Below are 57,671 nucleotides of genomic sequence, written 5' to 3' on the forward strand. Positions count from 1 at the left end.
TCCCATAGGAGTCTCCCCATTTCCCCGACCTCTTTACGCTTATGGAGAGAACGAAAATATCAAAAGCATAAGACTAAAATAAGAAACAAAGAAATCTTTTAAATTTCCCACTCATTATTAGGTGGTGACTTGGAATGATTTCGAGAGAATCATGAGGCAAAGTCCGGAGGGGGACGAGAAGACTCCTGCGGGAGACGCATGACAGGTGAGACCCCGGAAGACGAAGTCTGAGGAGGCTCAGCGCATGCCCGCGGAAAGCGAATCGTCCCCCGCAGGACTTTAACCACGCAATAAAGTCTCGAAATCGAGTCTTCTGCAATCCTGCACTCTTCTAGAAGACTTGATTTCGAGGTAATATAATATATTGTATATTCCCAAACTTCCCCCAGGTAACGGGGAATGGGGAGTTCTTCTATAACAATCGGCATATCTAATGAAGTCCCTTGTAAGAACCTGATATTTCAGACTTACTGCCATTGCCATCAAAAAAAGATCCAGCAAGGTTAACCCCTCACTGAATCTTCGCCTTAAACCGTAAATGATTGAAAAATGCTTTTCTTAGGCAGCGGATATACTTCTCTGCCTAAAAGATGATTAATAATGACTTTATTCCGGTGAACTGACAACCCAAGATTAGTAGAACCCACTCCATGCGTATGCGAAATTCCACTATGCACATAAATTTCGTTAGATGCAGGCTGCTTCTTTTTTAACCGGTAATCTTCTTCCACCTTATAACGGCCTTCTTCATCCCATTCGATAAAATCCTCTAGTTGATGAACAAAATCCGGTACATAGGGCTTATACCCGGTAGCAACAATCACTTTGTCACTTTCATGCTTAAATTCTTCTTTTTTCTGCCAATGAAAGCAGGTAAGTTCGTACCCGGATCCGTCGGCTTTAGGCTGGATGTCTTTGACTTCACTTAATACCTGAAGTCCTGCATCAAGTTCCTCCTGACCAACGGAATATTCGTATAACAAATTATAAATATCATTAATGGTGTGATTGCTTATTCCTTTATAATACAAACCTTGAGTAGCAAAAATTTCATCCTTTTTCTCTTGAGGAAGCTGATAAAAATAATTGACGTAATCAGGTGAAAAGTGTTCCAGACTCAATTTCGATTCTTCCATGGAAGCAAATCCAGGCGAGCGCGTAATCCAATCCAGTCTGAAACCACAATCCCGCTGCTCTTTCAGGAGTTCCCTAAAGGTTTCTGCTGCACTCTGACCAGAGCCCACTACTGTGACAGACTTGGCGTTACGACAGCCATCCTGATAGGATAAAAAGTCCGCTGTATGAAATACGTCCTCATCCGGAAGCCCTTTAAAAGATTTTGGCATGACCGGTACACTGCCCGTTCCCATAATCAGGTTCCGTGTCTTAAACACATTGGTTTCATCCGTCTTCAGGTTAAGGACGGCAACATTAAAATACTCCTCGTTATCCTTTATATGTTGGACATCAATGACTCTATGACTAAATTGACAGCTTGGCAGCTGATGAGCAGCCCACTGGCAGTAATCATTGTATTCCCGTCTCGGAATGTCCAGCCGCTGCAGAAAATAGAACTGGTACATACGTTCATTTTTACTAATATAATTGAGGAAGCTGTACTTGTTGGTAGGATCAGCCATTGTTACTAAATCAGCAATGAATGGGACTTGCATTTTCGTCCCTTCGATCAGCATGCCCGGGTGCCAGTCAAACTTGTCATTCTGTTCAAAGAAAAGACTGTCCACTTCGTCAATCTCATCAAGTAAAGCCGCTAGTGAAAGGTTAAACGGCCCAACCCCCACCCCAATGATGTCGTGCATTTTCTCTTGTTGATTCATTTATTTTTCACTACTCCTTTTTCTAAAATGCGGAACATTTCAGAAATCATTCATCTTCCTCTATGTTACCATAATCACATGCAAAGGATAACAGCCGTTTCCCTGAGCAGAGAAAAGCTGATGCGCTCTTCTAATTATTCATAGCATAACCCGACCTGCTTATTTTATTGACAGGTTGGATCCTCCTTCGTCACAGATGTATAGATCTTCTGTTCTACCTTCAAAAATGGTAAAATTATCTTATCTTACGTCAATTCGAAATAATCCAAAAAGAGTTTTCACTAATAAAGGGGCAAATAAGCGAGATGAAGAGTCCAAACAAACTGCGCTTAGAGATTGTAGAAGACCGAGAAAACTATGTGGATCTGCTGTTACTAGCAGATGAAAGTAAAGAAATAGTCCGGGAGTATATGAATTCAGGAGAGCTCTATGCCATTACTTACGGCAATCGTACGATTGGTATTTGCTTGTTTACCTTCCACCCAAATGAAATTGTTGAAATTAAAAATATCGCCCTAATCTCTTCTTTTAGAAATCAAGGGTTTGGAAAAATGGTGATCAAGCAAGCATTCGAATACTTCAAACAACAGAGTAAAAAAGAGATCATTGTAGGAACAGCTAATTCAAGCATTTCCAATATTGTCTTTTATCAGAAGGCTGGTTTTCGATTCAGCCATATTGTTCATGATTATTTCCTAAGGTACCCTCAGCCGATCATTGAAAATGGAATTAGAGCTCTGGATATGATCATGTTTAGAAAAAAACTCACGGACTACAGAGCTAATTTCAGTAATAAACCAACTTCATAATCTTTCTCAGGTGGTTATCGTATGGGCTGCGTAACACCAACCGGTTGAATTAATGAAGGATAATACGGGAGAATTCGGTCATTTGGAGTTAAAAATGAGGAATTGGAAACGATCGATAAAATTTAAAAGGTCCATAACATAAAAGTAACCCTGTCCTTACTGGGCAGGGGTTCTCTTCCTAGTGGTCTACACCGTCATCATAATTCTTTTCCCAATTCTTATAGCCTTTATGCTCTATATCTTCCACTGTTTTTTCCAGTTCCACGAGCATAACTTGTTTTAGCTGTTTCATGTGTCTGTAGAAATTACGTTCTTCTTCACCATCTGGTTTAATACCTGCTGCAGCATTGATAGCAGTCACTCTGCGATGTTCTTCCACCAGCTTATCTACGGCAGCAAAGACATGTTCTGTATACTTTGCTAAATCCTTATGACGTTCTGGGACGCGGTCTTGTAATTCCTTTAGTCTGGCCTGCATTTTAATCTCCCTCATCTCTCTGTGATTATTTTTTCTCTCTCCTCCTATTGTACCACTTCTATTTCAATTTATAAAAAAACGTTTATGTGACAGAAGTGTGTAATTTATTAGTAAATGATTCATCCCCTCTTGAATCTTAAGAGACCTTTTTTCGTCATTATTTTGTAAAATTTCAGAAAAAATAAAAAATAACTTCTTATTGTTTCCACCGCTCTAACTCCCTTCATTTCGCGTTTGTCTGACATTTTGCTTCTTCATCAATTTCCCAAAACAACTGTAAATGGAAGAAATTTTTTGAAAATCTTGTTGTAATTTATTTGTATATACAATATAATTTAGACAAGTTATTGAAAACGGTTTCATTTGAATTACTTTTACTGAACTTCGTATTTATTGACATTTTTTTAAGATTTTTTGAAATCGGTTTCAATAATTTCAATTTTCAGAAGAAAGGAGGTCTGGTAGTGGTCACAATCAACGATGTAGCCGAATTGGCAGGTCTATCAAAGTCAACTGTTTCCCGAGTAATTAATCATTATCCCCATGTTTCGCAAGAGAAGAAACAGAAGGTGTATCAGGCAATGAAGACCCTCGGGTACGTTCCGAATTCCTCAGCACGAAGTCTTAGAAATAAGAAAACACAAATGATTGCTGTGATCGTCCCTCGATTAATGAATCCTTTTTTTGGCCAGCTTATTGAGTCCATGGAAGTCGCCGCCACAGAACAAGGCTATCAGCTGCTTATCTGTCAAACGATGTATTCCAAGGAAACAGAACTTGGACACTTGGAATTGCTGAAAATGAAACAAGTGGATGGAATGATTCTGGCTTCCCTCGAAAATGAATGGGAAACCATTTCTGAATACTTAACTTACGGACCGTTAATTATGTGTAACGAATTTGAAGAAGATGCAAACATACCTATTGTAAAGCTAGACCAAATCCATGGAGGCTACATTGCGACCAAGCATTTGCTGGAAGAAGGCCATCGCCGAATTGCTTATTGCAGCGGCGGCCATAAGAGTATGGTGGCGCAGCACAGAAAGTTAGGATTTAAGAAAGCTCTTAAAGAGTATGGTCTTGAGTTTGAAGAGAGGTACTCCTTTCTGGATGCTTACTCCATTAAAGATGGGATGAGAGTTTTCCACGAATTAAACCAGATGGAAGAACCACCGACTGCCGTATTTACAGGTGGGGATGAAGTTGCTGCCGGACTGATTACCGCTGCCAAGGAAAATGGAGTCCGCATTCCTAAAGACCTTTCTGTGATTGGCTTTGATAATCAAGTGGTGACTAAAATCATGGACCCAAAAATATCTACAATAGAACAGCCGATTCAGCTTATGGCCCAGCAGGCAATTAAAGTTCTAGTAGAAAAAATCGCATCCAAACAAGATCCCCAAAAGGAACGATATGAATTTCCATTAAAGCTCATCGTACGGGAATCTACAGGACGAAGCCCACTAAGAGCTGTGGAATAAAAGTATAACGGGAGGTATTTAAATGAATTTAAAACGCTTACTTATGCCGATTATGTTGATTTTTGTTCTAGTACTAGCTGCGTGCAGCGGAGGAAATGATTCCTCTTCTGACGACAGCTCGAGCGATGAAGGTGATTCCTCTTCCTCTGATAAAGTCGTGAAACTGGTTTATGCCCGAGGGCAAGATTCTACCAAAGCTACTGAGGAAATTGTTAAACAGTTCAATGAATCCCATCCGAATATCCAAGTAGAATTCCGTGAAATGCCGTCTGACACAGGACAGCAGCACGATGCTTACGTCACTGCACTTAATGCACAGGATTCCGAAATCGACGTTATGGATCTGGATGTTGTCTGGCCAGCTGAATTTGCACAAGCTGGTTATGTTGCAGACTTAGACCGCTTTATTCAGCAAGATGGAATTAATATGGATGATTACAACCAAGGTGCCGTTTCTGCAGCTACATTCAACGGTAAACTGTGGGCAATGCCTAAGTTCATCGATGCCGGTATGCTGTTCTATCGTACCGACCTTGTAGATGAAGGCGACGTTCCTCAAACGTGGGACGAACTTGAAAAATCCGCAAAAAATCTTCAAGGCAAAGAGGGAACTAAGTTTGGTTACCTTATGCAAGCGAAGCAATATGAAGGTCTTGTATGTAACGCCGTTGAATTCATTGCTTCCTACGGAGGACAGATTCTGGATGAAAACGGTAAGGTTGTCATCAATAGTGATGATGCGATTCAAGGGATTTCGAAGCTAGTTGAAGTTGCTCAATCTGATTTTGTACCAGATAACGTGAACACCTTTACTGAAACTGAATCACATACTGCCTTCATTGAAGGTCAATCCGCTTATATTCGTAACTGGCCTTACCAATGGAACCTGGCTAATGATGAAGAACAATCTAAAATCGTAGATAAAGTCGGTGTAGCTCCGCTTCCTGCTGGCGATGAAGGTTCTGCGGCTGCTTTAGGCGGCTGGATGACTGCAATCAGCAAATACTCTGAGCATAAGAAAGAAGCTTGGGAATTCTTGAAATTCATGACTGGACCTGAAGGACAAAAAATTTCTGCCATCAAGGGCGGTCTTGCACCAACGATCTCTTCCCTGTTTGATGATAAAGAAGTTCTAGATGCCAACCCGTTCTTTGCTGAAGAAGGATTCCAAAATGCTTTAGAAGGTGCCGTGTCTCGTCCGGTAGCTCCGAACTATCCAGAAGTATCTGAAATTCTTCAAATTAATCTTTCTAAAGCTATCGCAGGTGATTTAACACCTAAAGAAGCGGCAGAAAAGATGGAAACACAATTGAAAAAAGCAATGGACCAATAGTCATTAAAAAAGGATCGGCCTTCAGATCGCACCATTGATTTGGAGGCCCTATCCTTTTAAAAGGATAAGGAGGTAGATTTAATGGCGAAAGGCTTAAGTGATACAAAGAAAAAAGAAAGACGGCTCGGATATTTTCTTGTTGCTCCGTCACTGATCCTCATTCTGGTCATTGCGATTTGGCCGGTTATTCAGTCTTTTTACTTCAGTTTATTTGATTACAAATTATCTGTTCCATCCAAATCCGGGGTTCATTTGAGTTACAATATCGACCTGGAAAAATACTTAAATAATGTTCCTTTTCTTATCACAGGAATTGATAAAGAATTAAGCGATGCCCCACCCGAAGCGGCTTCTCAATTAAAAGAAATTAAAGAAAACATCTCCTCTTATGATAACCAGCTGAAGAAAAACGACAAAGTTAAAAATAATTATGAAAAAGTAAATGATGCGCTTATGAATTATGAGAATCCGAGCAGCGATGTAACCTTTGCTAAAATAGACAAGTCTTTTGGAGAAAATTTCGAGAAAACCTTTACCTCTGTGCAGCAAAACCTGCAAGAACTGCAGGATCAAGACATGCTTGCTAACGGAGACCGGCTGACAGGTTTAGCAAACGGGGCCATGGAGAGTATCGTTCCCCCTAACTTTATTGGACTTAAACACTATAAAAATGATTTAACCAGTAAAAGAATGTGGCACTCCCTTTTGAATACCGGTGTGTTCACGGTCGTCTCTGTTGCTTTTGAATTAGTGCTCGGTATGGCGATCGCTGTATTAATTAACAAAGCCTTCATTGGGCGTGGTCTTGTCCGTGCTTCCATCCTCATTCCGTGGGCCATTCCGACGGCCGTGTCGGCGTTAATGTGGAAGTTCTTATATGACGGGCAGAATGGGATCGTGGCCAAGTACCTGTCTGATCTGCACATCATCGATAGTATGAGTGTCCTCTTAACCACCCAATTCGGGGCGATGTCTGCCGTTATCTTAACAGATGTGTGGAAAACAACGCCTTATATGGCTTTATTATTACTGGCAGGACTGCAAACCATTCCTGATTCCTTATATGAAGCCGCTTCTATTGATGGAGCAAGTAAGTGGAAACAATTTACAAGTATTACACTGCCGCTAATTAAATCAAGTATCCTCGTAGCTCTTTTATTCCGTACGCTGGATGCCTTTCGTGTGTTTGACTTAATTTTTGTATTAACGGGTGGCGGGCCAGCGAACTCAACTGAAACGATTTCCATACTTGCCTACACAGCGATGTTCAAGCAATCCAACTTTGGTGAAGGATCTGCTCTGGCAGTTATTGTATTTATCTGTGTAGCCATCATTTCAACCTTTTACATTAAGTTTCTAGGTTCAGACTTGCTTGGTGACGGAGCAAAAAAATAAGGAGTGAGTATTGATGCAGAAAAAAACAGGCGTAACCTTTTACCTGTTATTAGCAATCTTTGTTTTCGTAATCATGTTTCCATTTCTATGGATTCTATTAAGCTCCGTCAAACCATTATCAATGCTGTTTGGGGATGGAGCCTTTCAATGGTTTACTGCCAATCCTACGGTTAAAAGTTATATCTCCGTATTTGTTAACTATCCATTCTTGCGATATTTATGGAACAGTGCCGTAGTCGCAACCATTACAACCGTATACACAGTATTTGTGGCGGCATTTGCCGCTTATGCAATTGCTCGATTAGATTTCAAGGGGAAATCCGTAATCCTAGGAGTCGTGCTGTCGGTTTCCATGTTCCCGCAGATTGCGACTATCTCGCCTATCTATATCTTTTTGAAAAACCTTGGGCTGACAAACAGCTATTTAGGTTTAATCATTCCTTACACTACCTTTGCACTACCATTATCGATCTGGCTATTAGTGACCTTCTTCCGCAAGATTCCTTTTGATTTAGAAGAATCAGCTAAAATGGACGGCGCTTCGATGATGCAAACTTATTTCCGAATTATTCTCCCTCTGGCCGTTCCAGGATTGTTCACTACCGCGATCCTTGTATTTATTGCCGCATGGAATGAGTTTCTATTTGCCTTAGTCATCAATACCGCCGAAAGCCATAAAACTGTACCTGTTGGAATCGGGATGTTTCAGGGGCAATATACAATTCCCTGGGGAGAAATATCTGCAGCCACCGTTATTGTAACCGTACCGCTCGTTATTATGGTCCTGTTCTTCCAGCGCCGTATCGTTTCCGGTTTAACATCTGGAGCGGTCAAAGAATAAAGAAAGGAGTTCACGTACATGTCACAATCAACCCAATGGTGGAAAGATTCTGTCGTTTATCAAATTTATCCTCGCAGTTTCAATGATAGTAATGGAGACGGGATTGGTGACCTCCAGGGAATTATTCAAAAGCTTGATTACTTAGTAGAGCTTGGCATTGATGTGGTCTGGCTCTCCCCTATTTACAAGTCGCCAAATGATGATAATGGTTATGACATTAGCGATTATCAGAAAATTATGGACGAGTTCGGCGACTTGGAAACCTGGGACCGTCTCATTACGGAAATGCACGATCGCGGCCTTAAACTAGTTATGGATTTAGTTGTTAATCATACATCCGATGAACATGAGTGGTTTGCCGAGTCAAGAAAGTCCAAGGACAACCCATATCGTGACTATTACGTGTGGCGTCCGCCCAATCAAAATGGAGAAGAGCCAAATAACTGGGTATCCTTTTTCAGCGGGTCTGCCTGGCAGTTTGATGAGGCAACAGGTGAATACTATCTTCATTTATTTACGAAAAAACAGCCTGATTTAAACTGGGAAAATCCAGAGGTTCGGCATAAAATCTATAACATGATGAAGTGGTGGCTGGATCGTGGTGTCGATGGCTTCCGAATGGATGTGATTAACCTTATTTCTAAAGTCGAAGGTCTTCCTGATGCCCCTGTGGCGAAACCCGAAGACAAGTACCAATGGGGTAGTGACTTTTTCGCAAACGGCCCGAGATTTATGGAATTTATGAACGAAATGAAAGAAGAAGTTCTCGATAAATATGACATTTTAACCGTTGGGGAAACAGGATTTGTCACTCCTGAAGAAGGAAAACAGTTCACCAATGAAGAAGATGGCGTTCTCTCCATGATTTTTCAATTTCAGCATATGGATATTGATGCGCAACCCGGCGGCCAAATGGGAAAATGGGATATTCGCGACTGGAAGCTGACGGAACTAAAAGAAATTATGTCCAAGTGGCAGGTCGAGCTTTACAATAAAGGCTGGAACTCCTTGTTCTTAGAGAATCACGATCAGCCACGGTCCGTTTCCAGATTTGGGGATGATCAGCATTATCATAAAGAAAGTGCGAAGATGCTTGCAACTTGGTTACATATGATGCAAGGCACCCCTTATATCTACCAGGGACAGGAGTTAGGGATGACCAACGTCCACTTCCCTTCTATTGAAGATTATCGTGATGTGGAAATCCTTAATTTATGGCAGGAACTTGTCGTAGATAAAGGGTATGACCCTGAAGAAGTGCTGCATTCGATACACGAAAAAGGCCGTGACAATGCCAGAACCCCTATGCAGTGGGATGCTACAGAAAATGCTGGTTTTACCGAAGGCACTCCATGGATTAAAGTGAATCCAAATTTCACGGAGATTAACGCTAAAGCGGCTCTTAAGGATCCGGATTCCATTTTCTATTATTATAAAAAGCTGATTCAATTGAGAAAAGATCATAACGTTATTGTTCACGGAGAATATGAGCTTATTTGGGAAGAGGATCAGCAAGTTTATGCTTACAAGCGCACTTATCAGGACAAAACACTGCTTGTGATGGCTAACTTTACACGAGACACGCTGGAAAGAGAGTGGCCAGGTGAATTGGGGAATAATAATAGCAGCCTGCTGATTCACAACTATCAGGAAGAGCCTAAAGTGAAAGATAAAGTGGTCACTCTGCGGCCATTTGAGGCAGCTGTCTATTTAATGTAACCTCCATTTTCACTCGCTTATTGGGAGAAAAATTCAGTTCTTGCTTTAATCCTGCACCCGATAAAGTAATTTAAAAGAATAGCACCAAAAATAAAGGAGCTCCGTAACGGGGCTCCTTTTGTTCTTCCTCAGCCTTCCTAATCAAAATGATTCCCCATTTTTTTCATAAAATACCTGAATACGTGCAACCTAAAACAAAATTAACTAAGAAAAGAGGCAGGTCCTATGAAGCGTCAATCAAACAAAACCACTTCTAAACAAAAAGATATTCAAGCTTCTGTACCTATGCCTCTGTATAACAAAGTCGAAGAGAATTTACTCTACATCCAAACGTCTCTTGGTAAAAGCTCAGACTTGGTTGTCCGTAAATTCACCTTAGGTAAAACGGAATGTGCTGTTCTCTTTATTGACGGGATGGTGAATAAAGATACGATTCAGGACTTTATAATGGAAGCCCTTATGCTTGAACTTCCGGAAAAACGACCGACCATCCGTCATTTATATGAAACGATCAAACAATCCTCCCTTCCTATAGGAGAATTAAGTGAAGTAGACAATTGTGAAGGTCTTTTCAACAGGTTACTGGCAGGAGAAACCCTGCTGATTCTTGATCATGAACAGAAGGCTTTATCAGCGAGTACTAAAGGCTGGAGAGACCGCGGTGTACAGGAGACTACTTCTGAGAGTGTCATCCGCGGACCGCGTGAAGCGTTTACAGAAACATTGCGTACCAACACGGCTTTAATACGAAGGAAGATTCGTTCGCCCCAGCTAAGAGTGGATGCTAAAACAATCGGAACCGTCACGAATACGGATGTTGCTGTCATTTATCTAAATGGAATAGCAGAAGATAAAGTCGTGCAAGAAGTTCATAAACGACTAGACCGGATAGAGATAGACGGCATTCTGGAAGGTGGCTATATTGAAGAATTCATTCAAGATGGCCAGTACTCCCCGTTTCCAACCATTTATTATTCAGAAAAGCCCGATGCCATTGCCGGCGGTTTATTAGAGGGCAGAGTGGCTATTATTACCGATGGAACGCCAGATGTTCTGCTTGTTCCTGCTCTATTTGTGAACTTTCTGCAATCGACAGAGGACTATTACCAACGGGCTGATATTGGTACCTTAATTCGACTGCTCCGTCTTCTATGTTTCAATATTGCTCTATTTATGCCGTCTTTATATATCGCTTTTACAACCTTCCACCAGGAAATGATTCCTGCGCCGCTCTTGATCAGCTTAGCTGCCCAGCAGGAAGGGGTTCCTTTCCCCGCCTTTGTAGAAGCCATTATTATGGAAGTCACGTTTGAAATATTGCGAGAGGCAGGGATTCGGCTGCCAAAGACCGTAGGATCGGCAGTATCTATTGTCGGTGCCTTAGTAATTGGTCAAGCGGCCGTACAAGCAGGGCTTGTTTCCGCCGCAATGGTTATTGTGGTGTCCTTAACGGCCATCAGCAGTTTTGTCTTTCCTGCCTACAACATGGCGATACCTGTTCGAATGCTCAGGTTCGTGTTTATGATCTTGGCGGCAACATTTGGATTATATGGGATTATTTTAGGGCTGATTGCTATGGTGTTGCACCTTTGCAGCCTAAAGTCCTTTGGAATGCCCTATATGTCCCCATTTGCGCCATTTGTTCCTAAAGATCAAAAAGATGTTCTCGTCAGATTTCCTCACTGGGGATTACTTTCACGACCAAGCAGCCTGGTCAAGAAAAATGAAAAGCGGACGAATCCAAAAACGAAGGAGAATTAACCATGTGGAGCAACCCAGCTATTTATAAAAAATTTCAAATTGCTCTGTTATTGCTTTTTTGCACTCTCCTTCTCTCTGGATGCTGGAACAGCCGTGAATTAGATGAGTTAGGTATCGCTGTAGCGATCGGAATTGATAAAAATGATAATGACGAATACGAACTGACGGTTCAGGTTATTAACCCTTCTGAGATCGCAACCGATGCGCCAACGACCCGGCCGCCCGTTTCATCTTATTCCACCACTGGGAAAACGTTGTTCGAAGCTTTTCGGAAAATGACAACAAAATCACCAAGAGAGATGTATCTTTCCCAGCTGAGATTATTAGTTTTTGGCACTAGGATTGCAGATGATGGAATTATGCAGGCACTGGACTTATTGTACCGAGACCATGAATACCGGACTTCTTTTTACGTGACTGTCGCCAAAAATGCAAGTGTACAAAGTCTATTAAGTGTTATTACCCCTTACGAAAAAATACCTGCCAATAAAATTATGAACTCCATCGATAGTGTGGAGAAGAACTGGGGAGTTAGTAAATCGGAATCGATTGACGATGTGATCTCCACCATCCGAAGTACCGGTGAAAGTCCAGTCATGAGCGGAATATTACTGGAAGGCGACCCAAAGGCAGGCACAAACATTTCCAATGTGGAAAATGTTGATGCCCCGACAAAAGTAGAAATCGACGGTCTTGCCGTTTTTAACAAGGATAAACTAGTGGGATGGTTAACTGAAAATGAAAGTAAAGGATACAATTATGCAACAGGAAACGTGAACAGTTCCATCGTCACGCATCCATGTGAGAAAGATGATGGTTCTTTAACTATCGAAGTTCTTCGCAGCCAAGCCGCAACTAAGGTGAAAATGAAAAACGGAAAACCTGTTATCACTATTGAAATTACCACTGAAGGCAATATAGGAGATGTAGATTGTGATATTGATTTAAGCAGCCCGGATACACTGAAAAAAATAAGTAAAGAGGCAGAACAAGATATAAAGCACATGGTTCAAAAGACGATAAGTGTAACACAAAATAAGTATGATAGTGACATTTTCGGTTTTGGCAGCTTAATTCACCGTAAAGAGCCAAAGTATTGGAAAACCGTAGAAAACAATTGGCCGGAACAATACAAAGATTTAGAAGTTCAAATCAAGGTAAAATCAAAAATAAGACGGAAAGGAAAAACTACTCAGCCGATTGACAGGAAAGGATAATGTGTATGTGGTCCACCATTTCAATTATCTTCATTGCCGCAGCAATTTTTTTTAGTGAGATCCCAAAACTTAAAAAAAATAACAAAATAAAAGAAATCTGGTACGTATCCACCCTTTTATTCTTATCCACGGCGGCAGCAGTCTTAGAAAGCCGGGGATACCAATTGATTAACCCTCTGGACTATATTGAGGCTTTTTATTCTATGATTTTGCCTGGATAAGGTAAACGTACAGAAAGGAAGGATAAAGCTTATGATGGACAACCAAACGATTAGCCCGCGGCAGTTTATGTTTATCGTCCTGCTTTTTTCAATTGGAAGCTCCATTCTTATTATCCCTACTCCTGCTGCAGCTATAGCAAAGCAGGATGCTTGGATAGCTGTAACCCTGTCTATTTTGATCGGTTGTCTGTTAGTACTCTTTTATAATAAACTCGGTCAGTTAACGGAAGGAGAAACATTCGTTCAAGCAACTATATCCGTATTTGGAAATTGGTTCGGACGATTGATTTGTTTCTTCTATTTATCGTTTCTCTATATCCTATCAGCTTTAGTACTGCGAAATATCGGTGACTTCATGACGACCCAGATTATCCCTGAAACGCCTCTCCAGTTCACCCATATCCTCTTTCTCCTCGTCGTCATCTGGGGAGCGAAGCTTGGGATAGAGGCGATTGGCAGAAGTTCGGAAATTTTTATGCCATGGATCGTTTTACTGCTCTTATTTATGGTCATTGCAGTAGCTCCTCAAATGAATCTTGAAAATATCCAGCCTTTTTTAGGTGAAGGGGTAAAGCCTATACTTAGTGCTTCAACGATTATGGTCGGCACACCTATATTAGAAATGAGTTCCTTACTTATGATCTACCCTTACATCAAAGATGAAAAAAAAATCCAGCATGCCTGGTTATTAGGCGTGATTTTTGGAGGTGGGGTTATTGCGCTGATTACCCTCCTGAGTATTCTTGTCCTTGGCAGTGATCTGACCTCGTTAAATAACTATCCAAGCTATGAGATCGCTGAAAAAATTAATATCGCAGGATTTTTAGAGGGACTCGAAATTATTGTCGCAATTATATGGATGTTAACCATATTCTTCAAACTGGTATTCCTTTATTACGCTACTTCGGTTGGAATTGCTCAGTTTCTCAAGATGGATGACCACCGGCCTTTACTCACACCGCTCGGCATTGGGATCATTGTCCTCTCCATCATCGCTTATCCGAACGTAGCTTTTTATGAAGATTTCGTCAGTAAAACCTGGCTGCCCTACTCACTTACGAATGGTTTGCTGCTGCCTATCCTAGTTATGGCAGGAATTTTAATTAAGCGTGTATTTAAGAAACCTAAAACAGGAGCATCCCCTTCTGGAAAAAACAGTTAGACTTACGAGAGACCTTTCACACATGATAGGATAGGGGTAACAGTCGGATTCTATGAAGAGGTGGAAAGTATGAATGAATACTTAGAAGAGCGCGACGGAGTATTCCCGTCCGTTTGCTCGCTAGATTGCCCTGACCAGTGCGGTTTGCTCGTTCATAAGGAATCAGGAAAAATAACTAAGGTCGAAGGTGACCCAAGTCATCCGGTTACAAAAGGAAGCATTTGTAATAAGGTCCGTCATATGACCGAACGGATTTATGATGAAAACCGCTTAACTGTACCCATGAAACGAAACGGCCCAAAGGGTGAAGGAGCGTTTACACCGATCTCATGGGAAGAAGCCATCACAACAATTACGGATAAATGGAAACAGTTAATGGAAGCAAGTGGTCCTGAAAGCATCCTCCCTTATGGATTTTATGGAAATATGGGGCGTTTAAATGCGGAAGGAATGGACCGCCGTTTTTTTAATAAACTTGGTGCGAGTTTCTTGGACCGGACTATTTGTTCTTCAGCCGGAGCGGAAGGGTATACATATACGATGGGCGGTGGATTTGGTATCGATCCTGAAGATACAGTCCATTCGAAACTGATTATTCTCTGGGGAGTCAACGCTGTTAGTACAAATATGCACCAAATGATGTTTGCTCAAAAAGCTCGGAAAAACGGAGCAAAAATTATTGTGATTGATGTGCATAACAACCAAACCGGCCGCTTTGCCGATTGGTTTATTCCTGTTAAACCAGGGACAGATACTGCGCTCGCTTTAGGGATCATGCACATCTTATTTAAAGAAAAATTCAGTAATGAGGATTTTTTGCAGAAGTATACGGTCGGGTCAGCTCAGCTAAAAGAACATGTTGAACCCTATGATCCTGCAACAGTAGCGGCCATTACCGGCGTGCCTGTTCAGGACATTTATCAATTAGCACGTGATTACGGAACGGTCTCTCCTGCCTTTATCCGAATCGGAAACGGCATCCAGCACCATGACCACGGCGGCATGTGCGTCCGCACCATTGCCTGCCTCCCCGCGATAACCGGGCAATGGGAGGTGAAGGGCGGCGGAGCTATCAAGTCTAATTTAGGATATCTGTCTATTAATGACCAAGCGCTCCAGGGAGATCACCTGAAATCTAATTCGGCGGCCCGGACGATTAACATGAATGAATTGGGTAAAGCCTTATCCCAGGCAAGCCCGCCTGTTGAATCTTTGTTTATATACAGCAGCAACCCTGCTTTGGTTGCTCCTGACTTAAACAAAGTGCGCAAAGGGTTAATGCGGGAAGATTTATTTACGGTCGTCCACGATTTATTCATGACAGAGAGTGCCGCCTATGCAGATATCCTGCTGCCCGCCGCTTCCTCCTACGAAAACTTAGACCTTTATACATCTTACTGGCATCATTACTTGCAGCTTCAAAAACCGGTCATTGAACCTTTTGGTGAAAGTAAATCTAATGTTGAAGTGTTCAGACTCCTTGCAGAGGGAATGGGGTTTACAGAGGAAGAGTTTAGCGAAGGAGAGGAATCGATGATCCGCTCCGCTCTTTCGAATCAGAACAACCCATTCATCCATCCAGGGATGCTTGACGAGATGAAAGATAACGAATTCGTCAAAGCAGACGCCCGCCTACCTCTAGCTCATTTGTCTACGCCAAGCGGGAAGATCGAACTCTATTCGGAAGCTATGAAGGCAGAGGGACATCCTCCTCTGCCAACCTACACCCCTCCGGTAGAAGAGAACGATTATCCATTTACTTTTATCCCTGGCCCAAATCATTCTTTTTTAAATTCTACTTTTTCAAACCAGAGAAAGCACAGGCAGCTTGAAAAAGAAGCTAAGCTCTTTATGCATTCACAAGATGCGGCACTGAAAGGAATTAAGAATGGAGATTCCGTAATCGTCTGGAATGATCGCGGGAGCTGTGAATTAACAGCGTCCGTAGGTCATGACGTGTTACCGGGTGTGTTAGTCACACAGGGACTCTGGGTCGGAACAGATCATAAAGTAAACGCGCTGACCCCAGATCGAATTGCTGATATGGGCGGAGGAGCAACGTTCTTTTCCGGCAGGGTAAACATTCTCAAAAGCTGAGCACACCAACTTTTTGAGTTCATGAAAATGAATAATGAACCTGAATAGCATCACATAAACTAAATGTATGTTTCCAATTTAAAGTTTTAAGTCCTGATTACTTAAGGAATAGAGAAAGAAGAGGAGGCAAATCATGAAAAAGCTTTATAAATCTACAAGTAATCATCAATTATCCGGAGTCCTTGGAGGGATTGGCGAGTTATATAACATAGACACCAGTTTACTGAGAATTATCTTTGTCTTGTCTATTTTTGTTACGAGCGGGTTCACGCTCCTCGCTTATATTGTGGCCGCAATTGTCATGCCAACAGATCGAGAACTATAAAAAGGATGAAATACCAAAACACCCCCGAACCATTGATGTAAATAAGTTCGGGGGTGTTTTATTAAACCAAAATTGACCTTTATGTTAATATTCTTGCTTTGTATTAACTCTATTGCTTTTTATCCTGGTCACTCTTTTATTGTGCTTACTCTCCTATCACACCGCCAGCTGAGTCATATCGCGCGTAAAACTCCTGCAAAAACTGATTGCTGACTGCAGCATTATGAATAAACAGCATATTTTCATCGTTAATATCATTGCCATTCGTGCTCCAGTTTGTAGAACCGATGATCACCGTAGGATCACTGGAAGGATGCTTGGAATCAATCAGCATCGTCTTACTGTGAAGCTTGCGATCTTCGTTATCTTCATAAACAGGAGCAGGGTTATTCCAGCGTGTGTTTGGATTGTTCGTTGATTCCTGAGAACCCGTCCTCCCCGTCATTTCTATCGAGGCAGACCACCATTGATTGTAAAAACTTTCATCATAGACACCTTTCACATCAAAGCCAGTACGAGTACCCGTTAAATCGTTATAAGAGCCTTCCCACTTGTTCTTTAATTCATCTACCAGCGCTTGATCGCTCCAGGCAAAGATGTCAAAATAACTGCTATAATCAGCTTCGTTCTTTACGTAGCTTGCCATATGACCGACAGCATCGTCCCCAGCAGAGAAATAGACTTCCACAGTCGTGCCGCCGACATTTACAGTATGCAGTGTATTATCGGTTTTTCTTCCATGATAATTCGAATTTGCAGGATCAGGATTCACGCCTGAAGCTCCCCACATTTCATCGAATTCTGTTTTATATATAGACGCTAAGTCTGTGGAATTCATTTCCACTTCATTCTGTGTATTGCCGCCAAGCACATCATTATTCATGTTGGCTTCGGTACCATACAGTCCAGTCACAGTAAAATTCCAGCTCCCGGTAAATACCCAGGAACCGTCCACGACAACAAATTTATTATGCATTTGATTGTCGGGTGAGTAATAACTGTCTGCTTCTTTTTGTTCAGCGTCAGCCAGTTTATATCCAGATTGTGTATCATTTCCTACTCCAACCGTCACATTATCCATCCCTGTGATCGGTGTTGGAAGATTATATTGGTCACGTAACGCGGAGTCTTCGACAGCGAACATAATAGAGTCAGAGAATACATGAACATCATCATTCGTACCAATCATTCCATCTTCTCCTCGCACCATTTGCTCTACATAGAGGCGCATCGTTTGATAGCGTTCAATGTAATGTGGATCGGATGCATCTTTCGCATCAGCAATCACACGAACATCAACTCCTTGAGCTGCTTTAGCAATAAGAGCATTCACGACCTTTGGTAAATTAATTTCATAGGTAGCTACATCAATAGAGGTGGTCGCATTATTAATTCGATTTAGAAGCCGATCTTCTAAATTCACATTATAATTGGCTTTATTTCCTGAAGTAGCGTAACTGTCATAAGCACATTTGTTGAAGTAAACATTTATAGCTCCTGGATCATTGGAAACATGATTTAAATGCTCGGAGCTGTCACATTGGTTGGATGGAGCTGTGGAAGATTTCGGTGTTCCATTTCCTTCTGCATAAGCAGCCGTGGAAGTATACCAATTGGAAGAGGTCGTTCCAGAAACACTTGCGTCCTGTCGTGACATCGTGGACTTCGTGCTATTATCTCCCGCATACCAAGTATCTACTTCGTCAATCACCTGACCGGTGCTGTCGCTAAGGTAAAGGTCCTCTCCAGAATTGGAAAGTGACCCCGTATAGATAAGGTCTGCAGTAACTCCAGAAACCGTACTGTCATCTGTTCGTTCCAGTAAATAGTAACCTTCGGCCGGGATGGTTCCACTTAACTGAATGGCCGGGGATCCATCTGCGGCATTTAATGTCCAGCCATCTAGGGAAATCGTATTACTGGTGGGGTTGTAAAGCTCCAGCCATTCATCATTGTAGCTGTTATTCGTGCCCATCCAAGCAATTTCATTAATTACTATATCCTGTGTACCTGCGGCATAAGAAATGTTTTGAAAAGGAACAAAAACATTCATCATACAAACAATCATCATCATTCCAAGTGCTCGTTTTAACTTCATCCATTTGTCACTCCTTATGTATGGTGGGTCGTCACAGTGCTTACCGTACCATAACAAAAGTAGTTTGTTTCTAAAGATTTGGTAACCTTGCAAAAAGGGTACGAAGGATTCACCAAATGGAATTTTTAATCATATATTCGGGACTCTCCACTTCCTCCCTTACTTTTTAAAAAAAGCAGGAGGAACAGGAGCTTCAAAGCGCATCACTTTTCCCGTAACTGGATGTTCAAAAGCTAATACACGAGCATGAAGTCCAAGTCTGCCTATTGGATTGGTTTTCGAACCGTATTTCTTATCCCCTGCAATGGGATGACCAATATCCTGCATATGAACACGAATCTGATTTTTCCTCCCCGTTTCAAGCTTCACTTCCGCTAAAGAAGCCTGGGCGGTGTAATGAATTCGTTTATAGTGAGTGACAGCGTACTGGCCTCCCCCATCAGGATTTTGGCTTGAATGCATATGCAGCGATTTACTTTCCTTTAACCAGGAAGTAATGGTCCCTTCTTCTGGCAGCTTCCCTTCCACTAAAGCGGTATATATTCTTTCTTCCACGAGGTCCTTCCAAGATTCCTGCAGCTTGTGTTTGACTTTTTCCTTCTTAGCAAACATCATAACGCCTGAGGTATCACGATCAAGACGATGCACTACAAAAATCCGGCCTGAGGGGTCTTTTTGCTTTATTGCTTCACTTAATTGGCGGTGTGCGGTCGGCTCCCCACCCTGCTTTGAGGCAATAGATAAGAGGCCGGCAGCTTTTTCAATAACGACAAGATCCTCATCTTCAAACAAAATAGAAATACCTTTTAAATTCGTGTTCCTCTTAAAACCTTGGTTACCAGCAATACATACTGTTTGTCCTGAGCGCAGCACCTGATTGAAAGACGTGCTCACTTCTTGATCAATCATCACCTGGCCGCGGCGAAGGATGGATTTCACCGAATTCCTGCTCTTGTTCGATAGTTTCTCCAGCAGGAATGACAAGAGTTCCTGATCTTGCTGTACCGTATAAACTTCTTCTTTACTCTCTTTACGGGGATGCTTCTTACGCATGGTCCCTTCCTCCTTCATTACTTGCGGATTAAAGATTTACTTGAATAATAGTTTCTCCATTACTTTTATTTAGAAAAAGTGCTAGTTATATTCAGGTCGATCTTGCCCTTTAAGCTTTTTACTCATTATCTACCAAATTCATTATGTAAAACAAGGCGTGGATTCTTTAAAAGCAATTTAATCGCTGAAAAGATTGAATGAGTCCTTCCAGGAATGAGAGAAGTTATTGAGCCGGTTTACCGTATAAAATGGTTCAAGATCAAAATAAAAAGACTGTGTCATTCACAGTCCTTCTCATCTATCAATAAAATAACTTAGGATCCGGCCAGCTGTTTGATGATTCATCCTTTTCTCTGGAATCATCCAGTAACAGGGATGGACAATCATTACGATATTGGAACGGGATTGCCTGGTGATAATCTGTCGGAAGAATCTCTGCATTTTGGTACTGCTCAAATGGATGATCAATCGGCAGTCCTTCTACATAGTCCTTTTTCAATTGCTCCACAACAATTCGGCCAATTTGCCTACCTAACCGCAATCCCTGCTCGTTATCTGCCGGGAAGTGAACTCCTGCATATAACCGGGATAAAGCACACTCTTCTGCTACCTGATTGAGCTTTCTTCTTTCGGCAGGAAAGAAATAACTTAAAATGACTTCTGCAGCTCCAGCAACTGTGGCATGCCCAGACGGATAGGTCGGATGGTTCGGGGTACATAGATATGTGGCAAGATGCTGATTCAGCTGATTAGGTCTAGCCACCAGCCATTTATATTTTAAAGACCAGCAAACAACAAATGCGTCATTAATGCCGGCAAATAATCCAGCTAATATTCTCGAAGCACGCGGTGCAGGTACATTATAGGTATCAATTAAACGATCAATAATAGGAATCCACTGTTTCGTCGGAGGACCTGACCCCCAGTATTTCGCTATCGTTTTTTGATGATCGGTTAGATGATCAAGGGTAGATTCCACAACTTTCAGCTGCTGATTCCAATCGATTGACTTGGGATCTCGGATTGCGAGCCGTATCGGACTCCCATCCAGCTTTTTAAAGCCATGCCTGCGGCTTTTCTGTATAAAATAAGTTTTCCACGTTCCGGCAAGCGGTTCAACTCCGCCGCTAATCGTAGGTGGTGTCTCTTCCCCTGCATAAGGGACTTCTGTCCAGCGCAAATAATCTTTATGACTACGTGACATCCTTTCACCCCCTTTATATACAGAGTATGAAAGGAGGCTGCATTTGGTATAGACAGTCACATGAAAGAAAAAATATTTTTATACCTGGAAATGAATCGATTCATTTCGGTAATCTTCTTTCTCCTTCTCAGCGAATGGGCATGAATTAACTTGAAGCATGATTTTCTGCCTGCTGAGCCTGTACAAGATCAGCATAAAACCCTTTTTGATGAAGCAATTCACGATGGGTACCTTTCTCAATGATCTCTCCATGCTGTAATACTAATATTAAGTCCGCAGAACGAATCGTGTTCAAACGGTGGGCAATCACAAAGCTTGTTCTGCCCTTCATTAACTTTCCAAGAGCATCATTAATTTTCATTTCTGTCACCGTATCGATACTGCTGGTGGCTTCATCCAAAATTAACAACGCTGGATCAGCCAGCATAGCCCTGGCGATGGATAATAATTGTCTCTGGCCATGACTGACTCCCTTGCCATCCGAATCGAGGACCGTATCATATCCCTCAGGAAGATTGGAAATGAACTCGTGAGCATGGGCAGATTTTGCTGCTTGTTCTACTTCTTCATTTGCTGCCTGTAACCTGCCGTACCTGATGTTTTCACGAATGGTCGTATGAAACAGGGTCGAATCCTGGAGTACAACTCCCATCTGGCTCCGTAGACTATCTCGTGTGATAGAAGTTATCTCTTTCCCATCAATAAGGATGGAACCAGTGTCTGTTTCATAAAAGCGCGATAAGAGGGAGATGATCGTAGTCTTTCCTGCTCCGGTAGGTCCTACCAGCGCTACAGTTTGACCCGGGGCTGCATGAAAATTAATATCCTTCAAGGTCTGCTGCTCGTCTTCATAAGCGAAATCCACGGATTTGAATTCAATGTCTCCCTTCATATCGTTCAGACGAATCGCTTCCTTCTCATCTTCCCTTTCTTCTTGTTCATCTATAATTTGAAAGACCCGTTCCGCCCCTGCCACGGCTGATAAAATCATATTAAATTGGTTGGCTAAGTCATTTAACGGCCGCGTAAACTGCCGAGAGTAAGTGGTAAAAGTCACAATGACCCCAATGGTTATCGCTCCTTGTAAAGCTAATAACCCTCCTGCTCCAACAATAATGGCAAAGCTGACGTTATTTAACATGTTCATTAGTTTGGGGATAAAACCAGTATAGGTTTGTGCCCAATAGCCTGAAGTTTTCAGCGCTTTATTCTTCTCTTCAAACTCCTTGATCACCTTTTCTTCCCGCGAAAACATCGACACAATCATTTGACCGGAAAACATCTCTTCGACATAGCCGTTCACTTCTCCAAGATTTTTCTGCTGATCTTTGAAATATTTACCTGTCCGTTTTGTTATCCACTTCATACCAAAATACATGACCGGCACAATCATAAGTGTGAGCATGGTAAGGACTGGGCTTAAGATGAACATAATGATGATCGTTCCCGTTATAGTAAGAATGCTTGTAACAAATTGAATGACGGAGGTGTTTAATGTGCGGCTCACATTTTCCATATCATTCGTCAGCCGGCTCATCAGCTCTCCCTGCTGCCGCTCCTGAAAAAATAAAACAGGAAGCTTTTGCAGGTGAGAAAACAGATGACTGCGCATCTCAAATACCGTATTTTGAGCGATCGTAATCATCCAATAATTTTGCAGCCATAAACAGAGGGATTGGAAGAAGTAAACGCCAAACAATAAAGCAAGCATCAGAAACAGCGTCTCTATTTCCGGGTTTGCAATTACCTTATCTACGGTGAGACCCAGTAAAAACGGACCTGCTAAAGAGAATCCTGAACTGGCAAAGATGAACACCACTACAAGGGCAAACAGCTTTCTCTCTGTTGCCATGTAACTCCAGATCCGCTTTAAGGTAGCTTTAATATTATCTACTTTCGGAGGGGATGTACCAATACCCTGATGTCTGCGGATAGGCGTGCGATCTGGTTTCTTCTGGTCAGCCATATTACATCACTTCCTCCTGTTGAGATTGGTACACCTCTCTATAATAGGAACTGTCTGTGAGCAGCTCTTCGTGCGTCCCGTTTGCAATAATTTCTCCTTGCCGAAGGACAAGAATTTTATCTGCAGCTTTTAAAGAGCTTATTTTTTGAGCCACCATAAACACCGTACATTCCTTTTGCTTTAATGCTTTCAATAAAAGCGCTTCCGTTTGGGCATCAAGCGCACTCGTACTATCATCCAGAATTAAAATTTTCGGCTCCCGGACTAGAGCACGAGCTATAGAAAGCCGCTGCTTCTGACCGCCAGAAAAGGTAATACCCTTCTGACCAAGCTGTGTTTCATAACCTTGCGGCAGGCTGGTTACGAAAGAATGAATTTGGGCCGTTTTTGCTGCCTCAATAATCTCTTCTTCCTTAGCGTGTTCTTTCCCCCAGGCAATATTGTCACGTACGCTGCCAGAAAAAAGGTGGATTTCCTGAGGAACGAGACTAATTTGCTTTCTTAAGGATTTTACTTCTAATTCACTGATTGTAAATTGGTCAAAATAAATTTCTCCTGCCTGCTTTTCGTAAAGACGCGGAATTAAATGAAGCAAAGCTGTTTTTCCAGAACCCGTTTCTCCGAGTATTCCTATCGTTTCCCCTGCATTGGCATAAAAGGAAACATCCTTTAAAGTGATGGTATTTTCAAAAGCGAAAGATACATTTCGAAAGCTCACTTGCCCTGATAATGAATCTAATTTTCCCTCTTCATCTAAATAGGAAGGAGTGTTCTCGTTCAACACCTCACTGATGCGGGTGGCAGAAGCATTCCCCCGGGAGAAAACCATGATTAAAAATGTGAAGGCAGAGAAGGTAAACATAATTCGCGTGGCGTAATTCACCATAGCCACAACCTCTCCTGCCCGTGCACCACCAGTCTGCAGCTGGTTTGCGCCAGCCCAAAGTACGATTAAAATTACGGTGTTCATCCCAAGCATAATAACCGGAATAGCAAGCTCCATCAGCCATAAAGCTCGTTTATTCCTGTCTACTAGGGAGTGATTCACTTCTTTAAAGCGCTCTTCCTCATAACTACCTCGGTTAAATCCTTTAATAAGGCGAATCCCAGCCAGGTTTTCTCTGATGACCGTATTGACCTTATCTAACCTTTCCTGCACGGATTTAAATAGCTTAACCCCTCTAGATAAAACCCAAATAAGAAAAATGAGCAGCACAGGAACCGTCACTACCAGCAGCAAGGCTAACTCAAAATCGACGGAAAAAGCCATCACTAAAGCAAATATAATAAATAATGGAGCCCGAAGAGCAATCCGGACGAACATAAAGATGAGATTTTGAATTTGCGTCACATCATTCGTCATTCGGGTGATTAACCCGGGAGTGGAGAAGGCATGAAAGTTCTTACTCGTAAATGCCTGAACCTTCTTAAAAAGATCCCGTCTGAGATCATATCCTGCTCCCTGGCTAGCATTGGCCGCAAAAAACGAATTCGTAATACCGGCAGTAAAGGCTAATAAAGAAAGCCCGACAAGGACGCCTCCCCACGTGGCTACGAATGTAAGATCTTTATTTAAAATTCCCTGATCAATAATCTTCCCCATTAACAACGGCTGGACCAGCTCAACAACCAGTTCTACACCCATCAGTAATAAGGCAATTACGGCGGAAATTTTATATGTATAAACGTAAGAAAATATCGTGCGCATGATAAATCCTCCGATGTCTGAAAGTTCCTATAATTATACAGGATACCAGTCTATTAGAGAACTACTTTGGTTTACTGACAAATCATCAACTATCCGAAACAGCGATTCGAATATTAAGATACTTACAAATTTGTAAGTACTTGCCGTTATAGGCAAAACCCAATAAAATGATAAAAGAAATGTTTTCCATTCTCATGAGGAAAGTAATCCATTGAATTCTAAGCTCAGGGAATGATGGAAAGCTATCAAAAACATTGAAAAAATAAATACTATTAGCTGGAGGAGATGAACAGAGTGAGAGAAGCAGAAACAGGGATTCATATCTCTCTTGAAGTTGTATGCGGGAAGTGGAAGGGACTAATTTTGTGGAAACTGCTGCATAAGGATTTTGTACGATTTAATGAATTGCGGCGCTCTATTGATGGCAACATCTCTTCTCGAATGCTCTCCCGAGAGTTAACCAAGCTCGTTGAAGATGGTCTAGTAGAAAGGTTGGACCACCAGCAAGTTCCTCCGAGAGTAGAATATAAAATTACCACTTACGGCAAAACGACCGCCCCTTTCCTAAATATTATGAATCAATGGGGCATGAAGCACAAGAACCTATCCGTTTCGAAAAAAGAAATGGCAGATCTCATGAACAGCGAGGCAGAATCCAACTATTAAAACTCACGATGAGGCAGCCTGAAACCTTCAGACATAGACCGGGACAAAGAAGATGTCGCCACTCTAAAACGAACATCCAGGGAAAGAAGTCTCCTTGTATGTCCTACTCAGAATTCGTTGATATTCCCTCCTTCCGCACTCCTTTGTTTATCCTTAGAGACAAAGCAATAACAGGGGAAAGATCTTAAAAAACCCGAACGGTGATAAAGATCATCAGCATTCGGGTTTTATAATCGCTAAAGATTTCTTCCCATCTATGGAGAATGAAGTCCTCGCTTCTGACCTAAATCAGTTAAGAGGATTTATATAGAGCTTTTTTCTTTAATGGGCGATCTTGATGATAAAGTTTTAAATCTCCATCTCGATCTTCAGCAACCGCCTTGGAAATTAATTTTGCAAGGAGCATACTATAAACCGTCCCATTATCTCCATACCCTAACAGAGAGTAACGGTTAGGGTGTTTTTTGTACTCGGCAGCAATTGGCAGACCGTCTACCATCCCCCCATAGAAGGCAGCCGAAAAGAATTCGGGTTCTACGTGGATATCAGGAAATAATTCATTAAACTCTTCAAGAAGCCGGTCTCGCTTATGAAGAAGCTTGCTGTCTCTTTCTTCAGCTACGTCCGTGTTTTCATCCAAGCCGCCAATAATAATCCGGTTATCTTGGGTAGTACGAATATAAATATAAGGTCGGGCAGTTTCCCAAATCAACGTGCGGTTGTACCACGATGAAAAGTCTTCAACGGGTTTTGTTGTAACGGTATATGTGCTTACAAACCTGGATTTTTTCTCTGGTTTTATCTCTATATTCTCATATCCTGCTGCGTAGATTACTTTCTTCGCTCTTATTCGTTTGCCCGTAGTCGTCTGAATCACAGACTGTTCTTTTTCATAATGCTCCCCTGTCATTCCAGTGTTTTCATAAATACGGACTCCGCGTTCTTTAGCATATTTCAATAACCCATGGGTAAAAGTGTAAGGATTCATCTCGGCATCATTCTTCTGATACATGCCCGCTCTCTTCTTAAAAGGATAGTTCGTGCTTATTTCCTGCTCGGTCCACCATTCTACCGGAGCACCCCGCTGCTGGAGCCACTGACACTCCTTGTACAGCCTTTCAAGATCCTTTTCATAACTAACATAATAAAGGGTATCTCTTCTTGTAAACTCGCTGTCATAATCGATCAGGCTGCATGCCTTTTCAATATCATCAATCGCTTCCTGACAAAGCTGAAGATGCCGGGTAACATAATCATCACCAAAAATATTCACAAGTTCTGCAAACATTTTTTCACCTGAATATTGCAGGAGACAAGTATTCGTACTTGTACTGCCCAGTCCAGTCTTTTGTTTTTCTATTAAAACTACATCTAAATGATAATCAGCAAGAAAATAGGCGCATTGAGCCCCAGAACTGCCACCGCCGACTATCAGAACGTCACAGGTAATATCCTGATCTAAGCTTGGATAATCAGGGATTGACCCCCAAGTAGAAGGCCAATAATAACTGCCCGATTGAAGATTCATACTCTCACACTCCTTATTGCTCATTTAGCTTAGTATGAGTCTATTCTTTAAGGATATGAGGAAACCCCAAATATAATCTCAGCATACACTGGCGCTCTGATAATCAGTACCTTTATTAAATGCTATATAAAGAGAACCCGAACCAATATTACTCAATGGTCCGGGTTCTCGATGAATCAAAATCTGCTTCTTCTTTTTAATTTAATGATCACTTCTGATCTGCTGGAAACACGATCCCCATTTGCTCACGAGCTCTATCCAAAATACTGGCCGTGATTAGACTTGCCCGGTGGGAGTTCACGTTAGACTGCTTATCTCCATTCAAGATTAATTGAATAAATTCTTTGATTTCATAATGCATAGGTGGATAAAGCTGGGAAGAGTCAAAAGCTTCTGTTTTTCCATCATTATAACGAATGGTCACGTCACTTGGTTCTGAAATATTAGGAATGATGATGGCCGCCTTCTCTCCTTGTATTTCTGAAGGAGCATACGAATGAATAATTTTGGAATGCATAACGACTCCTTCCATCTCTTCATATTGAGCGAGAATACTTCCTTCCCCATCAACTCCGGACTCTAATGGTACCCCATTTGCTTTAATAGCCTGTGGCTGACCGAACAGGACCACCATCGGATAAAGCCCATAAACTCCAAGATCCATTATGGAACCATTTGAAAATTCAGGATTAAAAGCATTTAAGATCGTTCCTTCTTTATAAGCATCATAACGTGAGGAATATTTACAGAAGTTACCCGTGTAACGTCTGATCGGACCAATTTTATGTAAATTTTCTTGCACATAAGCAAACCCCGGATGAAGAGTTGACTTTACAGCCTCCATTAATAAAACACCATGGTGCTGTGCTGCTGCGATCATAGCGGCAGTTTCCTGTTCATTGGAGGCCATAGGCTTCTCACAAAGCACATGTTTCCCATTGGACATACAAATGATTGCCTGCTCCGCATGAAACGAGTTGGGACTTGCAATGTAAACGGCGTCCACTTCCTCACTCTTAGCTAAGTCTTCTACAGAAGTGAAGGTTAATGCTGCTCCTTTGCGCCCCGCGAATTCTTTTGCTTTCTCTTCTGTTCTCGAATACACTGCTGTTAATTGAAAGTCTTCAAGATGGGAAGCTGCTTCAAGCATTTTTTCAGTAATTGTATTTGTGCCAATTATTCCAAATCGGATCATTTATTCAGTCTCCTAACGGTAAAAAGAATAGACCTAGTATAACATGCCTGAGCGAAAAAATAGTAAGAAGCTAGAGGGAAAATCTTTTAATCCAAATGAAATCCGAGCGAAGATGAACGATTAAAGCCATTCTTTCATCAATGCTCGGACTTTTTTGTCTTACCTGAAATCGCCATTTCAAGGATACGGCCAGATTCTAACGGTGATGCAGCTTCTTCATCCCTATTCCGGCAAGAACCTGCTGACCTTTAATTGTCGGATGAACATCTTTAGAGAGAATGTACTCTGGATGGCCCTTAAAAGCCTGATAGGCATTAACTAGGTCCACATCCGTAAAATGACTGAGCACTTCAATCAACGAAGCATATTGCTTGTTAATATACCTTAGCGGAGTGTTCAGCTTTGCTCCTGCGGCGGGATAAGGATTATAAATATTATAGACGAGGATCTGCCCATCGGTCAGCTTATTGATCGCTAAGATAGTCGCATAAACATTAAAGATTAGATCCCTTACAACCGGGGCAACTTCTTCTATCTTGATGTTTTTCAATCCGCCGTTTTTCTTAACGACATTCAAAAGGTCATTTCCTCCAATATAAACAATGACATAATCGGCGTCTTTAAGGGTGTCTCTAAATACTTTATTTGTGTTGACAGCTTGAAGCAGCTCCGATGAAGTTAAACCAGGGATCCCTAAGTTAGTGACCTCGAGGCCCTTTTCATTTCCAATAAGATAAGGAAAAGCTTCCTTAGGAGGCATCTTATTATCCCCTGTTAAATTGTATCCATAAGGAATAGAGTCACCAATGGCTACAAGGTGGCCTTTGGCAGCTGATACAGTTAAGGGCTGGAAGAATGAAATTAGAAGAAACAATCCAATTAAAACCTTTAATTTATTCACAATCATCGTCTCACTTTCGATAAACACAAGATAAAAGATATGAAATAATGTCCCTTACTGCTCAGTATTCCAGAAACAGCCGGATTCACTCATGTCAGATGCATCCAAAATCATTCACAAAAAATCCTAGTAAAAAAGCAAGACGCATGATGCGCCCTGCCTGCTATTTACCTATAAACATCTGAGACCAGTTTGATCCATCAGCCGCATAGCCAACACCAATATGCGTTACATTTTTATTCATAATATTTTTGCGGTGTCCTGGGCTATTTAACCAGGCTTTAACTACTTCATCAGGTGTTTGCTGACCTGCAGCAATATTCTCTTCCGCAATATGATAACTCACTCCAAATTGCTTCATCATTTGAAATGGAGAACCGTAAGTAGGAGAGGTATGGGAGAAATAATTATTCTTGGCCATATCGTTCGCTTTCGTTTGCGCGACCTTCGCTACCTGCGGATCAATTTTCAATGCAGAAAGTCCTTGTTTCTTACGAGCTTTATTTGTTAATTGAACCACTTGCTCCTGAAAAGCTCCATTAACTTGATCTACACGTTCTTTATTTGTATTCGTCTGATCTCCAGACTTTTGATATTTCTCCGCCTGATCAAAGGAATTCGGGGTTTGGGTCGTACCATTTGGATTCATGCCTTCAAACGGTATATTCGCATCAAAGCGATTTTGTCCAGGAATGACACGGTTAATATCTCCCTGCTGGCGATCGCTGTATTGCCCTTCTCGATTGCCATAGTCTTCCGGGCCATAACTTACGGTATTATAGTTCGTTCGGTTACGATCCATAGCACCTTGGTCATTTGTTGTATTACAAGCTGCAAGCGTCATCATCATGATGACAGCTGAAAATATTGAAAGTACACCTTTTTTCATGTTAGTCCTCCTATACGAATGATCATAGTTAATATTTGCATTGAGCATGATATTATCCTTAGGAGAACGTTCCATTTTTTTCACTCTCAAAGCGGAGAGTTACCGATAAGGATAGCAAAACAAATACTAAATAAAAGAAGGTTATTCATTCATCAGAGAAACTTGACCCAAAAAAAGGGAAACAAACCTTACGTCCTGTGTATCATCAAGAAATCCCGCTCATGTTAGGCAGAAAAAAAACCGAACGATGAAGGTGTGTTAATCTCTTCATCGCTCGGGTTTATTAATGGCTAATAAACTTTTGTCCCAGCATATTTATTTATATGAAGAAGCCGATTCTTTACCGGAATCTCTTTTCTCTGGATCTTAATATTGCCTATCCTCTTTTTTCCCAATTAAAGCATATTCTCTTGCAAGCGGAAGCAGACTACTTTTTGTTCCGTCATCGACTCCATGGCATATCGGATCCCTTCCCGGCCAATGCCTGAACCTTTCGTGCCGCCAAATGGCATGGCATCAATTCGATAATCACTGCTGTCATTGATCATAATGCCGCCTACATTCATGTGCTTGATCGTGTAGAATGCGTGGTTAATATTACTAGTGAAAACACCTGCCTGCAAACCATAATTAACGTCATTAGAGCGCTCGACAGCTTCTGCAAGGTTCTCCACTGCCTGAATGAGAACGACAGGGCCGAAGATTTCATCCACGGCTATTTTCGCCTTAGAAGGGACGTGTGTGAGTACAGTAGGATAATAAAAAGCTCCTGACCTCTTCCCACCTGCTTCTACTTTAGCGCCCTCTGCCACCGCTTCGTTCACCCAAGCTTCAACACGCTCAGCTTCATGCTGATTAATCATTGGTCCGACATCTGTCAATTCATCCATTTTGTCCCCAACATTTAATTCCAGAGTACGGCTGACAAATGTATCAAGAAAGCTTGGATATAGTTCCTTTTCAACATAAATCCGCTGAACACCTATACAGTTCTGACCCACTGCAGAGAACGCACCGGACACACAGGATTGCACAGCGTCATGAAGATCAGCATCTTTCAAGACAATTACCGGCGAATTTGAGCCTAGCTCCATGCTGACTTTTTTCGTTCCTGCTCTTTGCGAAATCCGTTCTCCTGCAGCTGAACCACCCGTAAAGGAAACCATCTGCACAGCGGGATGGGTCACGAGCGTTTCTCCAATCTCCCTCCCAGAGCCGGTAATGACTGATAAGAAACCTTCTGGTAAACCAGCTTCTGTGAACGCTTCCGCTAACAGCAGCGCACTAAGCGGAGTTACGGAGGCAGGCTTTACTACAATCGCATTTCCAGAGGCAATGGCTGGGCCGATCTTGTGAGCAACTAAATTTAACGGGTCATTAAAAGGCGTAATCGCTCCAATCACACCGATAGGAAACCTGTAATGGTATCCTACTCGATTTTCACTGCCTTCATTTTGATCGAAATTTATCGTTTCCCCATTCATTCTACGGGCTTCTTCTGCACTAATTTGAATCGTTTGAGTCGCCCGCTTCACTTCTCCTCGAGCTTCATTAATCGTTTTACTGCCTTCTGAAGCAATCGTTTCAGCAAAAGTCTCAGCATGCTGTTTCATATAATCGACGACCCGGTATAAAATGCGCATCCTTTCATGAGCTGGCCATACTTGCGTATGACGGTAAGTACGATCGGCTTTTTCAATTGCCTCAGTCATATCTTTTTTTGTAGCTGAGGGTACAGTTGCGATCGGCTCATTGTTTTGAGGATTACGCACCTCGAATGTTTCATCCGTAGACACCCATTTTCCGCCTAACAACATTTTTACTGCTTTTACCTTAGTGTGCATGAAGAACCCTCCTCAAATTTTGGCGAGCTTTTTTTGCTTCTGATAGTAAATGAGATCAATGAGAAGCGAATACCCCGTTTCTTTCAAGCCAGCACCGGCTCCCGTGAGCATGATCGGTCCAGCTAAGTCGCATTCATAAACGATCGCATTGGTGGCTCCAGAAACACCGGCCAGTGGGTCATGATCTTTAATCCGTTCAGGCTTAACACTGGCTTTCATTTCCCCATTTTCTTCTCTTATCCTGGCTAACAGTCTCCATTTCTCTCCTTCTTTAAGTGCCTGCTGAACCATTTCACCGGTAATCGAAGAAATCCCTTCGCACTCGACATCTGTATGAGCAATCGGAGCCCCCATAATGCAGCTTGAAAGGATGGCAGCTTTATATCGCGCGTCGTATCCTTCGACATCGCTGGTAGGGTCTGCTTCCGCATAGCCAAGCTCTTGAGCTTTTAATAAAGCAGCTTCATAAGATTGTCCTTTTTCCATTTCCGTTAAAATGTAATTAGTCGTTCCATTCAAGATGCCCTTAATTTCAGTGATTTGATTCCCTGCCAAAGTAAGCTCCGGCATACGCAGGGCCGGTGTACCACTCATCACGGTCCCTTCATAGCCAAAAAACACTCCATGCTTTTCTGCAAGCAGGGACAGCTCCTGATAAGCAAGCGCTACAGGTCCTTTATTTGTAGTCACAACACTTTTTTTATTTTCAAATGCGGTCTTGCAGTGAGTAATGGCAGGTTCCCCTGTGTGCACGTCTGTATAAGTCACTTCAACGATGACATCTGCATTAGACTGCTGAATGGTTTCTATGCTTGTTAATCCTTTGAGAATATGCGGGCTGTCCGGGTAGGTTTCAACAGAGCCGCTTTCTCTAACACATTTCAGCAGTTCGTTTGTATCTAGACCCTCTGGATTGTAAATAGAGCCTTTCATCATATCGGAGACGGCCACAACAGAGCTTTCTAACCCATACATTTCCTCCAGATGTTCTTTACGTTCAAGTAAAATTTCTGCCAAAGACTGGCCGACTCCTCCGAACCCTATAAAGGCTATTTTAGTAGTCATCCAACCCCTCCTTTATCAGTTAACACCTCACGAATACTCGTCATAAAAATCCTCACCCCTACTGCCATCGCCTGCTCATCAATATCAAAGTCTGGCTGGTGAAGACTGCGTTCTTTATCTAATTTGCATCCTAGGAAAAACATCGCCCCAGGGAACTTGGCAGTAAAATGGCTAAAGTCCTCGCTTCCCATTCCAAAAGGGGCATCCATAATTTTTAATCCATCTGCCGCCTGCTTAATCACGTTATTGATCTCAGGATGGTTCACTAAAGCAGGTTCTCCCTTCTGGATTTTCAATTCATAATCTCCACCTAAGGTATGAGCCATTCTGGCAGCACGTTCAATTTCCTGGATCAGTTTCTCCCGGACCTCTTCCGTGTAAGAGCGGATTGTCCCCCTTATTTCTACGGTCTGCGGAATGATATTACTAGCATGACCCGCATGAATTTCTCCTACACTGATCGTCCCCACTTCAAGGGGGTTCACCTTACGGCCATTGAGGCTGTATATCGCCTGCAGGATAAAGGTAGAAATCCAAACGGGATCTATGACTTGCTGAGGATAACCCGCGTGACCGCCGCTTCCGGTAATCGTAAGCAGAAAATCATCATTATTAGCCATGCTGGGACCATCATGCACCTGAATTTCCCCAGTCGAAAGCCACGGACACATATGGAGAGCAAGAACCCGGTCCAAACGATCAAGCTTACCTGAAGCAAGCATTTTTACAGCCCCCGTCTCTCCATTCTGATCTGCTTTTTCCTCGGCTGGCTGAAATATGAACTTAACTGTACCCCGGAGAGCAGGATCTTCGGCGCTTTCAGCTAGCAGTTTAGCTGTCCCGAGGAGTATTGCCATATGCGCATCATGTCCGCATGCATGCATTACACCAGGGATTTCAGATGACCAAGAATGGTTAGAATGTTCTTGTATCGGAAGTGCATCCATATCAGCTCTTACTCCAATGACGGGTCCTTCCCCCAGTTTAAGAGTAGCAATCAATCCATAACCGCCGGCTCCGGTTTCCAAGTCATAAACGTTCAGCTCCCGGAGCATACCCTCAATTTTCTCACTGGTCTTCTTCTCTTCAAAGCTAAGCTCCGGAAAGCGGTGGAAATTCCGGCGCAATTCAATCAATTCGGGCAAAAGAGCTTCAGAACGCTGGACTAAGTCCGTGATTTCGGTCTTCAAAAGGACCACCTCATTTTAAATTTGCACTGTAGCTTGAATAGCTTTAAAAGCTTGAGCAAGATCCTGTTTCAGATCCTCAATATCTTCAATCCCAGCAGAATAACGGATCAGCCCCTCTGGAATACCCATAGCAGCGCGTTCTGCAGGGGTACATTCAACATGACTGGTGGTGCGCGATGGGCCGACTACGGTTTCCACTGAACCCAAATTAGCAGCGCGATTAGCAAACTTTAGTTCAGGAAGCAGCTGTCTAACGGTATCCACTCCGCCTTTTACACTAAAGCTCAGCACTCCGCCAAATCCTTTCATTTGGGCTTGAGCTATATCATGATTCGGGTGGTCAGGAAGACCTGGATAATAGACGCCCTCAACCAGTTCAAAAGTTTTCAAGTACTCGGCAATTTCCTGAGCATTTTTGTTTTGCTGATCTACTCTGAGCTTTAATGTCTTCATTCCACGCAGCAATAGATAAGCAGCCATTGGATCGAGTGTAGCTCCATTAATTTCCCGATAATGATAGATGGACTCAACAAGCTCTTTACTGCCGCAAACAGCTCCTCCCAAGGCATCCGCATGACCTCCAAGAAATTTCGTCGCACTATGAATCACTAAGTCTGCTCCAAGTTCAATTGGATTCTGGTTTACAGGAGTAGCAAATGTATTATCCACCACCACCGTTGCACCTACCGATTTCCCGGCCTGAGCCATGCGTTTAATATCAGTAATCTTCACAGTTGGATTGGTCGGGCTTTCCAAATACAGCACCTTGCATCCTTTTTCAATCTCACGTTCAATGGCTTCATGATCCGAGGTGTCGCAAAGCATCACTTCAATTTGCTGCTTAGGGAGAAATTCAGTAAAAATTTTGTTCGTACCGCCATACGTATCCTTGATCGATACGACCCTGTCGCCAGGAAAAAGCAGTGTAGATAAAGTGTTGCTAATGGCAGCCATGCCAGTTGAAAAGCTTGTGGCGGCCTCTGCTCCTTCTAAGATCCGCACCTTTTCTTCAAATGCCTGCACCGTTGGGTTGGTATTACGTCCATAAATGTGGCCAGGCTTATTCCCGATCGCCACCTCATACCACTCATCCATATCTTCATAACCAAAGGAAACACTGTGAACAACGGGAACTTGCGTAGCGCCAAAAGCAAGGAAATCTTTTTCTCCTGCCCAAATGGATTTTGTGCTTAATTTAATATCTTTCACTCTCATCGTCCTCCTGTAAATGAAGTATTTGAAACACATGACGGGCAATGGCTGTATCCTGAACGCCCGTTCCTGTTAAATCGCAAATCGTGATTTGTCCTAGATGAGTCCGGCCTTTCTGTTGTCCAGCAGTAATTTCCCCTAGTTCGATCGCTCGATTTACTGTGTCCGAATCAAGACAACCACGTAATTCTCCAAGCCTCTGTGACTGGCTTTTCACGTCACAGACAAATAAGTCTGCAGCTCGAACCGCCTCAGCTTCTAATTCCTGCTTATGCTCCGCATCTGAACCCATAGCTGTAATATGCAGGCCGGCATGAAGCCATTCCGCCTTAATAATTGGTTCTGTGGAGGGGGTGGTGGTAATAACCAGATCGCTGCCTGCAACAACTTCTTCTGGTGAAGAGCAAATCTCCACCGGTATCCCTAATTGCATCTCCATGTCTTCTTTATATTGCTGAGCCTTTTCAATTTTTCGTCCGTATACAAGTACGTGTTCGATGGTACGCACATGCGTAAGCGCTTCCAGTTGATATCTCGCTTGTGCTCCTGTGCCGATGACTCCAGCGATGCGGCTGTCTTCTCTGCTTAAATGCCGAGCAGCGACGGCTCCCGCCGCTGCGGTGCGTATATCGGTAAGCAATCCATTATCGGCAAGTACTGCTTTAGGCTCACCGGTTTCTGCGCTCAGTAAAATCATCATTCCATTAGCACTGGGAAGACCAAGGTTCGGATTGTTAAAGAACCCCGTTGAAAGCTTAACGGCAAAGCTGTCATACCCAGCAATATATGCAGATTTAATATCTACTTCTCCATGATGCTCTGGGATATCCACTCTCATAATAGGCGGCATTTCCACCTTTTTTGTGCTTAACAATGTAAAAGCATCTTCTATGACATCGATAACATCTCGATTTATCTGAATAACCCGGTCAATTTGGTCCCGATCAAAAAGACGAATGACCCTCACCTCCCGTTAACTGATTTGACCGCTCAGGTCCAGGTGATCACGGATAATTAATTCTTGAGGATAATTTGTAAACTGTTCACAGCCTGTTTCCGTTACGCGGAAGGTTTCACTAATTTCTATTCCATCTGTGTTAAACCACAAGGCAGGGATCAGGTGAAAAGTCATGTTGGGCTGCAATACGGTCATATCCCCTTTTCTAATGCTTGCTGTATGCTCTCCCCAGTCCGGCGGATAGTTAAGACCGACAGAATAGCCTAGACGGGCTTCTTTTTCAAAGCCATGCTTTTTAATGCTCTTTCTCCATACTTCCTCTAAATCGCCGCAAGTGACACCAGGTTTAGCCGCCAGCAGGACATTTTGAATTCCTTCGAGGACGACTGGTGCCAGGTACTGAAGCTTTTCACTAGGCTGGCCGATAGATACCGTCCGGGCAAGTGGGACATGATAGCGTTTATAACACCCGGCAAGTTCTACGATTACCGCATTCCCTTCAACAAAAGGCCGGTCCGTCCATGTCAGGTGTGGAATTGAGGTATTCTCACCCGTGGGAAGAAGCGGAACAATGGCTGGGTACTCCCCTCCAAATTCAGGTGTGCCTTTTACCAAGTTATAATAAATATCCGCCGCCGTATCACACTCTCTCACTCCTGGACGAATACTTTCGACTCCTCTTGTCATCGCCAGTTCAGCTATTTTTGCAGCACGTCTCATATATTCAATTTCCTGATCTGATTTAATCATCCGCACTTGATTTACTAATAAGCTTCCATCATGAAACTTCGCATCAGGCAGCCCTTTTTTTAATTGTTCCAGTGCCTTCCCTGTAAAATAGTAATGATCCATCTCTACTCCAATGTTTCGCTTTCCTTCTCCAATCTGTGTAAGAATTTCAGCGATGAAATCCATTGGGTGATGAGTGGTTGAATGTACATAATAGTCCGGATAGGCAATCACATTTTCATCATAGATCCATGTGGTCGCTCTTGCCCCATTCGCGTCTTGAAAACGTCCAATCCAGAGCGGCTGAGGTTCATCGATAATAATCACCATCATTTGGTGAACGTAGAAAGACCAGGCATCATATCCTGATAAATAATTCATATTCGCAGGATCCGTTATCAGCAGCACTTCAATTCCTTTGTCTGCCATTCTCTGCTTGGTACCTTTCAGTCGTTGGTTGTACTCTAAAATGTCAAATGGAAGTACCATTTTCCATCCCCCTCTAACTTTTGTCTGAAGATTAGAATAACTATAACCCAATTGTATTCAACAAAATTTTTCTATGTAATGTAAAAAATGTATGAAGTTTTTTAGAGGTTTTTTATACAAAACCGTAAACCCCTTTACCAGCAAGTAAGTATCAGGCTTTTGAAAAATCTTTTTTTTAAAAAAGGAATAATCGCGGAAATTTATGAAGTTGTGGTTCTCTTTGATTTCACTGCTTATAACGCGAGCGTCTGGGCGATGCAGCATTCACTAAACTCCAAAGTCCGTGGATGATTCAGAAAAGAACAGATGCAGAAACCACATGAAAAAAGCATGGAACAAAGATCATTCCATGCTTTTTCTCCGTATTAATTTTCAATTGCCTTGCTTCTTAAAGATTTCTCACTGCCTTCTCCACATTTGCGGCTTGAGTAACTGCCGAAACGACGGCTACTCCGTCTGCTCCCGCTTCTATCACCTGATGAGCATTTTCTTCAGTAATTCCCCCAATTCCAACTAGCGGAAGGTCAGGATACGACTCCTTGATAGAACGAATCCATTTTGTTCCCGTCACTGGATTGGCGTCTCGTTTCGTTACTGTTGGAAAAATCGGCCCCGCTCCTAAATAATCGACTTCTTCTAAAGATTGCTTCGTAAGCTCTTCGTCATCAGATACAGATAGTCCGATAATTTTATCAGGAAATTCAGCACGTAATAGATCGACTTTCCGGTCACTCTGGCCTACATGGATCCCGTCCGCTTTAAGTGGTGCTACTAAATCAGGATCATCATTTACGATAAACAAAACATTATTATTGGAGCAGATTTTGCGCAGTTTCATTCCTAACTCTAATTTTTCATACCCTCGCAGGGAATCGTCTCCTTTTTCCCGATATTGAAAGGCGGTAATACCCCCTTTGATGGCTTCTCTTAATATATCCACCGCATTTCGGGAACAATTCTCAGTCCCCATAATTAAATATTTTCTTAATTGTTGAGAAAGCTCCATTTTACAAATGGCCTCCTTCTACTGAAAGGGCGTCGATAAAATGAGGCAGAAACGTACCTGGACCGTAAACCTGTTGAGAAGAGGCAGCTTTTTCAGCTGCTTGCCCATAGAATTTTACAGCCGCTAAAGCTTTTTCCAGAGGTTCTCCAGGTACTGATAAACAAGCGGTAACAATGGCCCCCAATAAACAGCCGCTCCCCGTAACCTTAGAAAGAAGAGGATGACCGGATTCATTATAGAACACATTCTCCCCATCGCTAATTACATCAGTTGGCCCAGTTAATAGGGCAATGGTTTGGTATTTCCCCGCAACTTGCCGAGCTATTTCTTCGATGTTACCTTCTCCGATGGAATCAACTCCCATCGTTTCTACAGAGATTCCAACCAGATGGGCAAGCTCTCCAGCATTTCCTTTAATCGCCGCGGGACGGACCTTCTCTATAATTCGTTTAAAGGCATCTGTTCTAAAATTAGTCGCGGCAACTCCAACAGGGTCAACTACGACTGGAATGCCCTTTTGATTTGCAGCTTTTCCGGCATCGATCATAGCTGTTATTTGGGACTCGGTAAGGGTGCCGATGTTGATCAGTACACCATTTGATAAAGCAGCCACATCTGCAGCATCCTCAGGAGCGTTGGCCATTATAGGAGACGCCCCAAAAGCCAGCAGACCATTAGCGCTGAAGTTCATGACGACTGAATTTGTTAAGTTGTGTATTAATGGATTCTGTTTCCGTACGAGGTTAATTATTTCTTCCATTGCTTAACCTCCTCCTTCCATGCCCAATGATTGGTTGGACCACTGCCCTTACCTAGATCAAAGGAGTGTTTAATAGCGGCCGTTACAAATTGTTTCGCTTTCTCTACGGCTCTAGGTAAATCAATCCCTCGGCTCAAATAGGCAGTGATCGCTGCAGAATACGTACACCCTGTACCATGCGTGTTGTTGGTAGCGATCCGCTCCGCACTGTAGGAGTGAATTTTACTGCCATCGAATAAATAATCTACCGCTTCCCCGTCCCGGTGTCCGCCTTTCACAAGTGCGGCCCCGGCTCCTAGTTTGGTCACGATTTGTTCTGCAGCCTCTTTCATATCATCCGTGGTTTCGATTTGCTGCCCCAATAAATCTTCTGCCTCAGGAAGGTTGGGAGTGATGACCGACGCAAAGGGTACAAGGTGTTCTCTCAGCCAAGCTCGGGATTCTGCTTCTATTAACGGATCACCACTTTGAGCGACCATCACCGGATCCATTACATAAGGTGCGGATATTTGAGGGATCCAATCTGCTATGACCTTCATCATATCTTTATCAGCAATCATCCCTGATTTAAAAGCATCAATGGGCATATCGGCAGAGACAGCTTCTAACTGCTGCTGTATCATTTCAGCAGGCAGATGATGTACAGCATTTACACCTGTTGTATTTTGCGCAACCACTGAAGTGACCACAGACATGCCGTAGCTCTTCAGCTCTTGGAATGTTTTCAAGTCCGCCTGTATTCCTGCACCTCCGCTTGGATCAGTACCGGCAATTGTTAGAGAACACTGGATACTCATCTTACCCTGCTCCTTTCTCCTGGCCATTCTTCACACGTATAAGCCATCTCCCAAAACTTCAACTCCAGCTGACAGCTTTTTCGAAATGCATCCTTCATACGCCTTTGTTCGGCTTGGGAAGCTTGAGCAGAAAAATAGTCAAGGCGCTCACACAAATGCTGGGTCAGCTGTTCCATTTCACCTTCCGCATAAAAGCTAATCCACGGGTAGAAGGGATGATCCTCTGACGGCTGGTATTGTTTCATTAAATATTCACCGATCTCTAAATACGTCCATGGACAAGGCAGAAGTGCTGCAATGATCTCTCCCACCCCTCCTTGATGGGCGTGATACAACATATGCTTTACATAGTGATCGGCAGTTGGAGGCAGAGGAAACCCTTGCAAGTCTTCATACCGGATCCCTATAACTTCGCAAAGATTTTTATGGGGATGGATTTCACTATTTAATACAAAATTCACTTGTTCATTAAAGTATTGAATATCCTTTCGTTCCGCCGATTTCGAGATGGCTGTACCATAAATTTGCATAAATGCATTTAAATATTCATAATCCGCTTTAATGTAGTGTGCTATAGAGGAAGAAGGAACATGTCCTTCACCTAGACCTTTTACAAAAGGATGTTCGAATATTTCTTGAAATAAATCTTGATTTTCATTCCGAATCATTTGAGAAAATTTCATTGAAGTGCCTCCTTGGTTTGCGGAAGCTGCCAGGGGTGGGTTAATGAGGTTGCCACCTACTTCCCTACGCTGGTCTTAACCAGATCAGGTCGATAAGAGTTGGAAATACATTCCTCTCAGTCCGATTTGCGGACACCCCTAGTAGATTCCGAACATTAAATTGTTGTAAATTGGTTTCGATCCAAACGATATACCACGCACCAGCCGATGATGGCTCCCGTGATACTGCTGATAAGAAAGGAAGGAAGAAAAATAAAAGCGCCGCTGGAACTCCCCATAAAAAGATGGGCATACGGAACAGAAAATAGCGCTCCAATCACACCCGTACCAATTACTTCTCCTATAGCGGCATAAATTTCTTTTTTGAAGAATTGATATAGAACACCAGCTAGAAATGCGCCAATCATGGCACCTGGAAAAGCAAGCAGCGTCCCTGTACCTAGTAAATTTCTTACCAGACCTATCGTAAAGGCGATTACAACGGCAGGAAGCGGACCAAGCATAACCGCTGCCATTACATTTACAGCATGCTGTACAGGATAAGCTTTAGCTATCCCTGCCGGAAACCAGAGCAGCTGAGAGCCCAGAGTTGCGACAGCAACAAACACAGCCATCGTAGTAAGCATACGAGTTCGTTTCATAGTTTTCCCTCCCATAAAAGGGAGACCCAGAGAGCATTCGAGAAGGATGAGCTTTTGTCACCACGCAGACAATTGACTCATGACCGAGGTATATTCCTGGACACTAAAAAAAGCCAGTCCTAAGGAGGACCTGGCTTCGAATGGATGGAGTCAATAATCTTGCACTCTGACTACTTCCCTCCGCTGGTCTTAACCAGATCAGGTTCATAAGAGTCGGAAAGCTCGATTGCTTTCCTCTCAGCCCATGACGGGCCCCCCTAGTAGTTTCATAGATTTCTATTCACTTGGTTTTGTTCATCGTAACAAAGATGTAAGATCCTGTCACCTATTTCTATTATTCTTTTACTTTCTTCAACATCCACAATCTCACACTAAGTTCTAGTAAAAATAAGTCGTCGGCATCCAGCAGAGAAAGCCCTGTTAAATGTTCAATGTTTCGCAGCCGGTGCAGCAGAGACTGCCGATGCAGATTCAGCGCACGTGAAGACTGACTTACATTACTATTATATTTGTTATAAACGATGAAAGTATGAATTAAGTCGGTTTGTCGCTTTTGATCATAATCAATAAGTTTAGCCAGCGTATCTTCGACGATATTCTCGATCCCTTTATCATGAGATAAAGACATGAGAAGACGATTCATTCTTGTATCACTGAAAAAAGTCCGCTCCCCGTCTTCGTTTTGGTGACGCCCAATATTTAACGCGGTAACCGCTTCATCATAACTTTTATGAAACGTATAAACTTCGTCTTTGCGAAAAGATATTCCCCAGGAAATAACAATTCCTGCAAGAAGTTCATTTAAACGTCGTTCTACTAAGTCAAGAAATTGATTAGTCGTTTCCATGTAGGGGTGTTCGTCTGCTTCTAAGTAAACAATAACCTCTCCATCTTCAAAGGTGGTCATGGTGCGCCTCTGTAATACATCCCCAGCATGAGTGACTTCCTTTTGAATATAATAATTCCGGCTGTGCATGGAAGAGGATCGAACAGGATGATCAGTAGAACCGATGTGATCATCTATCCTTTTCTTAAAACGAATATCCCCTACTATACAAATGTATGGACGATTTAAGTCATATCCAAGCAATTGTGCTTTGGAAAGCAGCTGCTTATCAATGGTTACCTCCGTTTTCGCAAGGTCAAGCAGGAAATTATCCTTCAATCGAATTTCCGTCATTTCTATGGCATTTTCTTTTACAAAATATAGTGCACAAGCCGTTAAAGCATGCTCTAATATATTCAGGACTACCCAGGTTAGTTCATTGTCATCCTCTGGCTTAAACAGCAGGTATCCTTGCTTCTTATAGTTGGACAGAATAGTTAACTGATAGCAGCTATCCTCTCCGATTTCATACTTTTCAATATAATGATAAAGCGGATGATCGCTGAAAGGATAGGGAGTAACTAACTGATATTCTCCCTCTGTTTTACCATTTAAGATATCTATTAAATGGAGATTGAAATGATGGTTGGCTCGAATTAGTTTATTGTGATCACTAATGGCAATCGGTATTTTCGTATTTTCGTATAATATTGTCGTGATTTCCTGCAAACCTTTGCCATTCAGCACACAGTTAATCAATTCCTGCCTAATCCCTTCTGCCTGCCGCTGCTCTACTTCCTTCTCTTTGCTGATTTCACTTAAAACTTCTTGCATAATGTCTCCAAAGCGAACTTCCCACGGGACTTCTAAGATGATCAGGCCATTTTGTTCTGCCAGTTGAGCGATTCGATCCGGCACGTTATAAATGTATCTTCCTGTAGCAAAAGCAAGGGCAGACGCTCCGGACTGAAGAACGTCTTTCACGTAGGATTCCAGCCCAATGGGATCATCCACACAACCAATTCCTGTGCTAAGTACTAATTCATTGCTGCGGATAAAATTTTCCACAGGAGTTTCAACCACTGAGATCCACTCAACGGATTGATCAGAAAGAATAGACTTACCTGTTACGATCTTCGCTTTCTCCATCACCGGCAATTGTAAAACATCCGCGACACTTATCCCCATCCTCCACACCCCTATATTTTATCTTGGCTTGATTATCCGCTGGATTGTTTGATGGTCTACATTATTTCCACTAATGATGACCACAATGTTCCGGTCGTTTTGCGGCTGCTTATCAAGAAGCCAGCCTATGCCGGACGCTGCTGCTCCTTCCACCGCCATTTTGTGGAATTCAAGCATCGCTCTCATTCCGCTGGCAATGGATTGTTCGGATACCAATACTGCCTGATCAATGTATTGCTTTGTCATAGAGAACGTGTACTGGTTGTCCGTTCCGATCCCTCCAAGCAGACTATCTGCAAGAGTTTCTTCTTCTTGCATTACCACCGGTCGGCCCGCCTTCAGACTTTCATACATGACTGCCGCTTTTTCCATAGATACCCCTGTAATATTTATCGCAGGATCGACGGTTTTGACAGCAAAAGCAATGCCAGAGAGCAGACCTCCTCCAGATAAAGGGATAACCACTTGATCCACATCGGGACACTGCTCTAGAATCTCAAGCCCAATGGTTCCCTGTCCGGCAATGACGTCTAAATCATCAAACGGTTTAATAACCGTCTGACCCTCTTCTGCTTCCAACTGATAGCAGTATTCTTCTGCATCATCTTGGTTGCTGCCAATAATCTTCACTTCGGCATTCAGCCGTTTTAACCGGTTCACTTTTTCTTGGGGAACACGGTTGGAAAGGCAGACCGTTGCTTTAATTCCAAGCTGTTTAGCCACATAGGCAACCGCGATGCCATGATTCCCGGTAGAGAATGCGGCAACTCCTTTACGCAGTTCCTCCTGAGATAGAGAAAGGATTTTATTCGCCGCTCCTCTAAGTTTAAACGCCCCTGTAGGCTGATTGGATTCAAGTTTAAGATAAATATTAGCACCTAACTGTCTGGATAGTGGCTCTGAATAAAGAAGCGGAGTAATTTCAGCAACCGATTTTATCCGCCATTTGGCTTTCCAAAGGTCACGAGGTGTTAACTGCTGCCCCATCAACTTCCCCCTTTTTTGACGTGTATGTCCGTTTAGTTCAGATTTTTCTGACAATAAACAAGAAAAAAATGTGTGATTACTCTAATTATAGTGGATCAGCCTCTGGGATTAAACAATAAGAAAAGGAAATCATTTCTTTTTTATTGAACACTACTGGATAAAAACAGGAAAGGGCGCGAAGGAATTTCACTTACGAGGGGAAACCGGCTGTGTACTTTCTGTTGAAACGTCTAGAAACCTTGAATCAGACAAAAGAAAATCCGAACGATGATGGAAGAATTTCGATAACACTTCATCATCGTTCGGATTTAATATTCCAGCGGGGAAAACCCCCGGTGACTTATGCGAAAGGAAGGCATACCAGCCGTCCGCCTGCATGTTCATTAAAGTTTAGGTCCAGTTATAAATCTATGCCGTCGCCCAGCGGCCAACCGTTTTTAACATGGAAGTTTGCGGGAAATGTTTTCTAAAGATTTGATAATAAAAGGCTTCTTGTTTAGAACGCACTTCCACAGCAGCTTCCGCTTGTATCGAAGCAAACTCTTCATCGGATATCGTTTTTTCAGCGTAAGAATCTAATAAATCGAGAGCTCCGCTGCCTTCAGAGAACTCCGCTTTCTTTCTCCAAAGTACTTCCTCTGGGATTTCACCATCAAAGGCTTTTCGCAGCAGCCATTTTTCCATGCGATCTGCTTTATGAATCTTCAAATCAGCAGGGATCCGCAATGCATTTTCTACAACGTCCAAGTCTAGGAACGGCACTCGCAATTCCAGAGAATGGGCCATGCTCATTCGATCTGCCCGTTGAAGATTCACGTGGTGCAGCGTATTTAAAATACGGATGATCTCTTTATTTAAGGCAGCCGTATCCTGGAAGTTTTCCATATAGGCATACCCAGCAAATAACTCATCAGCACCCTCACCAGAGAGAATCACCTTCACATGCTCAGAAGCAAGTTTTGATACAAAATAGTTAGGAATCGCACTTCGCACGAGAGATGGCTCATAGGATTCCAAATGATAAATCACATCGGAAACGGCCTCAATAAGTTCTTCCTGTTTATAAATATATTCATAATGCTCCGTCCCGAGGGATTCCGCAACCTTTCTGGCATTAATGACATCTGCACTGCCTTCTGCCCCTACACAAAATGATTTAAGTTGTCCCTGTTGATACTTCTTAGCAATCGCCGCGATTAAACTGCTATCCAGACCCCCGCTCAGTAAGACTCCTACTTCAACATCTGCAATCAGACGTTTCTGCACAGCAATCTCCATAGTTTGACGAATGTGATGATTGACATCACTTAATTGCTCTTTACTGAATTCATAATCAGGAGATTCGATTTTCCGATAGCAGACAAACCCTTTTTCCGGGGTGAAATAATGACCGTGAGGAAACTCGTGGGCCTGTTTTACAAATTTATAAATCGCCTTAAGCTCAGAAGAGAATACATATTTACCTTCATCATCCACTCCGTAATACAATGGCTTAATTCCTAGAGTATCTCTCGCAACAATAAAGCTTTGATTTTTTTGGTCCGCAATAAAAAAGGCAAACATTCCATCCAGTTGATCGATCGCTTCCACACCTTTAGTTTCCACTAATTTTAGCGCAACTTCACTATCGGAGTGGGTCAGGAAATTCGTTTCTTGCTCCAGCTGTTCCTTGATCGATGCATAATTGTATATTTCCCCGTTACATACTATCCATTGGTCTTCCGTTTCATTGTGAATCGGCTGAATTCCGTCTTCTAGTCCGATGATCGATAAACGGCGGTGTCCTAAGTTGACATTGTCTAATAGAACAGACTTCCCTTCATCTGGGCCGCGATGATGCAAAAGGTTTAAAACCTCATCCATTTGTTCGGCATTCACTTCACCCATGGAAACGAATATTCCACACATAATTCAAAATCCTCCTCAATCTATTTAAAAACCTTTATTGTTTGAATCGACTTAAAATGCTACGCTTCTTCCATTCTTTCGGCAACCTCTATTTTCGGGCATAAGGGTGAATATCAGTCTACATTTCTTAACATGGTCTATATATTGGAGAGTACGGCAAAATGCTCTTAAATACGAAGAAGATCGATCATATCCTTCAATTCCAAAAGTACTGCGACTAATGTAACATCCCTATATTATTTCTAACTACGAAAAACCCGAACCAATATAATAATGGTTCGGGTCTTCGAATGAATCGTATTCTTTTATCCAGCTCTGTTTAGTTCAGAGGGGTTAAGGACTGACTAATTACTTTCTCCAGAGGAGCAAAATCCCTCACCGACTCTATACTTGCCTTCAATACCTCTTCTTTCGGTCTTGCTGCCCAATTCAATTCATAAGTCGCTTCAAGCGCTAAGCAGCGGATATATTCCCGCAAACTTCTCCCATTTCCTTCTCGAAAGGGATGAAGCACATTCAATTCTGCCATGTAGTAAGCCAAGCGATTGGCGAGAAGCTCCTGACTCATCTTCTCCCAATCCTCTTCAATTAATTGGCCAAACAATGTATCTGCCGACGATTTGATAAAGGAAGCCTGGGCAAACGAAAACCCATCCTTCGTTATGTTTTCTGTTCGCAGTTCTCCCGCAAAGGGATATAAATCCTTAAACAGAATTTCGTGGATTCTCTGCAAATGCCGCAGGTCAAAGTCTCCTGTAACAGGATGTTCCTGAAGCTCTGACAAACGCTGAGTCGCAAGAATGGTTTCCATGCTTTCCAGCTGCTTGTCATCCATAATGTCGTAATGATTAATTAATATATTTGTGCCCCTATAACAATAGCGGGAGGATCCTCCCCCATACCTTGAATTAGGCATGACGTGATAATTCCAAAGCCCGCTTTACAAATTCGTTATGAGTTATGGCACCGGTCAGACGTTTTAATATTAAAGATTCCTGCTTTCGATTCAGGCAAAAACCTTCTATTGCCATAGAAGCTTTTGCGGAACGCATCATCGTTTCTGCCTGCTCTTCTGAACGCTCACTCATTTACATACCTCCGACCATAGTGATCTACTATATATTATACTACAATCCAAGGAAAAAATACAGGCGGTTCGTCCGACAAAATCCTTTTACAGCGCACTTTTAAGAGGTTTTTTTCTTCGTTTTTGCTGTCGTTTTCCGACGGGTTGTCTTCTTTTTTGTTCCTTTGGTGCTTTCTAATGATTTTTCTAAGGCATCCATTAAATCTGTGACGTTCGGTTGCTTTGGTTTTACTTTAGCCGTGGTGACTTCTTCGTTATTCTTCTTCGCTTCGATAAGCTCCATTAGAGCTGTCCGGTACTCATCTTTATATTTCTCTGGATCAAACTCCGCTGTAAGCTGGTCGATCAATGAAATGGCAGTCGTTAATTCTTTTTTACTTAATTCGGTCTCTGCTGGTACATTCGGAACGTCCTGCACATTTCGTACTTCATCCGGGAAGTGAATGGTTTCCATAAGCAGTGTATTTTCATAAACTCTGACAATCGCAAGCTGCTCTTTAGAACGGATAATGATTTTTGCAATACCAATCTTCCCTGTCTCCCCCAGTGCTTCCCGCAGTAATCCATAAGCTTTCGTTCCTCCTTCATTAGGAGAAATATAATAGCTGTTCTCAAAATAAATGGGATCGATTTCCTCTAATTTCACAAAGTCGAGAATTTCTACTGCTTTGTCTTCCTGTTCCTTTTTCAAGTCACTTAGGTCCTCTTCATCAAGCACCACAAACTTATTTTTAGCGTACTCATAGGCTTTCACAATTTCTTCTTTCTTTACTTCACGATCACAAATGGGGCAGCGCTTCTTATATTCAATGGGTGATTGGCATTCTTTGTGCAGCTGTCTCAATTTAATATCTTTATTTTCAGTTGCGGCGTGAAGCTTAATTGGTATATTGACCAGTCCAAAGCTGATCGTCCCTTTCCACATCGTATGCATATAGCTCACTCCTTTAGCTATAGCTTTTGTTAAATCCATACAAATATGATTAAAAACTAAAGGATGTTAAAAACTATAATCATTAAAAAGGGAGGCTTTCCAACAATGAAACCAATGCTGCTTACTATGTCTGAAGAAATTCCTCGTGGTAAAAACTGGGCGTATGAAATAAAGTACGACGGTTTCCGTGCCATTTTACAATGGACAGTGGATGGAATTACCCTCACCAGCCGAAATGGAAAAAATCTCTCAGACCAGTTTCCAGAGATCTTAGAGATAGCCAAAAACACGGACAAACCTGAACTCCCTATTCAACTTGATGGAGAGCTGACGATATTAAACACCCCATACCAAGCCAACTTTTCTTTATTGCAGCATAGAGGAAGATTGAAAAGTAAAACGAAAATTGAAGCTGCCTCGCTGAAGCGTCCCGCTACCTTCATGGCCTTTGACATGCAGATAACCCCTTCAGCTACTTATGATCAAAGGAAAAAAGCATTGAAAACCATTGTAAAAAGCGTATCCTCCCCCCGTCTTCAATACGTGGAAGATTTTAATCAACTCGATAAAATTAAAGAGCTTGCCTTTCTTCATTTAGCTGAAGGGATTGTAGCAAAAAACAAACATAGCACCTATCAGGAAGGGAAAAGATCAAAACAATGGCTGAAAATAAAGCAGTGGCGGACGGTGTCAGGATTTCTCAGTGATTTTCATGCAAATAATGGCTACTACCACGCGAACATATGGACGGGGAAAAAAGAAAGCTCCCTCGGATCTTTTAAACACGGGCTAACAGCAGAGGAGGCACAAACGCTGACTGCCTTCTATAAGAAAAACGGAAAAAACTCTGGTCAAAGATGGACGCTGGATCCGAGTATTTGTGTCGACCTCCATTGCTTAGGAGCAAAAGATGGAGAATTGCGAGAGCCTTTATTCTCTGATTTTCGCTTTGATCTTTCTCACGAGGAATGCACAGCTGAAAAAGTTAAATACGACCTAGCCTTAATGCCTGAAGATGCAGAAATTACGAAACCCGATAAGAAACTATGGCCGGAAGTTACTAAACTTGATTATCTTTTGTATTTACGGCAGATTTCACCCTACCAGCTTCCATTACTAAATAACAAAAAAATCACTCTCATTCGCTACCCGGATGGGATTCATGAAAAATCCTTCTACCAAAAACATCTGCCAGACTACGCCCCCGACTATATTCAATCCTGGCAAGAGGGAGAGGAATTTTTTATTTTAGCTAATAACTTGCGATCTTTGTTATGGATGGGGAACCATGGGGCTTTAGAGTACCATATTCCTTTTCAAACAGTGGATTCAGCTTTTCCTGATGAGATTGTCTTTGACCTTGATCCACCCGATAGAGAACACTTTCAATTAGCGATACTGGCAGCTCAGTTGCTCAAGCATCTTTTAGATCGAATGGAAGTGCATAGTTTTGTGAAAACTTCCGGAAATAAAGGTATTCAAATTCATATTCCTCTTATGCCAGGCAGCATGAGTTATGAAGAAACACGAAGGTTCACTGAAGGCTTAGTCCGTCTTTTAGTAAAGGAAGAACCCAGGCTATTCACCATTGAACGGCTTAAAAAAAACCGGGGAAACCGTCTTTACCTTGACTATATTCAGCATGCGGAAGGAAAAACGATTGTTGCTCCTTACTCCCCGCGAGCTACTAAAGAGGCAACTGTCGCTGCTCCCGTGTATTGGGAGGAAGTAAATGAAACATTACACCCCACTGATTTTACGATTTTCAATGTTGTTGACCGAGTGAAAGAGTATGGTTGTCCTTTTTATGAATATTCTCGAAAGCGTCAAATTCAACCTGTGGAGGTTATGAAGTCACTTTCGGTGAAATAGTCTTGGTTCTGTCGAATATTGCCCGGGAAATAATTTCACTCTTAATAGTCTCCTTTAAAATTTTAATAAGTACGCATAAGTGCCAAGATAATTCTAGTACTTCCTCCCACCGTACAGATCCCTTATCTGGAAGACATCGTTTCGAGACGTCTTGAGAATTCCGTTATTTTTAAAAGTGAGTAGAGGTCGGGGAAATATCAATAGATGTGGGCTAAATAAGATACTTCTTCCTGTAAGTAACACGAGAACAACATTAAGATTCCCACTTCTTTATATATGTGGACACCTTGGATGATTTCGAGAGAATCACCCGGCAATAAGTCCGGAGGGGGACGGGGAGACTCCTGTGGGATGCACATGACAGGTGAGATCCGGGAAGGCATCGCCTGAGGAAGCTCAGCGCATGCCCACGGAAAGCGAGTCGTCCCCCGCAGGACTTTCAACACGCAATAAAGCCTCGAAATCAAGTATTAGAGAACAAGAAAACCTAGTTAAAGAGCAACTCATTTTTTCGTAGAATAATTAATGTAATATCTTAGTTCTGACTTTGACCTGCAACTGCAAATTAACTCATTCCACAAGAAAAGCTCGGAACATAGTCCCGAGCCTTCTCAGTGTCATTCTAATACGCTAGCTGACCGCTCCCTCAGTTTAAACTTCTGCAGCTTTCCACTTGCATTTCTGGGCAATTCCTCCACAAATTCATATCGCCTCGGTCGTTTGTATCTCGCTAAGCTATCACTCGAGGCACAGAATTCATCGAGAATTTTTTCATCTAAGGATTCATCCTTCTTAACTATATAGGCTGTCACTGTTTCTCCCCACGTTTCGTCTGGTTCTCCTACGACTGCGGCATCGAGGACCCCGGGGTGCTCAAATAAGAGATCCTCCACTTCTCGGGAATAAATATTCTCTCCCCCTGAAATGATCATATCCTTCAGCCTGTCCCTTACCCAGAGAAAGCCATCTTCATCGTAGGTGCCAATATCTCCAGAGTGATACCACCCTTTAAAAAGCGCCTCGTGAGAATCCCCGGGTCGATTATAATAACCCGGCATCATACTGGGCCCCCTCACGATAATTTCACCAAGTTCACCCGGCTTGCAAATATCTTCAGGCTCTGATGGCCAGCCCTCTCTCGTTCGTACCACCCTGACTTCATGATTGAGCAGCGACCTGCCGGCAGACCCAGCTTTAGTTACTTGATCTTCTTCAGATAAGGTTGTAATTGCCGGCCCCATCTCTGTCATACCATAGGCCTGAATTAACTGTATTCCTAACACATCATGGAGCCTCGTGGTTAAAGCAGGTGCCATAGGAGCTCCTCCGTATAGTCCTTGACGAAGAGTTTGGAAGTCCTCCTTGTTGAAGTTTTCTTGGATCATCATGTTCCACATCGTTGGAGCAGCAAAGAATGTGGTAACATGCTCTTCCCGCACTGTCTCAATAACTTTTGCCGCTTCAAAATGATGAAGAACGACCGTGGTACTTCCGATCAGCACGCGAGGGAAAAACGCACAATGCAATTCAGCACAATGAAACATCGGAGCGACGGATAACCCTCTGTCTTCATTCGTCAGTCTTAAGCATGCCGCCATAATAAGTGCTTGGTCCATCATATCTCTATGCGTATGAATCACGCCTTTTGGCATGCCAGTAGTTCCAGACGTATACATAAGGGCATAAATATCGTCTTCGTCTAAGTTACAATCTGGTCTTCTATTAGAAACCTGGTCCATCTGCTCATAATAATTCAGGACATTTGCGAGGTCGTGCTCATCGATCGACCAGAATTGCATGACAGCCGGGTCTTTGATTAACGGCTTCATTTGTTCGGATGTTGCCTTTTCAAACATTACGACTTTTGGTTCAGCGTCATTTATAATAAACTCTATTTCTTTGGAGGAAAGCCTGAAATTAATTGGATTAAATATCGCACCTATTTTCATACAAGCAAATAAAGTGGTAGCAAATTCTGCAGTATTGAACAATACCGTTGATACTTTATCGCCTTTTTCCACCCCGGCTTCTCTGAGAGCATTAGCCAGCTGGTTTACCTCTAAGTCCCACTGGTGGTATGTCCATCTAATTCCGAGACGAGAATCCACTAAGCCCTCTTTTTCTGGATACTTTGCCACCGTTTGCTCAAACATACTTCTCAAATTTGGTCCCATTTTTTTATCGACTCCTTTGTATGATTTGACACAAAACCTGACCGACTCCTACAGACAGTTATTTCGGCTGCATGCGTATCGCTCCGTCGAGACGGATCACCTCCCCGTTCAACATGACATTTTCAATGATGCTGACTGCTAACTTCCCGTATTCCCAGGGCTTACCCAGGCGGTTGGGGAAAGGAGTTAAATTTCCTAAAGCTTGCTTGGCTGATTCAGGCAGAATTTCAAACATAGGGGTTTCAAATACCCCAGGAGCGATCGTCATCACCCGAATACCATAGCGGGCAAGTTCCCGCGAGAGAGGAAGAGTCATGCTAGCTACTCCCCCTTTGGAAGCGCTGTAGGCCGCTTGGCCGATCTGTCCTTCAAATGCAGCGATGGATGCTGTGTTAATGATTACACCCCGTTCGCCTTCCGAATTGGGCTCATTTTCTTCCATTCGTTTTGCTGCCAGCCGTATCACGTTAAAGGTTCCTATTAAATTGACTTCGATTACTTTAGTAAAAGAGGCAAGAGCATGAGGACCCTCTTTTCCAACAACTTTTTCAGCAATGACAATTCCTGCACAGTTGATAACCGTATTAATTAGTCCGAATTTTTCTAGTGCCAATGTAATCATATGATCAACTTCTCTTTCAGAAGTAACATCTGCCTCTTGGAATAAAACTTGCGGACCAAGTTCCTGGACTAATTTCTCCCCTTTTTCAATATCGCGATCCGCTATAACTGCTTTTCCTCCTCTAGAAACAATGGTGCGAACAGTGGCTTCTCCTAATCCAGAAGCTCCTCCTGTCACAATTGCAATCACGTCATTTAAATCCATGCTTTAATCCTCCAGCCTTTCAATGATCGTCGCATTTGCCATCCCTAAACCTTCACACACCGCTTGCAGTCCATATCGTCCTTTGCTTCTCTCCAATTCATGCATCAAAGTAGTCATCAGTTTGGCACCCGTAGCTCCCAGCGGATGTCCGAGTGCAATGGCGCCTCCGTTCACATTTAATTTTTCAGGGGGCGCTCCCGTTTCTTTCAGCCAGAACAAGGGCACCGGCGCAAAAGCTTCATTGACTTCAAAGAGATCTATATCATTGATGCTCAGTCCGGCCTTTTGCAAAACTTTCTGTGTAGCAGCGACGGGGCCAGTCAGCATTATCGTGGGATCTGAACCGACCACAGACCGCGCCACTACCCTGAACCTTGGTTTCAGACCGAGTGATTCAGCTTTGCTCCTGGACATTAATAGTACTGCCGCCGCTCCGTCGCTCATTTGGCTGGCATTGCCCGCTGTAATTCTTCCTCCTTCTTTAAAGGCAGGTTTCAATTGGGCAAGTGCCTGTATATTTGTCCCCGGCCGTGGACCTTCATCCCTCGTCACCGTTGTCAAGCTTCCATCCTCTAGAGGTGCCTCTACGTCCATCAGTTCTTTGGAGAATCGTCCTTCTTCTATGGCCTGTAACGCTTTTTGATGACTGCTTACCGCGTACTCATCAAGCTCTTGTTTACTTAATTCCCACCGTTCTGCAATTCGTTCAGCTGAGAGACCCTGGTTAATCATCTCAAATTTATTCGTTAATTGATCACTGCTTGCTGCTCCTTGCATATTTGAAAACATAGGAACCCTTGACATACTTTCCACACCCCCGGCAATCACTACGTCCATATCGCCACACGCTATGGCCTGGGATCCAAAGTGAATCGCCTGCTGACTCGATCCGCATTGCCGATCGATAGTGACTCCTGGGACCTCTATCGGAAAGCCGGCAATCAACGCGGCCACCCTGGCTATATCGCCTCCTTGCTCTCCAGATTGAGATACGCAGCCAGCAAGTACATCTTCAACGACGCTGCCATCAATTCCTGACCTTTCCACCAATTCCTTGAGGACCATGGCGAGCAGCTCATCGGGTCTAATTTGGCTTAGAGCACCATTTCTTTTTCCAACAGGAGTTCTTACTGCTTCGATAATAACAACTTCGTTCATTTATTCATCCCCTTACCTAAGTCCCATTTTCTTCGCAATAATGGACTTCATAATCTCGTTAGATCCTGCGTAAATGGCGGTCACTGGAGCATCGCGGAACCTTCTGGCAATTTCATATTCTTCCATATAGCCATAGCCCCCGTGCAAATGCATGCAGGACGACGCCACTTTTTTCACAAGATCTGTAATCCACCATTTGGCCATGGATACTTCCTTAACGACCTCTTCTCCATTCATATGAGCGGTTATAGTACGGTCAAGAAACGTACGACCGATCTCTACTTCTGTTTGTAATTCCGCTAAAGTGAACTGGGTATTTTGAAAAGAGGCAATAGAATGTCCGAATGCTTTCCGCTCTTTTACATATTTAACCGTTAATTCAATCATTCGTTCACACGCTGCAATTCCGCCTATTCCTACGATTAAGCGCTCCTGCTGCAGCTGGTTCATTAGGTAGTAAAACCCCTCGCCCTCTTTACCGAGAAGGTTTGTGACAGGCACTTTGGCATCTTCAAAGATGAGTTCTGCCGTATCCTGGCTGTGAAGACCGACTTTATTCAGCTTTTTCCCTCTTGTAAATCCTGGGGTATCCTTTTCTATAACTAGCAGACTCATCCCTTTATGAGGAGAAATCGCTTGTTTATTTGTTTTACATACCACGATAATCAGGTCAGCTTGTATTCCATTTGTAATAAAGGTTTTTTCTCCATTGACTAAATAATAGTCTCCTTCTCTATCGGCTGAAGTACGGATCGCGGCCAAATCCGACCCCGCTCCTGGTTCGGTCATCGCTATAGCTGTAATCATTTCACCTGATGAACATTTGGCAAGCCAACGTTTCTTTTGTTCATCCGTTCCATACTCGTGTAAATAGGGAACAACGATATCATTGTGCAGACCAATACCTATCAGCCCTGTCCCTACCTTTTCGAGCTCTTCATTAATCACAACCGAATAACCGAAGTCCGCGTCGACTCCGCCGTATTCTTCACTTAGCCAAGGACAGAGATACCCTTGCTGACCTAACTTCTCCCAGAAAGCTCTCGGAACCGCCCCCTGCTGCTCCCATTGATCAAAATAAGGGTACGCTTCTTTATTTAAAAATTTCCTCAGTGACTTTCGTAAGATTTCATGTTCTTCCTGTATGTAAGAAGCTTTCATGGCAACCTCCTATTTCATAACCCGACCCATAAATTTTTCCATACTTTGTTATTCTTCCTCAGTAAGATATATTCCTGCTGTTTTTCAGGAAACGCTTTCAACAAGTTCTTATAACGTTCTCCATTTTTTTCGCATACATTACAAGATATATGGGGAGAAGAGGAGGAGTTTGACGTATGCCGTCCATTAATAACATTTACAATATAAAAATAAACAGCATCTCTAACAATGGCTCGATTAACATTGGCGATGCTCTTCATAACGCTCATACGGCAAACTCGAAAACTACGGGACAGAACTCTTCCTTCGGCGATGCTGCCCCTGCAAGTGCAGGTATGGAAAACGTATATATTGATCCAGACGGCAATGATCAAGGCGATATTGGCAACCCTGCAAATGTAAATTCTACTCAGCAATAAGAAAGGAGTACCTCATGCCATTTGTTATTAATATTTTTAACGTAAAGACCAACGGAATCACCCAGAACGGCAACCTGGATATTGGCGGGGTTGTGCACAACAGTCACACCGCAAACTCAAAAAATATCGGAGTAAACTTTTCTAATGGAGACCTTTCCTGTTCAACTTCCTGTATGGCAAGCAGCTATTTTGATACAGATGTGTCGGATCAGGACCAAATTTTTAACCCATCAACGCCCGTTACTAATCAATTTTAGCGTTAAGAAAGAAGGAGTTATATGAATCCTTTTCAGTCTTTATTTCCTTTTGGCGAAGACGTTGATAAATGGATGAAAGCTTCCCAGTCGAATGATATTCATAAATTTGTGAATGGAGTCTTATCGAATTCCATGCCTAAAGGACTTGCTCAAATGCCGGGATTTTCTAACATGGGGTTTTCAAATATGGGTGCGGAACAAGCAAAGTTAAATGAAACCGTTTTTGATTCACATGACCATGTGTATGTGAAAATTCCGATTCATGATCCAAGCTCATTGGATTCGCTGAAAATCTATCATAAATCGTACCAATTAATCATTGAAGGAGTTCCATACAAAGGCGATCTTCATACGATTACTCTCCCTTCCCTTGTTCGCAAAAAAGGAACAGTGGCCAGATACCGGGACAACGAGCTGCAAATACGTTTACCCAAAAAAATTGACACCCAGTATTCTGAGGTCAATATTGATAAAGATTTATAGTGAGGGAGGTGTGGGGGCATGGATACGGATAAACTTCAGCAATGGATGAATATTGCTAAACAGTACCAGAATGGCGACTTCTGGACACAAGTGTTTGATAAAGAAGACCACGCCTTGGAATTAGACAATAGAGAATCAAAACGGTTATTCCCGCCTGCTGACGTGTATGTGACCGCTGAAGAAGTTTACGTGTTTATAGAACTTGCAGGCGTCCCAAAAGAAGATATTCAGCTCACTTTATCCGAGCAAGGGTTAAGAATCAGGGGAAAGGTTCCTCCTTTGCTGCAGGATTTTGAAACCGTGCAGCATGAACGAACTTATGGTGAATTTGACCGAACTCTGCATTTACCTGAGCCGCCTGAGAATGCTCCACTGCAATCGAAATATGTCAATGGCTTGCTGCTCGTCAGATATAAGAGAATTAAAAAAGCCGAGCGCAGAATTTTAATTGAATAAAGAAGGAGGGGAGTCTCATCGCACTATTTCAAAAAAACCTGCCGTCGCTCACTCAAAGAATTGAAAACTTGGAGACTAAAATCAAGCACATCCAATCCAAGGAAGTTCAAACGCATCGTCTTCGAGAAAAAGAAAGGAATCGCCCTCTCTCTCCTCCTGCTAATAAAGAATTAGAAAGGGCAGTGACTGAAGCACTTGAGAGCCATATGAGCGGAATTTACCAGAAGTTGAATAGAAAACTAGCAAAGCGACTCCAGCTTTTCGAAAATGAAATTGCTGAATTGAAGCGTTCCGTTGAACACCTTGCTTCCACTGAATGTTCAGGCACTCCCAACCTTTATGTAGAGCAGCTTTATCTGGATAAATTCGAAGCGGTTAATAACATTGAACAAATCGGCGTTAGAGAATTAAGCGGACACTTAACGATTGGCACCCATCATTCGCCTCCTGTGCCGGATGATTTGTCGAATGAGAACTAACATCGCCATAACCTTTCGATTGTTGAAAAAAAAACTCAAAAACATGTATTTCATTCATAGCTTTAGTTCATTTTTTATCCATACCCCTCTGGTATATACGGTGTTACAATATTCACTAAAGATAGAATATTCAGTTAATTATAGAGAGGGGGTGATCTTTCAATTAGGACAAGCACTGTATAGTTAGTTTCAGGATG

51 protein-coding genes and 2 riboswitches are annotated in these 57,671 nt (G+C 42.6%); of the genes, 19 read left to right on the top strand and 32 right to left on the bottom strand.

The window, feature by feature from the left end; translation table 11 throughout:
* Positions 1–527: 527 nt before the first annotated feature.
* Complete coding sequence (locus Q7A53_RS17735) at positions 528–1,838, bottom strand: lysine N(6)-hydroxylase/L-ornithine N(5)-oxygenase family protein (protein ID WP_411790533.1); 1,311 nt, start codon at positions 1,836–1,838, stop codon at positions 528–530.
* A gap of 305 nt (positions 1,839–2,143) precedes the next feature.
* Between Q7A53_RS17735 and Q7A53_RS17740 the strand changes: the two genes are divergently transcribed.
* Entirely contained in the window at positions 2,144–2,647 is a 504-nt protein-coding gene (locus tag Q7A53_RS17740; RefSeq protein WP_411790534.1) for a GNAT family N-acetyltransferase, read from the top strand.
* A gap of 178 nt (positions 2,648–2,825) precedes the next feature.
* On the opposite strand, the gene Q7A53_RS17745 is transcribed toward Q7A53_RS17740, so the two are convergent.
* The gene (locus tag Q7A53_RS17745; protein WP_411790535.1) at positions 2,826–3,125 is read right to left on the bottom strand and encodes a hypothetical protein; all 300 of its coding nucleotides are present in this window, start codon (positions 3,123–3,125) and stop codon (positions 2,826–2,828) included.
* A gap of 464 nt (positions 3,126–3,589) precedes the next feature.
* On the opposite strand from Q7A53_RS17745, the gene Q7A53_RS17750 reads away from it, so the two are divergent.
* From Q7A53_RS17750 to Q7A53_RS17800, 11 genes are all read left to right on the top strand, one after another.
* Entirely contained in the window at positions 3,590–4,606 is a 1,017-nt protein-coding gene (locus tag Q7A53_RS17750; RefSeq protein WP_411790536.1) for a LacI family DNA-binding transcriptional regulator, read from the top strand.
* 22 nt (positions 4,607–4,628) lie between these two features.
* The gene (locus tag Q7A53_RS17755) at positions 4,629–5,939 is read left to right on the top strand and encodes an ABC transporter substrate-binding protein (RefSeq protein ID WP_411790537.1); all 1,311 of its coding nucleotides are present in this window, start codon (positions 4,629–4,631) and stop codon (positions 5,937–5,939) included.
* 81 nt (positions 5,940–6,020) lie between these two features.
* Positions 6,021–7,334 (top strand): ABC transporter permease subunit, encoded by a 1,314-nt coding sequence (locus Q7A53_RS17760; protein WP_411790538.1) that lies wholly within the window; start codon positions 6,021–6,023, stop codon positions 7,332–7,334.
* Positions 7,335–7,347: 13 nt separating this feature from the next.
* Positions 7,348–8,175 (top strand): carbohydrate ABC transporter permease, encoded by an 828-nt coding sequence (locus tag Q7A53_RS17765; RefSeq protein ID WP_411790539.1) that lies wholly within the window; start codon positions 7,348–7,350, stop codon positions 8,173–8,175.
* Between the two features lie 18 nt (positions 8,176–8,193).
* A complete protein-coding gene (locus Q7A53_RS17770; RefSeq protein WP_411790540.1) occupies positions 8,194–9,894 on the top strand; it encodes a glycoside hydrolase family 13 protein in 1,701 nt (566 codons plus the stop codon).
* A 225-nt stretch (positions 9,895–10,119) separates the two neighbouring features.
* On the top strand, positions 10,120–11,655 hold the full coding sequence (locus tag Q7A53_RS17775) for a spore germination protein (RefSeq protein ID WP_411790541.1): 1,536 nt from the start codon (positions 10,120–10,122) through the stop codon (positions 11,653–11,655).
* Positions 11,656–11,657: 2 nt separating this feature from the next.
* Positions 11,658–12,872 carry a Ger(x)C family spore germination protein gene (locus tag Q7A53_RS17780; protein ID WP_411790542.1) on the top strand — a complete coding sequence of 405 codons (1,215 nt, stop codon included), beginning with the start codon at positions 11,658–11,660 and terminating at the stop codon, positions 12,870–12,872.
* A gap of 5 nt (positions 12,873–12,877) precedes the next feature.
* Entirely contained in the window at positions 12,878–13,093 is a 216-nt protein-coding gene (locus Q7A53_RS17785) for a hypothetical protein (protein WP_411790543.1), read from the top strand.
* A gap of 31 nt (positions 13,094–13,124) precedes the next feature.
* Complete coding sequence (locus tag Q7A53_RS17790; RefSeq protein ID WP_411790544.1) at positions 13,125–14,255, top strand: GerAB/ArcD/ProY family transporter; 1,131 nt, start codon at positions 13,125–13,127, stop codon at positions 14,253–14,255.
* Positions 14,256–14,324: 69 nt separating this feature from the next.
* Positions 14,325–16,352 (top strand): molybdopterin oxidoreductase family protein, encoded by a 2,028-nt coding sequence (locus Q7A53_RS17795; protein WP_411790545.1) that lies wholly within the window; start codon positions 14,325–14,327, stop codon positions 16,350–16,352.
* 133 nt (positions 16,353–16,485) lie between these two features.
* A complete protein-coding gene (locus Q7A53_RS17800; RefSeq protein ID WP_411790546.1) occupies positions 16,486–16,677 on the top strand; it encodes a PspC domain-containing protein in 192 nt (63 codons plus the stop codon).
* A 145-nt stretch (positions 16,678–16,822) separates the two neighbouring features.
* On the opposite strand, the gene Q7A53_RS17805 is transcribed toward Q7A53_RS17800, so the two are convergent.
* The 5 genes from Q7A53_RS17805 to Q7A53_RS17825 all read right to left on the bottom strand — a co-directional run bounded on the left by Q7A53_RS17805 (position 16,823) and on the right by Q7A53_RS17825 (position 24,706).
* Positions 16,823–18,775 carry a phospholipase D-like domain-containing protein gene (locus Q7A53_RS17805; RefSeq protein ID WP_411790547.1) on the bottom strand — a complete coding sequence of 651 codons (1,953 nt, stop codon included), beginning with the start codon at positions 18,773–18,775 and terminating at the stop codon, positions 16,823–16,825.
* Between the two features lie 159 nt (positions 18,776–18,934).
* Positions 18,935–19,828 (bottom strand): RluA family pseudouridine synthase, encoded by an 894-nt coding sequence (locus Q7A53_RS17810; protein ID WP_411790548.1) that lies wholly within the window; start codon positions 19,826–19,828, stop codon positions 18,935–18,937.
* A 301-nt stretch (positions 19,829–20,129) separates the two neighbouring features.
* Positions 20,130–21,032, bottom strand: coding sequence for a vanadium-dependent haloperoxidase (locus tag Q7A53_RS17815; protein WP_411790549.1), 903 nt, complete (start codon positions 21,030–21,032; stop codon positions 20,130–20,132).
* Between the two features lie 145 nt (positions 21,033–21,177).
* The gene (locus Q7A53_RS17820) at positions 21,178–22,998 is read right to left on the bottom strand and encodes an ABC transporter ATP-binding protein (protein WP_411790550.1); all 1,821 of its coding nucleotides are present in this window, start codon (positions 22,996–22,998) and stop codon (positions 21,178–21,180) included.
* Between the two features lies 1 nt (position 22,999).
* Positions 23,000–24,706: an ABC transporter ATP-binding protein gene (locus Q7A53_RS17825; protein WP_411790551.1), complete on the bottom strand. Its 1,707-nt coding sequence runs from the start codon at positions 24,704–24,706 to the stop codon at positions 23,000–23,002.
* A gap of 294 nt (positions 24,707–25,000) precedes the next feature.
* On the opposite strand from Q7A53_RS17825, the gene Q7A53_RS17830 reads away from it, so the two are divergent.
* A complete protein-coding gene (locus tag Q7A53_RS17830; RefSeq protein ID WP_411790552.1) occupies positions 25,001–25,372 on the top strand; it encodes a winged helix-turn-helix transcriptional regulator in 372 nt (123 codons plus the stop codon).
* A 292-nt stretch (positions 25,373–25,664) separates the two neighbouring features.
* Here Q7A53_RS17830 and Q7A53_RS17835 read toward each other — a convergent pair whose 3' ends face one another.
* The 21 genes from Q7A53_RS17835 to ku form a co-directional block, all read right to left on the bottom strand.
* Positions 25,665–26,900, bottom strand: coding sequence for an NAD(P)/FAD-dependent oxidoreductase (locus Q7A53_RS17835; RefSeq protein ID WP_411790553.1), 1,236 nt, complete (start codon positions 26,898–26,900; stop codon positions 25,665–25,667).
* Between the two features lie 208 nt (positions 26,901–27,108).
* Positions 27,109–28,095: a Gfo/Idh/MocA family protein gene (locus Q7A53_RS17840; protein WP_411790554.1), complete on the bottom strand. Its 987-nt coding sequence runs from the start codon at positions 28,093–28,095 to the stop codon at positions 27,109–27,111.
* 196 nt (positions 28,096–28,291) lie between these two features.
* Positions 28,292–28,996: a GDSL-type esterase/lipase family protein gene (locus Q7A53_RS17845; protein WP_411790555.1), complete on the bottom strand. Its 705-nt coding sequence runs from the start codon at positions 28,994–28,996 to the stop codon at positions 28,292–28,294.
* A 163-nt stretch (positions 28,997–29,159) separates the two neighbouring features.
* Positions 29,160–29,885 carry a CAP domain-containing protein gene (locus Q7A53_RS17850; RefSeq protein WP_411790556.1) on the bottom strand — a complete coding sequence of 242 codons (726 nt, stop codon included), beginning with the start codon at positions 29,883–29,885 and terminating at the stop codon, positions 29,160–29,162.
* Positions 29,886–30,280: 395 nt separating this feature from the next.
* Positions 30,281–31,729: an aldehyde dehydrogenase family protein gene (locus tag Q7A53_RS17855; protein ID WP_411790557.1), complete on the bottom strand. Its 1,449-nt coding sequence runs from the start codon at positions 31,727–31,729 to the stop codon at positions 30,281–30,283.
* A gap of 12 nt (positions 31,730–31,741) precedes the next feature.
* Entirely contained in the window at positions 31,742–32,794 is a 1,053-nt protein-coding gene (locus Q7A53_RS17860) for a homoserine dehydrogenase (protein WP_411790558.1), read from the bottom strand.
* Positions 32,791–33,984, bottom strand: coding sequence for a M20 metallopeptidase family protein (locus Q7A53_RS17865; RefSeq protein WP_411790559.1), 1,194 nt, complete (start codon positions 33,982–33,984; stop codon positions 32,791–32,793). Before Q7A53_RS17865 ends, Q7A53_RS17860 begins: the two co-directional genes overlap by 4 nt.
* A gap of 15 nt (positions 33,985–33,999) precedes the next feature.
* Complete coding sequence (locus Q7A53_RS17870) at positions 34,000–35,199, bottom strand: cystathionine gamma-synthase family protein (protein ID WP_411790560.1); 1,200 nt, start codon at positions 35,197–35,199, stop codon at positions 34,000–34,002.
* Positions 35,180–36,163, bottom strand: coding sequence for a cyclodeaminase (locus tag Q7A53_RS17875; protein ID WP_411790561.1), 984 nt, complete (start codon positions 36,161–36,163; stop codon positions 35,180–35,182). The genes Q7A53_RS17870 and Q7A53_RS17875 overlap by 20 nt, the downstream gene beginning before the upstream one ends.
* Before the next feature lie 6 nt (positions 36,164–36,169).
* The gene (locus Q7A53_RS17880) at positions 36,170–37,372 is read right to left on the bottom strand and encodes a M24 family metallopeptidase (protein ID WP_411790562.1); all 1,203 of its coding nucleotides are present in this window, start codon (positions 37,370–37,372) and stop codon (positions 36,170–36,172) included.
* Between the two features lie 388 nt (positions 37,373–37,760).
* On the bottom strand, positions 37,761–38,378 hold the full coding sequence (gene thiE, locus Q7A53_RS17885; RefSeq protein WP_411790563.1) for a thiamine phosphate synthase: 618 nt from the start codon (positions 38,376–38,378) through the stop codon (positions 37,761–37,763).
* Between the two features lies 1 nt (position 38,379).
* On the bottom strand, positions 38,380–39,138 hold the full coding sequence (gene thiM / locus Q7A53_RS17890) for a hydroxyethylthiazole kinase (protein WP_411790564.1): 759 nt from the start codon (positions 39,136–39,138) through the stop codon (positions 38,380–38,382).
* A complete protein-coding gene (gene thiD, locus Q7A53_RS17895; RefSeq protein WP_411790565.1) occupies positions 39,126–39,935 on the bottom strand; it encodes a bifunctional hydroxymethylpyrimidine kinase/phosphomethylpyrimidine kinase in 810 nt (269 codons plus the stop codon). The genes thiM and thiD overlap by 13 nt, the downstream gene beginning before the upstream one ends.
* Positions 39,932–40,618: a thiaminase II gene (gene tenA, locus Q7A53_RS17900; protein WP_411790566.1), complete on the bottom strand. Its 687-nt coding sequence runs from the start codon at positions 40,616–40,618 to the stop codon at positions 39,932–39,934. The genes thiD and tenA overlap by 4 nt, the downstream gene beginning before the upstream one ends.
* 44 nt (positions 40,619–40,662) lie before the next feature.
* Positions 40,663–40,768, bottom strand: a riboswitch (TPP riboswitch).
* 5 nt (positions 40,769–40,773) lie between these two features.
* The gene (gene thiW / locus Q7A53_RS17905; protein WP_411790567.1) at positions 40,774–41,259 is read right to left on the bottom strand and encodes an energy coupling factor transporter S component ThiW; all 486 of its coding nucleotides are present in this window, start codon (positions 41,257–41,259) and stop codon (positions 40,774–40,776) included.
* A gap of 158 nt (positions 41,260–41,417) precedes the next feature.
* Positions 41,418–41,528, bottom strand: a riboswitch (TPP riboswitch).
* A gap of 65 nt (positions 41,529–41,593) precedes the next feature.
* Positions 41,594–43,273, bottom strand: coding sequence for a PucR family transcriptional regulator (locus Q7A53_RS17910; protein WP_411790568.1), 1,680 nt, complete (start codon positions 43,271–43,273; stop codon positions 41,594–41,596).
* A gap of 18 nt (positions 43,274–43,291) precedes the next feature.
* Positions 43,292–44,260, bottom strand: coding sequence for a hydroxyectoine utilization dehydratase EutB (gene eutB, locus Q7A53_RS17915; protein WP_411790569.1), 969 nt, complete (start codon positions 44,258–44,260; stop codon positions 43,292–43,294).
* Between the two features lie 408 nt (positions 44,261–44,668).
* On the bottom strand, positions 44,669–46,168 hold the full coding sequence (gene asnB / locus Q7A53_RS17920) for an asparagine synthase B (RefSeq protein WP_411790570.1): 1,500 nt from the start codon (positions 46,166–46,168) through the stop codon (positions 44,669–44,671).
* 319 nt (positions 46,169–46,487) lie between these two features.
* Entirely contained in the window at positions 46,488–47,084 is a 597-nt protein-coding gene (locus tag Q7A53_RS17925) for a Fic/DOC family protein (protein ID WP_411790571.1), read from the bottom strand.
* Complete coding sequence (locus Q7A53_RS17930; RefSeq protein ID WP_411790572.1) at positions 47,077–47,256, bottom strand: hypothetical protein; 180 nt, start codon at positions 47,254–47,256, stop codon at positions 47,077–47,079. The genes Q7A53_RS17925 and Q7A53_RS17930 overlap by 8 nt, the downstream gene beginning before the upstream one ends.
* 99 nt (positions 47,257–47,355) lie before the next feature.
* Positions 47,356–48,189, bottom strand: a complete 834-nt coding sequence (gene ku / locus Q7A53_RS17935) for a non-homologous end joining protein Ku (RefSeq protein ID WP_411790573.1) — start codon at positions 48,187–48,189, stop codon at positions 47,356–47,358.
* Between the two features lie 105 nt (positions 48,190–48,294).
* Between ku and ligD the strand changes: the two genes are divergently transcribed.
* Positions 48,295–50,061, top strand: coding sequence for a DNA ligase D (gene ligD / locus Q7A53_RS17940; RefSeq protein ID WP_411790574.1), 1,767 nt, complete (start codon positions 48,295–48,297; stop codon positions 50,059–50,061).
* Positions 50,062–50,678: 617 nt separating this feature from the next.
* Here ligD and Q7A53_RS17945 read toward each other — a convergent pair.
* Genes Q7A53_RS17945 through Q7A53_RS17960 form a run of 4 tightly spaced genes read right to left on the bottom strand, consistent with a single transcriptional unit; the run spans position 50,679 to position 55,380 of the window.
* Positions 50,679–52,235 carry a long-chain-fatty-acid--CoA ligase gene (locus Q7A53_RS17945; protein ID WP_411790575.1) on the bottom strand — a complete coding sequence of 519 codons (1,557 nt, stop codon included), beginning with the start codon at positions 52,233–52,235 and terminating at the stop codon, positions 50,679–50,681.
* Between the two features lie 58 nt (positions 52,236–52,293).
* Positions 52,294–53,061 carry a 3-hydroxyacyl-CoA dehydrogenase gene (locus Q7A53_RS17950; protein WP_411790576.1) on the bottom strand — a complete coding sequence of 256 codons (768 nt, stop codon included), beginning with the start codon at positions 53,059–53,061 and terminating at the stop codon, positions 52,294–52,296.
* A 3-nt stretch (positions 53,062–53,064) separates the two neighbouring features.
* The gene (locus Q7A53_RS17955) at positions 53,065–54,219 is read right to left on the bottom strand and encodes a thiolase family protein (protein ID WP_411790577.1); all 1,155 of its coding nucleotides are present in this window, start codon (positions 54,217–54,219) and stop codon (positions 53,065–53,067) included.
* Positions 54,220–54,231: 12 nt separating this feature from the next.
* Positions 54,232–55,380, bottom strand: a complete 1,149-nt coding sequence (locus Q7A53_RS17960) for an acyl-CoA dehydrogenase family protein (protein ID WP_411790578.1) — start codon at positions 55,378–55,380, stop codon at positions 54,232–54,234.
* 176 nt (positions 55,381–55,556) lie between these two features.
* Between Q7A53_RS17960 and Q7A53_RS17965 the strand changes: the two genes are divergently transcribed.
* The 5 genes from Q7A53_RS17965 (at position 55,557) to Q7A53_RS17985 (ending at position 57,474) form a co-directional block, all read left to right on the top strand.
* Entirely contained in the window at positions 55,557–55,799 is a 243-nt protein-coding gene (locus Q7A53_RS17965) for a spore germination protein (protein WP_411790579.1), read from the top strand.
* Between the two features lie 14 nt (positions 55,800–55,813).
* A complete protein-coding gene (locus Q7A53_RS17970) occupies positions 55,814–56,056 on the top strand; it encodes a spore germination protein (protein ID WP_411790580.1) in 243 nt (80 codons plus the stop codon).
* A gap of 21 nt (positions 56,057–56,077) precedes the next feature.
* A complete protein-coding gene (locus Q7A53_RS17975) occupies positions 56,078–56,539 on the top strand; it encodes an Hsp20/alpha crystallin family protein (RefSeq protein ID WP_411790581.1) in 462 nt (153 codons plus the stop codon).
* 18 nt (positions 56,540–56,557) lie between these two features.
* Positions 56,558–56,995 (top strand): Hsp20/alpha crystallin family protein, encoded by a 438-nt coding sequence (locus tag Q7A53_RS17980; protein ID WP_411790582.1) that lies wholly within the window; start codon positions 56,558–56,560, stop codon positions 56,993–56,995.
* Positions 56,996–57,063: 68 nt separating this feature from the next.
* Positions 57,064–57,474 (top strand): hypothetical protein, encoded by a 411-nt coding sequence (locus tag Q7A53_RS17985; RefSeq protein WP_411790583.1) that lies wholly within the window; start codon positions 57,064–57,066, stop codon positions 57,472–57,474.
* The last annotated feature ends 197 nt before the right edge of the window (positions 57,475–57,671 follow it).

It is taken from the genome of Halobacillus rhizosphaerae (assembly GCF_046719735.1).
GTDB classification, from domain to species: Bacteria; Bacillota; Bacilli; order Bacillales; family Halobacillaceae; genus Halobacillus_B; species Halobacillus_B rhizosphaerae.

Excerpts from the sequence above, each read along its gene's own strand:
- Q7A53_RS17950 (WP_411790576.1), bottom strand. The coding sequence starts at position 53,061 with ATGGATTTAAATGACGTGATTGCAATTGTGACAGGAGGAGCTTCTGGA.
- Q7A53_RS17945 (WP_411790575.1), bottom strand. The coding sequence starts at position 52,235 with ATGGGACCAAATTTGAGAAGTATGTTTGAGCAAACGGTGGCAAAGTAT.
- Q7A53_RS17820 (WP_411790550.1), bottom strand. The coding sequence starts at position 22,998 with ATGGCTGACCAGAAGAAACCAGATCGCACGCCTATCCGCAGACATCAG.
- Q7A53_RS17840 (WP_411790554.1), bottom strand. The coding sequence starts at position 28,095 with ATGATCCGATTTGGAATAATTGGCACAAATACAATTACTGAAAAAATG.
- Q7A53_RS17870 (WP_411790560.1), bottom strand. The coding sequence starts at position 35,199 with ATGAGAGTGAAAGATATTAAATTAAGCACAAAATCCATTTGGGCAGGA.
- Q7A53_RS17980 (WP_411790582.1), top strand. The coding sequence starts at position 56,558 with ATGGATACGGATAAACTTCAGCAATGGATGAATATTGCTAAACAGTAC.
- thiM (WP_411790564.1), bottom strand. The coding sequence starts at position 39,138 with ATGGAAGAAATAATTAACCTCGTACGGAAACAGAATCCATTAATACAC.
- Q7A53_RS17815 (WP_411790549.1), bottom strand. The coding sequence starts at position 21,032 with ATGTCACGTAGTCATAAAGATTATTTGCGCTGGACAGAAGTCCCTTAT.
- Q7A53_RS17825 (WP_411790551.1), bottom strand. The coding sequence starts at position 24,706 with ATGCGCACGATATTTTCTTACGTTTATACATATAAAATTTCCGCCGTA.
- eutB (WP_411790569.1), bottom strand. The coding sequence starts at position 44,260 with ATGGGGCAGCAGTTAACACCTCGTGACCTTTGGAAAGCCAAATGGCGG.
- tenA (WP_411790566.1), bottom strand. The coding sequence starts at position 40,618 with ATGAAATTTTCTCAAATGATTCGGAATGAAAATCAAGATTTATTTCAA.
- Q7A53_RS17965 (WP_411790579.1), top strand. The coding sequence starts at position 55,557 with ATGCCGTCCATTAATAACATTTACAATATAAAAATAAACAGCATCTCT.
- Q7A53_RS17760 (WP_411790538.1), top strand. The coding sequence starts at position 6,021 with ATGGCGAAAGGCTTAAGTGATACAAAGAAAAAAGAAAGACGGCTCGGA.
- ku (WP_411790573.1), bottom strand. The coding sequence starts at position 48,189 with ATGCATACGATGTGGAAAGGGACGATCAGCTTTGGACTGGTCAATATA.
- Q7A53_RS17910 (WP_411790568.1), bottom strand. The coding sequence starts at position 43,273 with ATGGGGATAAGTGTCGCGGATGTTTTACAATTGCCGGTGATGGAGAAA.
- Q7A53_RS17860 (WP_411790558.1), bottom strand. The coding sequence starts at position 32,794 with ATGACTACTAAAATAGCCTTTATAGGGTTCGGAGGAGTCGGCCAGTCT.
- Q7A53_RS17740 (WP_411790534.1), top strand. The coding sequence starts at position 2,144 with ATGAAGAGTCCAAACAAACTGCGCTTAGAGATTGTAGAAGACCGAGAA.
- Q7A53_RS17810 (WP_411790548.1), bottom strand. The coding sequence starts at position 19,828 with ATGCGTAAGAAGCATCCCCGTAAAGAGAGTAAAGAAGAAGTTTATACG.
- Q7A53_RS17970 (WP_411790580.1), top strand. The coding sequence starts at position 55,814 with ATGCCATTTGTTATTAATATTTTTAACGTAAAGACCAACGGAATCACC.
- Q7A53_RS17790 (WP_411790544.1), top strand. The coding sequence starts at position 13,125 with ATGATGGACAACCAAACGATTAGCCCGCGGCAGTTTATGTTTATCGTC.
- Q7A53_RS17800 (WP_411790546.1), top strand. The coding sequence starts at position 16,486 with ATGAAAAAGCTTTATAAATCTACAAGTAATCATCAATTATCCGGAGTC.
- Q7A53_RS17880 (WP_411790562.1), bottom strand. The coding sequence starts at position 37,372 with ATGGTACTTCCATTTGACATTTTAGAGTACAACCAACGACTGAAAGGT.
- Q7A53_RS17785 (WP_411790543.1), top strand. The coding sequence starts at position 12,878 with ATGTGGTCCACCATTTCAATTATCTTCATTGCCGCAGCAATTTTTTTT.
- Q7A53_RS17850 (WP_411790556.1), bottom strand. The coding sequence starts at position 29,885 with ATGAAAAAAGGTGTACTTTCAATATTTTCAGCTGTCATCATGATGATG.
- Q7A53_RS17735 (WP_411790533.1), bottom strand. The coding sequence starts at position 1,838 with ATGAATCAACAAGAGAAAATGCACGACATCATTGGGGTGGGGGTTGGG.
- Q7A53_RS17770 (WP_411790540.1), top strand. The coding sequence starts at position 8,194 with ATGTCACAATCAACCCAATGGTGGAAAGATTCTGTCGTTTATCAAATT.
- Q7A53_RS17755 (WP_411790537.1), top strand. The coding sequence starts at position 4,629 with ATGAATTTAAAACGCTTACTTATGCCGATTATGTTGATTTTTGTTCTA.
- Q7A53_RS17975 (WP_411790581.1), top strand. The coding sequence starts at position 56,078 with ATGAATCCTTTTCAGTCTTTATTTCCTTTTGGCGAAGACGTTGATAAA.
- Q7A53_RS17745 (WP_411790535.1), bottom strand. The coding sequence starts at position 3,125 with ATGCAGGCCAGACTAAAGGAATTACAAGACCGCGTCCCAGAACGTCAT.
- Q7A53_RS17930 (WP_411790572.1), bottom strand. The coding sequence starts at position 47,256 with ATGAGTGAGCGTTCAGAAGAGCAGGCAGAAACGATGATGCGTTCCGCA.
- Q7A53_RS17925 (WP_411790571.1), bottom strand. The coding sequence starts at position 47,084 with ATGCCTAATTCAAGGTATGGGGGAGGATCCTCCCGCTATTGTTATAGG.
- thiD (WP_411790565.1), bottom strand. The coding sequence starts at position 39,935 with ATGAGTATCCAGTGTTCTCTAACAATTGCCGGTACTGATCCAAGCGGA.
- Q7A53_RS17955 (WP_411790577.1), bottom strand. The coding sequence starts at position 54,219 with ATGAACGAAGTTGTTATTATCGAAGCAGTAAGAACTCCTGTTGGAAAA.
- asnB (WP_411790570.1), bottom strand. The coding sequence starts at position 46,168 with ATGTGTGGAATATTCGTTTCCATGGGTGAAGTGAATGCCGAACAAATG.
- Q7A53_RS17780 (WP_411790542.1), top strand. The coding sequence starts at position 11,658 with ATGTGGAGCAACCCAGCTATTTATAAAAAATTTCAAATTGCTCTGTTA.
- thiE (WP_411790563.1), bottom strand. The coding sequence starts at position 38,378 with ATGGAGCTTTCTCAACAATTAAGAAAATATTTAATTATGGGGACTGAG.
- Q7A53_RS17835 (WP_411790553.1), bottom strand. The coding sequence starts at position 26,900 with ATGAATCTTCAATCGGGCAGTTATTATTGGCCTTCTACTTGGGGGTCA.
- thiW (WP_411790567.1), bottom strand. The coding sequence starts at position 41,259 with ATGAAACGAACTCGTATGCTTACTACGATGGCTGTGTTTGTTGCTGTC.
- Q7A53_RS17775 (WP_411790541.1), top strand. The coding sequence starts at position 10,120 with ATGAAGCGTCAATCAAACAAAACCACTTCTAAACAAAAAGATATTCAA.
- Q7A53_RS17960 (WP_411790578.1), bottom strand. The coding sequence starts at position 55,380 with ATGAAAGCTTCTTACATACAGGAAGAACATGAAATCTTACGAAAGTCA.
- ligD (WP_411790574.1), top strand. The coding sequence starts at position 48,295 with ATGAAACCAATGCTGCTTACTATGTCTGAAGAAATTCCTCGTGGTAAA.
- Q7A53_RS17765 (WP_411790539.1), top strand. The coding sequence starts at position 7,348 with ATGCAGAAAAAAACAGGCGTAACCTTTTACCTGTTATTAGCAATCTTT.
- Q7A53_RS17805 (WP_411790547.1), bottom strand. The coding sequence starts at position 18,775 with ATGAAGTTAAAACGAGCACTTGGAATGATGATGATTGTTTGTATGATG.
- Q7A53_RS17855 (WP_411790557.1), bottom strand. The coding sequence starts at position 31,729 with ATGCACACTAAGGTAAAAGCAGTAAAAATGTTGTTAGGCGGAAAATGG.
- Q7A53_RS17795 (WP_411790545.1), top strand. The coding sequence starts at position 14,325 with ATGAATGAATACTTAGAAGAGCGCGACGGAGTATTCCCGTCCGTTTGC.